The organism is Sphingopyxis sp. LC363 (assembly GCF_000756385.1).
In the GTDB taxonomy this organism is placed as follows: domain Bacteria; phylum Pseudomonadota; class Alphaproteobacteria; order Sphingomonadales; family Sphingomonadaceae; genus Sphingopyxis.
Genome location: NZ_JNFC01000002.1, coordinates 56,078 through 109,162 on the forward strand (window position 1 = coordinate 56,078; position 53,085 = coordinate 109,162).

47 protein-coding genes, 2 tRNA genes and 1 pseudogene (1 of these 50 running past the window's edge) are annotated in these 53,085 nt (G+C 64.2%); 29 read left to right on the forward strand and 21 right to left on the reverse strand.

What is annotated here, in order from left to right:
- The 6 genes in view from FG95_RS01675 to FG95_RS01700 are tightly spaced (at most 55 nt apart) and all read left to right on the forward strand, a layout consistent with a single transcriptional unit that may run on beyond the window.
- Positions 1 to 2,542: the 3' portion of an indolepyruvate ferredoxin oxidoreductase family protein gene (locus FG95_RS01675; RefSeq protein WP_052181989.1), read on the forward strand. The gene continues 953 nt to the left of window position 1, outside the view; 2,542 of the gene's 3,495 nt are visible here — the last part of the coding sequence; the start codon falls outside the window, past its left edge; its stop codon occupies positions 2,540 to 2,542.
- Positions 2,543 to 2,558: 16 nt separating this feature from the next.
- Positions 2,559 to 3,974: an aldehyde dehydrogenase family protein gene (locus tag FG95_RS01680; protein WP_037553494.1), complete on the forward strand. Its 1,416-nt coding sequence runs from the start codon at positions 2,559 to 2,561 to the stop codon at positions 3,972 to 3,974.
- The gene (locus FG95_RS01685) at positions 3,971 to 4,747 is read left to right on the forward strand and encodes an SDR family oxidoreductase (protein ID WP_037553495.1); all 777 of its coding nucleotides are present in this window, start codon (positions 3,971 to 3,973) and stop codon (positions 4,745 to 4,747) included. Before FG95_RS01680 ends, FG95_RS01685 begins: the two co-directional genes overlap by 4 nt.
- Complete coding sequence (locus FG95_RS01690) at positions 4,735 to 5,466, forward strand: EthD domain-containing protein (RefSeq protein WP_037553496.1); 732 nt, start codon at positions 4,735 to 4,737, stop codon at positions 5,464 to 5,466. Before FG95_RS01685 ends, FG95_RS01690 begins: the two co-directional genes overlap by 13 nt.
- The gene (locus FG95_RS01695; RefSeq protein ID WP_037553497.1) at positions 5,463 to 6,704 is read left to right on the forward strand and encodes an MFS transporter; all 1,242 of its coding nucleotides are present in this window, start codon (positions 5,463 to 5,465) and stop codon (positions 6,702 to 6,704) included. The genes FG95_RS01690 and FG95_RS01695 overlap by 4 nt, the downstream gene beginning before the upstream one ends.
- A gap of 55 nt (positions 6,705 to 6,759) precedes the next feature.
- The gene (locus tag FG95_RS01700; protein WP_037553557.1) at positions 6,760 to 7,089 is read left to right on the forward strand and encodes a DMT family transporter; all 330 of its coding nucleotides are present in this window, start codon (positions 6,760 to 6,762) and stop codon (positions 7,087 to 7,089) included.
- Positions 7,090 to 7,099: 10 nt separating this feature from the next.
- Here FG95_RS01700 and FG95_RS01705 read toward each other — a convergent pair whose 3' ends face one another.
- Positions 7,100 to 8,101, reverse strand: coding sequence for an NAD(P)-dependent oxidoreductase (locus tag FG95_RS01705; protein WP_052181990.1), 1,002 nt, complete (start codon positions 8,099 to 8,101; stop codon positions 7,100 to 7,102).
- Positions 8,102 to 9,045: 944 nt separating this feature from the next.
- On the reverse strand, positions 9,046 to 9,267 hold the full coding sequence (locus FG95_RS20700) for a hypothetical protein (RefSeq protein ID WP_037553498.1): 222 nt from the start codon (positions 9,265 to 9,267) through the stop codon (positions 9,046 to 9,048).
- 79 nt (positions 9,268 to 9,346) lie between these two features.
- Here FG95_RS20700 and FG95_RS01715 point away from each other — a divergent pair, with 79 nt between their 5' ends.
- Both FG95_RS01715 and FG95_RS01720 read left to right on the forward strand, forming a co-directional pair.
- On the forward strand, positions 9,347 to 11,722 hold the full coding sequence (locus FG95_RS01715; protein WP_037553500.1) for a TonB-dependent receptor plug domain-containing protein: 2,376 nt from the start codon (positions 9,347 to 9,349) through the stop codon (positions 11,720 to 11,722).
- A gap of 16 nt (positions 11,723 to 11,738) precedes the next feature.
- Entirely contained in the window at positions 11,739 to 12,995 is a 1,257-nt protein-coding gene (locus FG95_RS01720) for an aminotransferase class V-fold PLP-dependent enzyme (protein ID WP_235211419.1), read from the forward strand.
- A 45-nt stretch (positions 12,996 to 13,040) separates the two neighbouring features.
- Here FG95_RS01720 and FG95_RS01725 read toward each other — a convergent pair whose 3' ends face one another.
- From FG95_RS01725 to FG95_RS01740, 4 genes are all read right to left on the reverse strand, one after another.
- Entirely contained in the window at positions 13,041 to 14,681 is a 1,641-nt protein-coding gene (locus FG95_RS01725) for an FAD-dependent oxidoreductase (RefSeq protein ID WP_235211420.1), read from the reverse strand.
- 14 nt (positions 14,682 to 14,695) lie between these two features.
- Entirely contained in the window at positions 14,696 to 17,647 is a 2,952-nt protein-coding gene (locus FG95_RS01730) for a TonB-dependent receptor (RefSeq protein ID WP_037553504.1), read from the reverse strand.
- 78 nt (positions 17,648 to 17,725) lie between these two features.
- Entirely contained in the window at positions 17,726 to 18,691 is a 966-nt protein-coding gene (locus tag FG95_RS01735; RefSeq protein ID WP_235211421.1) for a FecR family protein, read from the reverse strand.
- Positions 18,660 to 19,199 (reverse strand): RNA polymerase sigma factor, encoded by a 540-nt coding sequence (locus tag FG95_RS01740; RefSeq protein WP_037553505.1) that lies wholly within the window; start codon positions 19,197 to 19,199, stop codon positions 18,660 to 18,662. The genes FG95_RS01735 and FG95_RS01740 overlap by 32 nt, the downstream gene beginning before the upstream one ends.
- A gap of 271 nt (positions 19,200 to 19,470) precedes the next feature.
- Here FG95_RS01740 and FG95_RS01745 point away from each other — a divergent pair, with 271 nt between their 5' ends.
- The 5 genes from FG95_RS01745 (at position 19,471) to FG95_RS01765 (ending at position 22,965) form a co-directional block, all read left to right on the forward strand.
- Complete coding sequence (locus tag FG95_RS01745; RefSeq protein WP_037553508.1) at positions 19,471 to 19,815, forward strand: ArsR/SmtB family transcription factor; 345 nt, start codon at positions 19,471 to 19,473, stop codon at positions 19,813 to 19,815.
- Positions 19,812 to 20,267: an ArsI/CadI family heavy metal resistance metalloenzyme gene (locus FG95_RS01750; RefSeq protein WP_037553509.1), complete on the forward strand. Its 456-nt coding sequence runs from the start codon at positions 19,812 to 19,814 to the stop codon at positions 20,265 to 20,267. Before FG95_RS01745 ends, FG95_RS01750 begins: the two co-directional genes overlap by 4 nt.
- The gene (locus tag FG95_RS01755) at positions 20,264 to 20,773 is read left to right on the forward strand and encodes an arsenate reductase ArsC (RefSeq protein WP_037553510.1); all 510 of its coding nucleotides are present in this window, start codon (positions 20,264 to 20,266) and stop codon (positions 20,771 to 20,773) included. The genes FG95_RS01750 and FG95_RS01755 overlap by 4 nt, the downstream gene beginning before the upstream one ends.
- Positions 20,766 to 21,470, forward strand: a complete 705-nt coding sequence (locus FG95_RS01760; RefSeq protein ID WP_200880128.1) for an aquaporin — start codon at positions 20,766 to 20,768, stop codon at positions 21,468 to 21,470. Before FG95_RS01755 ends, FG95_RS01760 begins: the two co-directional genes overlap by 8 nt.
- A 112-nt stretch (positions 21,471 to 21,582) precedes the next feature.
- Entirely contained in the window at positions 21,583 to 22,965 is a 1,383-nt protein-coding gene (locus FG95_RS01765) for an alkaline phosphatase PhoX (RefSeq protein ID WP_037553511.1), read from the forward strand.
- 94 nt (positions 22,966 to 23,059) lie between these two features.
- Here FG95_RS01765 and FG95_RS21005 read toward each other — a convergent pair.
- A pseudogene (locus tag FG95_RS21005) lies at positions 23,060 to 23,215 on the reverse strand (sodium-independent anion transporter); the annotation flags it as partial.
- A gap of 81 nt (positions 23,216 to 23,296) precedes the next feature.
- Between FG95_RS21005 and FG95_RS01770 the strand changes: the two are divergent.
- Entirely contained in the window at positions 23,297 to 24,151 is an 855-nt protein-coding gene (locus tag FG95_RS01770) for an SMP-30/gluconolactonase/LRE family protein (RefSeq protein WP_037553567.1), read from the forward strand.
- A 306-nt stretch (positions 24,152 to 24,457) separates the two neighbouring features.
- Positions 24,458 to 25,129, forward strand: coding sequence for a hypothetical protein (locus FG95_RS01775; protein WP_037553512.1), 672 nt, complete (start codon positions 24,458 to 24,460; stop codon positions 25,127 to 25,129).
- A 45-nt stretch (positions 25,130 to 25,174) separates the two neighbouring features.
- Here FG95_RS01775 and FG95_RS01780 read toward each other — a convergent pair whose 3' ends face one another.
- The 3 genes from FG95_RS01780 to FG95_RS01790 all read right to left on the reverse strand — a co-directional run bounded on the left by FG95_RS01780 (position 25,175) and on the right by FG95_RS01790 (position 28,919).
- Positions 25,175 to 26,419 carry an acyl-CoA dehydrogenase family protein gene (locus tag FG95_RS01780; RefSeq protein ID WP_037553513.1) on the reverse strand — a complete coding sequence of 415 codons (1,245 nt, stop codon included), beginning with the start codon at positions 26,417 to 26,419 and terminating at the stop codon, positions 25,175 to 25,177.
- Between the two features lie 189 nt (positions 26,420 to 26,608).
- The gene (locus FG95_RS01785) at positions 26,609 to 27,520 is read right to left on the reverse strand and encodes a LysR family transcriptional regulator (RefSeq protein WP_037553514.1); all 912 of its coding nucleotides are present in this window, start codon (positions 27,518 to 27,520) and stop codon (positions 26,609 to 26,611) included.
- Between the two features lie 64 nt (positions 27,521 to 27,584).
- Positions 27,585 to 28,919 carry an MFS transporter gene (locus FG95_RS01790; protein ID WP_037553515.1) on the reverse strand — a complete coding sequence of 445 codons (1,335 nt, stop codon included), beginning with the start codon at positions 28,917 to 28,919 and terminating at the stop codon, positions 27,585 to 27,587.
- Positions 28,920 to 29,088: 169 nt separating this feature from the next.
- Here FG95_RS01790 and cyoA point away from each other — a divergent pair, with 169 nt between their 5' ends.
- Genes cyoA through FG95_RS01825 form a run of 7 tightly spaced genes read left to right on the forward strand, consistent with a single transcriptional unit; the run spans position 29,089 to position 35,849 of the window.
- Positions 29,089 to 30,273 (forward strand): ubiquinol oxidase subunit II, encoded by a 1,185-nt coding sequence (cyoA, locus tag FG95_RS01795; RefSeq protein WP_052181993.1) that lies wholly within the window; start codon positions 29,089 to 29,091, stop codon positions 30,271 to 30,273.
- A gap of 17 nt (positions 30,274 to 30,290) precedes the next feature.
- Positions 30,291 to 32,300, forward strand: a complete 2,010-nt coding sequence (gene cyoB / locus FG95_RS01800) for a cytochrome o ubiquinol oxidase subunit I (protein WP_037553517.1) — start codon at positions 30,291 to 30,293, stop codon at positions 32,298 to 32,300.
- 4 nt (positions 32,301 to 32,304) lie between these two features.
- Positions 32,305 to 32,931 (forward strand): cytochrome o ubiquinol oxidase subunit III, encoded by a 627-nt coding sequence (gene cyoC, locus FG95_RS01805; protein WP_037553519.1) that lies wholly within the window; start codon positions 32,305 to 32,307, stop codon positions 32,929 to 32,931.
- A complete protein-coding gene (gene cyoD, locus FG95_RS01810; RefSeq protein ID WP_037553520.1) occupies positions 32,928 to 33,302 on the forward strand; it encodes a cytochrome o ubiquinol oxidase subunit IV in 375 nt (124 codons plus the stop codon). Before cyoC ends, cyoD begins: the two co-directional genes overlap by 4 nt.
- Positions 33,299 to 34,000 carry an SURF1 family protein gene (locus tag FG95_RS01815; protein WP_037553521.1) on the forward strand — a complete coding sequence of 234 codons (702 nt, stop codon included), beginning with the start codon at positions 33,299 to 33,301 and terminating at the stop codon, positions 33,998 to 34,000. Before cyoD ends, FG95_RS01815 begins: the two co-directional genes overlap by 4 nt.
- Positions 34,000 to 35,307, forward strand: a complete 1,308-nt coding sequence (locus FG95_RS01820) for an ATP-binding protein (protein WP_037553522.1) — start codon at positions 34,000 to 34,002, stop codon at positions 35,305 to 35,307. Before FG95_RS01815 ends, FG95_RS01820 begins: the two co-directional genes overlap by 1 nt.
- Positions 35,304 to 35,849, forward strand: a complete 546-nt coding sequence (locus tag FG95_RS01825; RefSeq protein ID WP_037553523.1) for a response regulator transcription factor — start codon at positions 35,304 to 35,306, stop codon at positions 35,847 to 35,849. The genes FG95_RS01820 and FG95_RS01825 overlap by 4 nt, the downstream gene beginning before the upstream one ends.
- Positions 35,850 to 35,923: 74 nt before the next feature.
- Here FG95_RS01825 and FG95_RS01830 read toward each other — a convergent pair whose 3' ends face one another.
- The 5 genes from FG95_RS01830 to FG95_RS01850 all read right to left on the reverse strand — a co-directional run bounded on the left by FG95_RS01830 (position 35,924) and on the right by FG95_RS01850 (position 41,645).
- Positions 35,924 to 38,038 (reverse strand): prolyl oligopeptidase family serine peptidase, encoded by a 2,115-nt coding sequence (locus tag FG95_RS01830; RefSeq protein WP_037553524.1) that lies wholly within the window; start codon positions 38,036 to 38,038, stop codon positions 35,924 to 35,926.
- A 74-nt stretch (positions 38,039 to 38,112) separates the two neighbouring features.
- Positions 38,113 to 38,535, reverse strand: coding sequence for a DUF4112 domain-containing protein (locus FG95_RS01835; protein WP_037553525.1), 423 nt, complete (start codon positions 38,533 to 38,535; stop codon positions 38,113 to 38,115).
- A 42-nt stretch (positions 38,536 to 38,577) separates the two neighbouring features.
- A complete protein-coding gene (locus FG95_RS01840) occupies positions 38,578 to 40,098 on the reverse strand; it encodes an ABC transporter substrate-binding protein (RefSeq protein WP_037553571.1) in 1,521 nt (506 codons plus the stop codon).
- An 88-nt stretch (positions 40,099 to 40,186) separates the two neighbouring features.
- On the reverse strand, positions 40,187 to 41,539 hold the full coding sequence (locus FG95_RS01845; protein WP_152567552.1) for an alpha/beta hydrolase family protein: 1,353 nt from the start codon (positions 41,537 to 41,539) through the stop codon (positions 40,187 to 40,189).
- Positions 41,540 to 41,559: 20 nt separating this feature from the next.
- Positions 41,560 to 41,645: transfer RNA gene (locus FG95_RS01850), tRNA-Leu, on the reverse strand.
- A gap of 88 nt (positions 41,646 to 41,733) precedes the next feature.
- Between FG95_RS01850 and FG95_RS01855 the strand changes: the two genes are divergently transcribed.
- Together FG95_RS01855 and FG95_RS01860 are read left to right on the forward strand one after the other, a co-directional pair.
- Positions 41,734 to 42,681, forward strand: a complete 948-nt coding sequence (locus FG95_RS01855) for an ABC transporter ATP-binding protein (RefSeq protein WP_037553526.1) — start codon at positions 41,734 to 41,736, stop codon at positions 42,679 to 42,681.
- Positions 42,678 to 43,445, forward strand: coding sequence for an ABC transporter permease (locus FG95_RS01860; protein ID WP_037553527.1), 768 nt, complete (start codon positions 42,678 to 42,680; stop codon positions 43,443 to 43,445). Before FG95_RS01855 ends, FG95_RS01860 begins: the two co-directional genes overlap by 4 nt.
- A gap of 118 nt (positions 43,446 to 43,563) precedes the next feature.
- Here FG95_RS01860 and FG95_RS01865 read toward each other — a convergent pair whose 3' ends face one another.
- The 4 genes from FG95_RS01865 to aroA all read right to left on the reverse strand — a co-directional run bounded on the left by FG95_RS01865 (position 43,564) and on the right by aroA (position 48,133).
- Complete coding sequence (locus tag FG95_RS01865; RefSeq protein WP_037553529.1) at positions 43,564 to 43,842, reverse strand: integration host factor subunit beta; 279 nt, start codon at positions 43,840 to 43,842, stop codon at positions 43,564 to 43,566.
- Between the two features lie 202 nt (positions 43,843 to 44,044).
- Positions 44,045 to 45,757 (reverse strand): 30S ribosomal protein S1, encoded by a 1,713-nt coding sequence (rpsA, locus tag FG95_RS01870; protein ID WP_037553530.1) that lies wholly within the window; start codon positions 45,755 to 45,757, stop codon positions 44,045 to 44,047.
- A gap of 421 nt (positions 45,758 to 46,178) precedes the next feature.
- Positions 46,179 to 46,808, reverse strand: coding sequence for a (d)CMP kinase (locus FG95_RS01875; protein WP_037553532.1), 630 nt, complete (start codon positions 46,806 to 46,808; stop codon positions 46,179 to 46,181).
- Positions 46,805 to 48,133: a 3-phosphoshikimate 1-carboxyvinyltransferase gene (gene aroA / locus FG95_RS01880; protein ID WP_037553533.1), complete on the reverse strand. Its 1,329-nt coding sequence runs from the start codon at positions 48,131 to 48,133 to the stop codon at positions 46,805 to 46,807. The genes FG95_RS01875 and aroA overlap by 4 nt, the downstream gene beginning before the upstream one ends.
- Positions 48,134 to 48,258: 125 nt before the next feature.
- Here aroA and FG95_RS01885 point away from each other — a divergent pair, with 125 nt between their 5' ends.
- Both FG95_RS01885 and FG95_RS01890 read left to right on the forward strand, forming a co-directional pair.
- The gene (locus tag FG95_RS01885) at positions 48,259 to 48,582 is read left to right on the forward strand and encodes a TIGR02300 family protein (RefSeq protein ID WP_037553534.1); all 324 of its coding nucleotides are present in this window, start codon (positions 48,259 to 48,261) and stop codon (positions 48,580 to 48,582) included.
- Between the two features lie 143 nt (positions 48,583 to 48,725).
- Positions 48,726 to 48,801, forward strand: a tRNA-Ala gene (locus tag FG95_RS01890).
- A gap of 283 nt (positions 48,802 to 49,084) precedes the next feature.
- Here FG95_RS01890 and FG95_RS01895 read toward each other — a convergent pair.
- Positions 49,085 to 49,531 (reverse strand): RrF2 family transcriptional regulator, encoded by a 447-nt coding sequence (locus FG95_RS01895; RefSeq protein WP_037553535.1) that lies wholly within the window; start codon positions 49,529 to 49,531, stop codon positions 49,085 to 49,087.
- 149 nt (positions 49,532 to 49,680) lie between these two features.
- On the opposite strand from FG95_RS01895, the gene FG95_RS01900 reads away from it, so the two are divergent.
- The 3 genes from FG95_RS01900 to FG95_RS01910 all read left to right on the forward strand — a co-directional run bounded on the left by FG95_RS01900 (position 49,681) and on the right by FG95_RS01910 (position 52,105).
- A complete protein-coding gene (locus FG95_RS01900; RefSeq protein WP_235211422.1) occupies positions 49,681 to 50,241 on the forward strand; it encodes a hypothetical protein in 561 nt (186 codons plus the stop codon).
- A complete protein-coding gene (locus tag FG95_RS01905; protein ID WP_037553536.1) occupies positions 50,238 to 50,945 on the forward strand; it encodes a hypothetical protein in 708 nt (235 codons plus the stop codon). Before FG95_RS01900 ends, FG95_RS01905 begins: the two co-directional genes overlap by 4 nt.
- Positions 50,946 to 51,502: 557 nt before the next feature.
- A complete protein-coding gene (locus FG95_RS01910) occupies positions 51,503 to 52,105 on the forward strand; it encodes an HD domain-containing protein (protein WP_037553537.1) in 603 nt (200 codons plus the stop codon).
- An 88-nt stretch (positions 52,106 to 52,193) separates the two neighbouring features.
- On the opposite strand, the gene FG95_RS01915 is transcribed toward FG95_RS01910, so the two are convergent.
- Positions 52,194 to 52,997 carry an enoyl-CoA hydratase-related protein gene (locus FG95_RS01915; protein WP_037553538.1) on the reverse strand — a complete coding sequence of 268 codons (804 nt, stop codon included), beginning with the start codon at positions 52,995 to 52,997 and terminating at the stop codon, positions 52,194 to 52,196.
- Positions 52,998 to 53,085: the final 88 nt, after the last annotated feature.

Here is a 53,085-nt window from a genome sequence, read left to right on the forward strand (position 1 = left end):
GGTCGAACGCGAGGGACTGGCGGAGTTCGCTGCGGATCAGTCCGAATTGCTGTTCATCGAAGAAAAGGACGGGCTGACCGAGGCGCAGGCAAAGGCGATCCTCTATGGCCGCCCTGGCGTTCCGACGATCGTCGGCAAGACCGACGAAACCGGCGCGTTCATGATCCCCAGCGACGAGCAGCTCGATCCGCTCCAACTTGCCCTGGTGATTGCAGAGCGGCTGCGCCGGCTCGGCATGGAGAACCAGGCCATCGCTGATCGCGTCGTCGCGCTGCGCAGCGCGATGACAAAGGTTGCGAGCCAGAAGGCGGGAGATGCGGTGCGCGCGCCCTATTTCTGTTCGGGTTGCCCGCACAACACCGGCACCCGTTTTCCTGAGGGAAGTCTCGCCGCGGGCGGCATTGGTTGCCATGCCATGGCGATGTATTCGGGCCCCGAAATGCTGCCCAACACCCACATGGGGGGGGAGGGCGCGCACTGGTATAGCCTCGCCCATTTCACCGAGACGCCGCATATCTTCCAGAATATCGGCGACGGCACCTATTATCATTCCGGGCTGCTGGCGATCCGCGGAGCGGTCGCGGCCAAGGTCAACATCACTTACAAGATCCTGTTCAACGATGCGGTGGCGATGACGGGCGGACAGCCTGTCGATGGGCCGCTGACGCCGGGCGACATCACGCGCCAGGTGCTGGCAGAGGGCGTTGCGCGCTGCATCGTCGTCACCGACCGGCCCGAGCTATATGACGCAAATAGTAGGCTCGGCGCGGGCGTCAACGTCCATCACCGCGACGAACTCGACGCATTGCAGCGCGAACTTCGCGAAGTTAAGGGCGTCACAGTCATCGTCTATGAACAGACATGTGCAGCGGAGAAGCGGCGCCGCCGCAAGCGCGGCAAATTCCCCGATCCGGCGAAGCGCATGTTCATCAATAGCGCGGTCTGTGAAGGCTGCGGCGACTGCTCGGTCCAGTCGAACTGCGTCAGCGTCTGGCCCAAGGAAACCGAGTTGGGCCGCAAGCGGCAGATCGACCAGTCGAACTGCAACAAGGATTACAGCTGCGTCAAAGGCTTCTGTCCCAGCTTCATCACCGTACTGGATGCCGAACCGCGCAAAGCGAAAGCCTCGGCGCTGGCGGGTGAGGTGCAAACCGACCTTCCTGAACCGGCACTCGCGGCGATGACGGATGGTGCATTCAACATCATGATATCCGGGATCGGCGGCACCGGGGTCGTTACCGTTGGTGCGCTTCTCGGCATGGCCGCGCACCTTGAAGGTCGCGCCTGTTCGGTCTTCGACATGACCGGGCTGAGCCAGAAGAATGGCGCTGTCTACAGCCATGTCCGCATTGCGGCCGCTGCCGACGATCTCGCGGCGCAAAAGCTCGGGACCGGCGAAGCCGATCTTGCGCTAGCTTTCGATGCGGTGGCGGCCTTGTCGAAAGAGCCCGTCGTCACCCTCTCTGCCGAACGCACTACGACCGTCGTCAATGCCCGGATCACGCCGACCCCAGCATTTCAGCGTAACCCCGATCTCGTCCTCGACCAGAGCCTGATTGTCGGCCGTTTGCAGAAGCTGTCATCGACGTTGCATGGCGTCGATGCGACCGGGCTGGGGCTGGCGTTGTTCGGCGACACGATAGCCGCCAATCTGTTCATGCTCGGCTATGCATCGCAGCTTGGCCTGCTGCCCGTCTCGCCCGCCGCAATCGCGCGCGCGGTCGAAATCAACGGCGTCGGGGTACCCTTCAATCTATCGGCATTCGCATTGGGCCGCCTGCTTGTCGTCGATCCGGACAAGGTGAATGCGGCCGCCGCGGCGACCAAGACGACGCCCGAGTTCAAGCCGCTAACCGATTTGGCGGATATCGTCGCACACCGGACCGCGTTGCTGACGGCCTATCAGGACGCCGCTTACGCTGCACGCTATCGGGCGCTCGTCGATGTGGTCGCCGCCGCCGAGGAGCGCGTTTTGCCGGGCAGCACCACGCTCGCCGTCATGGTCGCGCGCAACTTCGCCAAGCTCATGGCCTATAAGGATGAATATGAGGTGGCGCGTCTTCATTCCGACCCGGAATTCCAGCGCGAGCTCGCTGCGACATTCGAGGACGGGGCCAAGCTGCGCTATAACCTCGCGCCGCCGCTCTTCTCGAAACGCGACCCCGAGACTGGCCATTTGCTCAAGCGTGAATTCGGTCCTTGGGTCGGCAAGCTGTTTCCGCTACTCGCCAAGGGCAAACGGCTGCGCGGGACGAAGTTCGATCCATTCGGCCACACCGCCGAACGCAAGATGGAACGCGCACTGATCGATGAATATGAGGCGCGTCTGCGCGACATGGCGTCGGCTCTGACCGCCGCAAACCACAAAATCGCAGTCGAGGCGGCAAGTCTACCGGGCCAGATCCGTGGTTATGGCCATGTGAAGGAGGCATCGGTCGAACGCGTGCGGGCGCTGGAGGCGAGCGTTCTCGAACGTTTCCACAATGCCGGCAACACGACGGCGACGAACGCTGATGACAAGCGGGTCGCGTTGACGGCCTGATATTGAGGAGATTGAAATGGCTCGGATGCTGATTGGTGGAGAGCTTGTCGAAGGGCGCCGGACGATCGACGTGTTCGATCCCTGCACGGGCACTGCCTTCACCCAGGTCCCGGACGCGGACGCGGACGATGTCGCACGTGCCGTTGCGGCAGCGAAGGCGGCTTTCCTGGCATGGCGCGACCTGTCCGCCGCGTCCCGCGGGGACATTCTGCGCGCGATGGCGGCAAAGATTACCGAGAATGCTGACGAGCTGTGCTCATTGCTGATCCGCGAAACCGGTCGTCCGATGGCGCTCGCGCAGTTCGAAATCCTGCATCTCGCGACCGGCTATCTCAACTATTATGCCGGACTGGAGGTCCAGCCCGAACTGATCGTCGAGGATGAGACGCGGCGCGTTGAACTGCATCGCAAGCCGTTGGGCGTTGTCGGTGCCATCGTCCCTTGGAACGCACCGGTTTTCATCGCGTGCAATAAGATTGCGCCTGCGCTGGCCGCCGGCAACACGATCGTCGTAAAGACCGCGCCGACCACGCCCTTGACGACTCTCCGCCTTGGCGAACTCTGGGCAGAGGTCGTCCCGGCCGGGGTGGTCAACATCCTGTCGGGTGGCAATGAGGCGGGCGCGGCGATCGTCGCGCATGATGATGTGGCGAAGATCACCTTCACCGGATCGACCGAGACCGGCCGCAAGATCATGGCGGCGTCGGCGCCGACGCTGAAGCGCGTGACGCTCGAACTGGGGGGCAATGACGCGGCCATCGTGCTGCCCGATGCTGATGTCGCTTCCATCGCGCCGGCGATCTTTGCCTTTGCCTTCTTCAACTCCGGGCAGGTGTGCGCCGTCATCAAGCGACTCTACGTCCACGACAGCCTGTACGACGCCATGTGCGACGCGATCGCGGCTCTCGCCAAGGGAGCGACGGTTGCACCGGGGAGCGACGCCGCGGCCGAGTTTGGTCCGGTGCAGAACAAGGCGCAGTATGAGAAGGTTCTTCACTATCTCGAACAGGCTCGCGCAGCGGGTCGGATCGTCGCGGGCGGCGAGGCCGCGAACGGCGCTGGCTATTTTGTGCCGCTGACCGTCGTGCGCGACGTCACCGACGGGACGGCGATTGTCGACGAGGAACCCTTCGGCCCGATCCTGCCGATCATCCGCTACAGCGACGTCGACGACGTCGTAGCGCGTGCGAACGCATCACCCTTTGCGCTTGGCGGCTCGGTTTGGGGCAGCGACATCGCGGCGGCGACGCAGGTCGCCTCGCGGCTTGAAAGCGGAAGCGTCTGGGTGAACCAGCATTGCGCGCTCGATCCGCAAATTCCTTTCCCGGCGAACAAGCAGTCGGGCTTTGGCGTCGAGGGCGGGGTGGAAGGGCTTTACCCCTATCTTGCGCTCCAGACGATCAATGTAGCCAAGCCGGCGACCGCGGCATGACGAGCCTCTTCGATCTCGCGGGCAAGACGGCTGTCGTTACCGGCGGCGCCAAGAGCGTCGGCGCGATGATCAGCCGGTCGCTGGTCGCTGCGGGCGCGCGCGTGCTCATCATCGCCCGACCAAGTGCCGAAAACCGCGCCTTTGCCGAGGCGCTAAACGGTGAGGGGAGGTGCCAGCTGCTCGAGCACGATCTCGCGACCAGCGAAGGCGTGGCAGCAGCGGTGGCGGCCGTAGGCGGCGCGGCGTCCGAGGTCGATATCCTCGTCAACAATGCCGGCACCTTTACGGCGGCGGCCATCGACGAGATCACGCCTGAGCAATGGGACCGAGAACTGGCCGTCAATCTGCGGACGCCCTTCTTTCTCGTCCAGGGCCTTCTTCCGAAGCTGATGGCGGCTGCGCGCGAGGATGATCCGGCGCGCGTGATCAATATCGGATCGATCGCGGCGCTCTGGGCGAAGAGCAGCAGTGCCTATGCCTACAGCGCCGCGAAAGGTGGACTTCACCAGCTTACTCGAGCGCTGGCATCGGACCTGACCCGCAAGGGCATCAACGTAAATGCAATCGCACCGGGCTTCTTCCCGAGCGACATGACTGACGGATTCTTTACCGCCGTGCCGGGACTTAAGGAGCAGATGATCGAGGGAATCCCGGCAGGGCGCCTCGGACGCGAGGCCGATATAGGAGGAACGGTGGTGTATCTTGCGTCGGGCGCTGGATCCTATGTCTCAGGCGCGATAATCCCTGTCGAGGGAGCCCTATGGTCGGCATAAGCACCGTCGCGCTGATCGAGCGGCGCGTCGATATCAGCCGCTCGCTCTTCACACGCTACTGGCGCGATGTGCATGGGGTCATGGCGGCACGAATTCCCGGGTTTGCCAGCTATACGCAATATCATGTGACCCCGATCGATGCTTCCGCCGAACCGTTCGAAGGCATCGCGATCGTAACCTATCGGACGGAGGATGACCGGGCCGGTCTCATCCATAGCGAGGTAACCCAGCACATCCATCTCGACGAGCAGAATGTATTTCGCCGCGCGCTTCTCTATAATCTGGAGGAGGGGGCATCGCGACATTTATGCGGCAACGCAGAGGCCGAAGGGCAGGTGATGTTTGTCGTGGTCGAGGCTGGCCATGACAGCGATGCCGCGCTCGCGGCGCTGAACGACACGGCTATCTACCTCGCGGCTTATGATCTTAGGGGGGGCGATCCATCGCGGTGGAATCTAACCGATGCAGGGGAACGCATCTTCATTGCGCTACTGCACGGTATTTGGCCCGACCGCGACAGCGCGATTGCGGCCTCCCGATCGTGCGATGGGGTCGCCTATCTGCTCGATGAGCGACATGTGATGGTCAAGGACGGCAGGGCGACACCCGTCGGCCTGCGCGGGCTCGATGCCGTGAAGACGATCGAGGAGGCTGGGGCTGATAACCAGCTTACCGATGCAGTGGTGCGGGCTGTGTACGGAACATCGGCAGCGCCATGACCCTGCCGGGCGAATTCGGCGGGAAGAGCTTCCTGCTCGCCAGCGCGGCGCTCGGTCTGTCGACCGGCATGACAGCGACGCTGTTCTACAGTCTGGGTAGCTTCATTCCCTCTCTCGAAGCAGAGTTCGGCTGGAGCCGTGGCGATATCTCGCTCGCGGTCGCGTTGATGACGCTGGCCGTATTCCTATCGGGGTGGGCTGCCGGGCGTCTGTGCGACCGGTACGGCGCCGCCAATGTCGGGGCGGCGAGCCTGGTCGCCTATGCGCTCGGGGTCATCCTTCTCGTCACCACAGCGCGGAGCATCGAACTCTTCTGGGCATTTTACGCTGCCATCGCGCTCCTAGGCGTAGGATCGACGCCGATTGTCCTTGTTCGGCCGATTGCGGCAGTGTTCGAGAGGCAACGGGGACTGGCGCTGGGGATCGCGCTGACCGGCGCGGGGCTGGCCGGCTTTTGGGTTCCACAGCTCGTCGCGGCAGTCATCGAGGTCGCCGGCTGGCGGGCTGCCTATCTCGCGCTGGCCGCGATCGCTATCGCTGCCGCGCCCATTGTCTGGTTCGGATTCCGGAGCGTGCCGCAGGGCAGGAGGGCCGGCCCGTCCGAGGCCGCGGTCAGCGGCATGACGGCTGCAGAAGCGCGGCGGACCGGCCGCTTCTGGCTGCTCACGGTGATTTCCTTTGCGATGGCGGCCGGCCTTGGCGGGGTGGTCGTTCATCTCGTGCCGCTGTTTCAAGATCTTGGCGCAGATCCGCTCTCCGCGGCGCGTACCGCGTCTCTCGTCGGACTGTCCAGCGTCGTCGGGCGGCTCGGGATCGGCCTGCTGCTTGACCGCTTCCCTGCCGCCATCGTCTCGCTGGCAATTCTGGCTCTTGCTGCCTTCGGTATCACGCTCCTGCTTCTCGATGGACTCGTGATGGGGACGCTCGCGGCCATTCTGCTCGGCATGGCGGCGGGCGCCGAAATCGATCTCCTCGCATATCTAACCGCGCTTCATTTTGGGCAGCGCCAATATGGCGCGATCTACGGCTGGCAATATAGCGTCTTTGCGCTCGGCTATGGGCTCAGTCCATTTGCGCTCGGCAAGATGCGCGACGCGGCCGGCGACTATGATGCCGCGCTCACGGTTAGCGCGCTACTTGTCGGGATTGCCGCGCTGCTCATGCTGGGCTTGCGACAACAGCGACCGTTCGAAGACGATTGTCTCGGGCCTATGCCCGTGCCATCACCCCCGGCATGACGCTGAAAAAAATCGACCAGCTGGGCGTTGGTAAGAGCGCGCTGTGGTGACCGCGATAGGCGGTTCGGGCTGGTTGGCACTTGCGATATTGTGCGAGGTTCTCGCGACGTCGTTCCTCAAGAAGGCTGACGGATTCACGCGTCCGCTACCGTCGGCGGTCGTCATCCTGGGTTATGTCCTCGCCTTCTATTGCCTCTCGATGGCGCTGCGCAGTATTCCGGTCGGCGTCGCCTATGCCATATGGTGCGGCGCCGGCATCGTTCTGGTGACGGCTATCGCCTGGATCGTCTACGGGCAGAAGCTCGATGCTTGGGCGCTGACGGCTATCGGGCTTATCCTCGTCGGCACGCTGATGCTCAATATGCGGGCGTCGGCGGGCGGCTGACCCCCGCCCCTCATCTCCCTGGCACGAGGGCTGTTGGCATGGGTGTGCCTGCGATCGCCGCCTGAATATTGGCAACCGCCATCGCGAATAGCGCGCCGAGGTTCTCCTGTGTGTGCGATATCTCGTGATTGGTCAGAATTGCGCCGGGAAGATCGCGGAGGGGGCTTGCGGCGGGCAAGGGCTCGGTGACGAAAACGTCCAGAGCGATCGGTCCGAGATGAGCGACCACCTCGGGGTCGGCCAGAGCCGTTTCATCGACGATCGCGCCGCGGGAAAGATTGATGAGAATCGCGCCCGGTTTCATCGCCAGCAATCTTGAGCGTGACAGAAGATTGTCGGTGTCCGGCGTCAGCGGCAGCAGCGGCAGGACAACATCGCTTTCGGCGAGCAGCGTGTCGAGATCGCACTGTTCGAAGGCCGAAGAAGGGGCAACCTTCGAGCGATTGTTGAGCAAGATGCGGGTGTTCCAGCCGCTCAGCCGTTCGATCAAGGCTCTGGCGATATTGCCATGGCCGATGATCCCGACGGTTTTGCCCTTCAGCATGCGTGCGCGCGGTGGCCCGGTTCGGGTTTCGCCGCGGCGCAGCCGCTCTTCGGCATCGCGAACCGCGTAAAGCGACGTCAACATGAAGAGCATGGCTGCTTCAGCGACGGACTCGAAATTCTCGGCGACGCGACCATTGGCGAAGGCGATCCCGCGATGATGCGCCGCGTCGACGTCGATGCCTTCATAGCCGAGCGACGGCGTGATAATTGCCCTGAGTCCGGGCGCTGCATCCATTTCGGCTCCGCCACAGGGAACCCCGAACGAAACGAGGATTTGCGTTTCGCTCCAGCCTGGCGCCTCGGCCGGCGTGTCCAGCCCGATCTGCAGGTCGACATGAATTTTGTCTGATTTTATCGTGGAAACAAGCTTCTCGAGAAACGCCCGTCCGTTGGGCGCGCCCGCAACGAGTAACTTCGTGGTATTCATCGACATCTCGTTCGCTAGCAGGTTCAAACCGACTTGCATCAGGGCGACGCCTATGCCGATTGGCAAGGGGAGAGAGCGATTATGGCACGTTGGGACATGGTCTGGCTCGCATGGAAGTTCGACGGGTCCTGAAATCGCCCTCAGAAATCAATCTTCGGCTACTGGGTCTGCTCGCTGCGGGATCGTGTGCGGTTCTGGTCTCCCTTATCTTCCTTCACCGTAGTTCCCCGCCGCCAAGCGCACGGAGTGAATTCCGCCGGAGAGTGCCTTGCTAGAACTCCGGGAGATGGCGTCGCTGCTCGGCCGGTCGACGAAGCATGCGGAAAGCATCAATGAACGCCGGACAGTGCGGCCCACCTGACGAGCGAACGAGGTTCCGGGTCTATCTCTTTGTCGGGAGTGGGGCGGTTCGGGTCCGTAAGCTTGTCATTGATCGACTCGGACGAGACGCATCTTTGAAAGCCCCCGAATACCGCTTAGATGGATGTCGAATAGGGCTTTTTGAATATCGAACGACAGTTATGGCTGCAAAAATGTGGGGAAAAATGTGGGGGAAAGGCACTCTCGACCGAGAATTAAATATATAAAAATCAATAGTTAATCGATCAGTTCGAATCAAGCCCTGCCACCACCCTCTGGTCCGAGGGCATCTCCTAAAATCGCTGGAAGCCGCAGAAAACCTAGGGTGTTATCCCTCGGTCGTTCCTCTGCATCCCATGCCGTATCACTGCAGCGCAGTGAAAACTGTGGGGAGAATATGAGCGCCTGCAACGCGGCGCTAAGCGCAGGATATCGGCCTGGACGGCGCCAAAGCACTCCCGCTCGTCGAGGCTCACCAGAACGCCAACGAACTCCGCAAGGCGGTCAAGATCGACCGGCGATGTGCTGGCCGAGAGGAAGAGTGAAGCTGCTGCGAAAGTGACATTCCGCGAAGCGGCGCGCCAATATCATAGAGAGAAGGCGGCGGGACGGAAAAGGGCTCTCTATGCGCGCATATCGAATCGGCGTTCGCGGCCGATCGGCAACTGATTGACGAGGCCGCGAACGGGAAGACGCGAAACGCCATACGCGCGATGCAGCTGGAAGCCGAGATGGCGGTGAGCCCGATCATGCGCGGGCGGTCTTTCCGGATAAGCTTTGCCGACTATCGCCAGGATGAGCGGTTCGCAGGCGCCCATCATCCAAACCAACGCATCGATCGACACCTGTTTGTCACAATGAATTCCTAGGGCGCGACCACAACCAGAACATAACTCTCCCCCCGTCGAGATCCAAGGAGCATCCATGAAACGCCTTACCGCCTGCGCGCTTGTCGCGCTGCAATTCGCTGCGCCCGCGATGGCCGCGGCCCAAGGGATGATTCCGGCCGACTCCGAAGGCGTCGAGGGCGAAATGATCATCGTCACGGGCACGCGCGACGCGCGGCGGACCCAGTTCGACACGCTGGCACCGATCGACGTCCTGTCAGGCAAGGCGATCGACAACAGCGTGTCGAACGATCTGTCGGACACGCTGGCGCAGCTCCTGCCCTCGTTCAACGTGCAGCGCCTACCGGCGGCCGACGGTCAGGCGTTTGTCCGCCCCGCGACGCTGCGCGGCCTGTCGCCCGACCAGACGCTCGTTCTCGTCAACGGCAAGCGCTATCACCGTTCGGCCTTGCTCGGCACGCGCGGCGCGCAGGCCGCCGACCTCGCGACCATCCCGAACCTTGCAATCAAGCGGATCGAAGTGCTGCGCGACGGCGCATCGGCGCAATATGGGTCCGACGCCATCGCGGGCGTGATCAACATCATTCTCGACGACCAGCCCGGCATGACCGCCTTCGGCCAATATTCGAGCTATTATGAAGGCGACGGTGAAAGCTACCAGACCGGCGGGCAGGGCGGCGTCGCGCTCGGCGATCGCGGCTCTTTGGTCTTCACGGGCGAATTTTCAAAGTCCGACGCGACCTCGCGCACGCGGCAGCGCCCCGACGCCGAAGCCTTTCAGGCCGCGAACCCGGACCTCGACGTGCCGAACCCGGTGCAGCGTTGGGGCCAGCCCGACCTGCGCTCGGTGCGCGGCGCGGTGAACGCCGATTATGAGATTGCCGACGGCGCGACCGTCTATGCCTTTGGCACGGTCGGCAGCGGGGAGGGGGTGACCGATTTCAACTGGCGCAACCCCGTCGGTACCGGAAACGTCTACAACCCGAGTACGGCATTCCCCGGCTTCAGCTTCCGGGCCCTCTATCCCACGGGCTTCACCCCGCGCTTCGGGACGAAGTACGACGATTTCCAGACCGCCGGCGGTGTGCGCGGCGAGGTTGGCGATGCGTTCACCTATGACCTCAGCGCGGCGCTAGGGCGCAGCCGCATAAATTATAATATGAGCGAATCGCTCAACGCCTCGCTCGGTCCGGACAGTCCAACCAGCTTCTATCTCGGGCGGTTGATACAGCGCGAGTTCAACCTGAACGCCGATTTCGTCTATCGCCTGCCGCTTGGCATGGTCGAGCCTGCGAATATCGCTTTCGGCGCCGAACGGCGCAAGGAGACCTATGCGATCCAGCCCGGCGATCCCGCATCCTATGCGATCGGGCCCGGCGCGGCGACGGGGCTGGCGCCGAACAGCAACGGCTTTCCTGGCTTCAGCCCGCTCAGCGCGGGCGAATGGTCGCAGACCAGCTATGCCGGCTATGTCGATGTCGAAGTCCGACCGGTCGAGATGCTGACGCTCGGCGCGGCGGGGCGTTACGAGGATTTCTCGGCCTTTGGCGACACGTTCAACTACAAGCTGTCGGCGCGCCTCGAACCCGTGACCGGGGTGGCGCTGCGTGCGACCTGGTCGACGGGTTTCCGCGCGCCCACTCCCGCGCAGCTCAATGCTGTGAGTACGAGCCAGGGCCTCGACACGACGACGCTGCAGATTTTCAATACCGGTCGCCTGTCGCCCTCCGATCCGATCGCGGTCGCACTGGGTGCAAAGCCGCTGACGCCCGAGAAATCGCGGACGCTGACGGCGGGCTTGACCTTCCAGTCGGATTTCGGGCTGACGGGCAGCGTCGACGTCTATCAGATCAAGCTGCGCGACCGTTTCGGCCAGTCGAGGACCTTTGCGGTGCCGGCCGATTTGCCGAATCCGCAGCGTTTCACGGCGGTCACCTATTTCACCAATGACTTCGACACGCGCACGCGTGGGGTTGACGTCGTGCTCGCCTATGCGCGCGACCTGGGTCCGGGCAAGGTCGATCTCAGCCTTGCCTATAATTACAACCAGACCCGGGTGACGAGCGGCACAAGCGCGTCGATCGGGAATGAAACGCAACGGGTGCTGTTCGAAGACCGCTTGCCCAAGCATAATGGCACCGCCTCGCTCGGCTATACGATCGGCCGTTTCGGATTGCAGGGCCGCGCGCGCTATTATGGCGCGTGGACCGACGTCAGCGGCAACGCCACGGGCGAGGTCTTCCAGCGCTTCGGATCGATGGTGATGTTCGATCTGTCGGCGAGCGTGCAACTGAACGATCATCTGTCGATCCGCGCCGGGGCCGAGAATATCTTCGACACCTATCCCGACGAGGCGACCAACCAGGCGGTGCGCGGGCTCATCTATTCGCGCAATGCCCCCTATGACACCGACGGCGGCCAATATTATGTTCGCCTCGGGATCACCTTCTGACGCAAAAGGAACGGGCGTGGAGCTGAATCGGAGGCAGATGCTGATGGCCGCCGCGGCTGCTCCGGTGGCGGGGCTGCTCGAAGCCGCGCCGCTGCCGGCAGGCGCCCAGCCCGAAGACGAGGGCTATTGGGCAAAGGTCGCGGCGCAGTACGATGTGATCGATGGCATCATCCAGCTCGAGAATGGCAATTGGGGCATGATGGCGCGGCCCGTGCTCGAGCAATATGAAGCCGCCGTCCGGCGGGTGAACCGCGCGACGAGCTATTATGCGCGCCGCGGGCTCGTCCCCGACCTCATCGCCGTACGCGCGCGCGTCGCGGCAAAGCTGGGTGTGGCGCCCGAGGAAATCGCCTTCACCCGTAACGCGACCGAGGCGCTCAAGGCGCTGATCGGCGGCTATAACCGGCTGCGCTCTGGCGACGCCGTGCTCTATGCCGACCTCGATTACGACAGCATGCAGGCGTGCTGCGACTCGCTCAAGAAGAGCCGCGGCGTCGATGTGGTGCGCATCGCGCTCCCCGAACCCGCAACGCATCAGGGGCTGATCGACAGCTACGAAGCGGCGCTCAAGGCCAATCCCCGCGTCCGCCTGATCCTGCTCACCCACCTCAGTCACCGGACGGGACTGGTCGTTCCGGTCCGCGAAATCGTGGCGATGGCCCGCGCCCGCGGCGTCGATGCGATCGTCGATGCCGCACACAGCTGGGGACAGCTCGATTTCACGCTTCCCGATTTGGATGCCGATTTCGTCGGGCTGAATCTACACAAGTGGATGGGCGCTCCGCTCGGCGTCGGTGCGCTTTATATCCGCAAGGCGAAAGTCGAACTGATCGACCCCGATATTGCTAACGAACCGCCATTTGCGGCGACGAGCCAAGCGCGCGTGCACACGGGCACGGTCGATTTCGCGGCGCAGCTTAGCGTGCCCGCGGCGCTCGATTTCCAGGATCGCATCGGCGATGCGGCGCGCGCGGCGCGCCTGCGCTATTTGCGCGATCGCTGGGCCGAACCGCTGCGCGGCGCGCCGGGGATCGAGATATTGACGCCGGTCGATTCACGCCTGCACGGCGGGATCACATCCTTTCGCCTCGCGGGCCACACAAGCGAGGCGGACAATATGGCCATTGCCAAGCGCCTGCTTGAAGATCACCGGATATTCTCGGTTCATCGCGCCGGACCGGCTCGCGGTGCGTGCGTCCGGATCACACCAGCGTTGTTCAACACGCCGAGCGATATGGACATGCTCATAAAGGCGATATCGACCTTCACTTGATCTTTGCGTTGCCGGGTGCGGCGAATTTGGCGTGCGCGATTCCTGTCAGTGCGCAAGCTCGAGAATTTGCCCTTCCGCCGTCAATCTTGCGCGAAGCTTGTCATAGTCGACATCCTGGACGGCGACCTGGTCGTCGATCGCGAGCGAAGCGGCTGCTGCTGCCGACTGGCCGAGTATCATGAATACCGGCTCCATCCGGATCGAGCCATAGGCGATGTGCGACGCCGACAGCGCGACCGGCACCAGCAGGTTCACGGCCTCGCGCTTCTTCGGCACGATGGCGTCGTAGCTGATCGGATAGGCGCGACCGGGGCTGATCTCGATATTGCCCTCGTTCCGCGCGAAGCCGCGTGCGTCGACGATCCGCTGCACATTATGCGAATCCATGTTGTACGAGCCCATTCCAACCGGCCGCGGCGTCGCCTTGGTGCCGCGCAAATGCGGTTCGGCCATCACGAAGTCCGAAACCATGCGGCGCGCTTCGCGCACATACATTTCGCGTGGCCAATGGCCGGTGCCGGTGAACTCATCCTTGCAGAGCCCCCATTTTGACATTTCCGCGCGGGTTTCTGCGGGCACGTCGGGATCGTTCGCCATGAACCACAGCAACCCTTGCTGATAGGTCGTGTGCTCGCGCGCGATCGCGGCGCGATCGGCATCGCTGCCTTCGGGATAATCATAGTTCATACCGATATTGTCGAATGAGAAGGCGCCGAAATTATTCGTGTCGGTCTTGCCGTTGGGGATACGGTCGAACTTGCGAAAATAGTCGCGATAGCCGGCGTCCATGTAGCGTTTGAGCAGCGTATACTGGCTTGCGTCATAGCCTGCGGGCTTGGGGAAGGGCACGCGGTTCGCAGGCACGTCGGTCAGGCACATACGATAGGTATAGGCCTGGATCTTGCGATCGGCCGTGCCGTCCGGCGCCGGGCGTTCGGCGCTGATCCGGGGCACGAGCCCGCTCGAGGGGTCGCCGGGCACGCGATACGGATCGATGTCGAGCGTGAACTGGTGATTGGTGGTGTTCGCGAGCTGGACGCCGTTGAGCGTCTCGCCATAGGTCGCGTTCGCTTCGCGCCCGATCGCGAAGCTGACGCCGGCGCCGGCCATCAGGTCGCCCTCATAAGTCGCGTCGATGAAGATATGTCCCTCGAAACGCCGGCCCGACTTCGAGCGGAAGGCGACGATACGATTGCCGTCCATCTCGACGCCGCGCTTCGAGCGGTCGAGTGGCTGACTGCGCACGATGGTGACGCCTGCCTGCTTTGCCCAGTCCTCGAAGATCCGTTCGGCGACCTTGGGTTCGAACTGCCACATGGCATCGCCATCGACGAAGTTCTCGGCCCGGGCGGGGCGCGGGGCGTGGACCCAGACCGACGGGTCGTCATAATATCGCTTCACCTTGCGGTAGAATTCGAGCGACAGGCCGCCGATCGCGCGATGGTTGCCGGTGTCGGACCAGCCGAGGCCGTTGGTCGACATGCCGCCGAGATAGTCTTCGCGGCATAGCAGTAGCACCGACCGGTCGAGCCGCCGCGCCTCGATTGCCGCGACAACGCCCCCCGAGGTGCAGCCATAAATGACGATGTCGGCGTGCTGCCGAGCGGAGGCGGTCGAAGCAAAAGCCGCCATCGGCATAAGCCAGGCAGAAGCGATGGCGAGGGCGCGGACGCGTTTGCGGCGCATGGTGATCCTCATCATCAGAAGCTGGCGGCCACGCCGAAGAAGATCCTGCGATCCTCCTGTGCGCTGAACGTCAGGCGATCGGGTTCGCCCAGATACTGACGGTCGATCGCCTTGGTCAGGTTGATGCCCTCGAGGGTCAGGCGAAGATTGGGCGTCAGGTTGATTTGCGCCGACGCGTCGAGCTGTCCCCTCCCAGCGATATAGGTGTTGCCGCCGCTGGCTGCGCCGCCGACCGAGTTCAGATATTTGCTGCGATAGGTATAGGCCGCGCGCACCGAGAAGGTGTCGTCCTCATAATAGCCGATCAGCGTGTAACTGTCGCGCGACAAGCCGGGGAGCGGGAGCCGCTCGCCGGTGATGGCATCGACCAGCGGCGTCGAGCTGTCGACATAGGTGTAGTTCGCCTGGATCCCGAGATTGTCGAACGGAGCCGGCAGGAAGCGGAAGGCATGCTGATAGGCGAGCTCGAAGCCCTTGATGTCGCCATCTTCGCCATTTTGCGGCTGCGATATGTCGAACAGCCCGAACCGCTCCGAAAAACCGGGAATGAACTCGCGGGTCACGGTGTTCACCGTGAAGGAATCGACCTTCTTGTAGAAGACGGCACCGGTGAGCGAACTCGAAGGGGCGAAATACCATTCGAGGGTGGCGTCAAATTGCGTCGCCTCGAATGGCCGGAGATTGGGATTGCCGCGCGAGCCGGTCATGCTGACGGTGTTGGGTACGAAGCTCGCGCTGACCTGATTGAGACCCGGCCTGGCAACGACCTCCGCCCCGGCCAAGCGCAGCGTCAGATCGTCGTTGAAGTCGATCGACAGGTTGGCGCTGGGCAGCCAATAGCCGAAATCGGCCTTGATCATCGTCGTGGCGGTCGGCGACAGAAATCCCTTTGTCGCGCGCGCCGTGCTGACATAGCGCATGCCGGCGTTGCCCGAATAATGCAGGCCCCCGATATCGCCTTCGAAATTGCCCTTCACATAGGCGCCCAGCGTATCCTGCCTGACGTCCTTGATCGAGGTCGGGCCGACGGTGATCGTCGTGTCGTAGGGATCGGGTCTCGCAAGGCCCAGCGCGTCGCGCGCGGTCCATTTGTCGAGCGTGCCGCCCAAAAGATCGCGGGGAAAGCTGCCGTCGGCGCCCGGGAAAAAGGCACCATAGTCCTTGCCGTAGCTGAGCCCGGGTAGCTCGTCGACGGTCAGGATGCCGTCGCCGTTCGCATCGCCGGCCGCGAGCAGGCTGGCGGCGACGGGCAGATTCTGCGGATCGGCGGCGAGCAGCTCGACACGCTCGTAGCGTACCCCGGTCTCTACCGAGGACAGGATGCCCCACTCGGTCTGATACTCCCAGTCCAGCCGCCCGTCATAGCCGCTGTTTTCGGTCACCGCGTCATAGTCGAAGATCGACAGCAGCTGATATTGCGAAGGGTCGTTCGGGTTGAAATTGGCATCGATCGATAGGTCCGGCACCGGATTGCCGCCCCTGAAATCATAACTCGCGTTCGCCGTGTTTCCCGCGCGCGGCACGACCACATAAGTGAATGAGGCGCCCGGCCCGCCGTCGCTGCCTTTGCCATGCGCATAGGACATGTCGAAGCTCACGCGGGCGCGGTCGCTTTCCCATTTCACCGATCCGCCCAGCAGGGTCGATTTGAGGTCGGTGGGCTCGTCATAGATCAGCGGCCGGATGGTCACGCCGGTGAAGGTGCCGGCGACGACCGTATCGCTCTCGTTCACGATCGCATCGGTGTCATTATTGTTGAACAACACTTGGTAATTGACACTGTTGCGCTGGCGCTTGAGGTGGTTGAAGGTCGCGTCGAGGATGATTTCGAGCGTGTCGGTGGGGCGCCACTGCGCGGTGCCGTTCACCGTCAGCCGCTGTTCGGCGCGGTTGAAGATGCGCGCCATGAAGCGGTTCGGGCGGTACAGGCCCGGATCATCCACGCCGTCACCATCGCCGTCGACCGCGCCGGTCTGCGTCCAGCCGCCGGCATCGAACGAATGGCCCTGCGTCTTCGTGTCCGAATAGGCGATGCTGGCGAGCAGGCCGAAACGCTCGCCGAAACTCTTCGAGACCATCGCCGAACCGCGATAGCCGACATGGTCGGCCTGATCGGCATGGGCGCCCTGGAGGCGTCCGGCGGCGACGAAGTCCTTGAGGTCGAGTGGGCGCTTGGTCTTGAGGTTCACCGTCGCGCCGAGCGCACCCTCCGGCATGTCGGCGGTGGGCGATTTGATGACGAGGATGGAGGAGATGATCTCGGGGCTCACCGATTCCAGCGCCGCGTTGCCGCCGTTGCCGGGCCCGATATAGTTGCGTCCGTTGATCTCGAGCCGGTTCTGCGAAATCCCGCGCACGGTGAAGTTCGATCCATCACCCTCGCGCCGGCTGATCTGGACGCCCGTCACGCGACTCATCGCTTCCGCCACATTCTGGTCGGGCATCTTGCCGATGTCCTGTGCGGTGATGACGTCGACGATCGACTGCGCTTCGCGCTTGACGTCGATCGATTCCTGAAGCGACGCGCGGATACCGGTGACGACGATATCCTCGCTGGCTGGCGTGTCCACTGCCGGACCGGGGAATTGTTGCGCGGGGGCCTGCGCTCCGCCTGCCTGATCCTGCGGGGCGGCGGCGAGGTGGCGCTGCGCGACCACCGCGCGGCGCTTCAGCACGAAGGCGTTGCCGACCTTGACCGGGACGAGATTTGTGCCGGACAGGAGCATTCGCAGCGCCGCGGCAACCTCCATCGATCCCTTGACGCGATTGACCTGCAAGCCTTCGGTAAGGGCCCCGGGAGCCAGGACCTGAATACCGGCCTGATGCGCGAACATCGGGATACCGGTGCGCGCGGGCTGCGCGGGAACGTCAAAGCGCCGGACCTGCGCGGCGGCTTCGGCGGGCGAAGCCACGCCGCATATGATCGCGGCAGCGGTCACCAGCAAATGAATACGCGCGTGCGTCATCCGATCCTCCCCGTTTTTATCGGGCGCCCTATTTCCGGTACGCTCTTGATAACAAGAGTCCGCGTCGTCGGATTTCCGTCAGGGTAACGGGTTCTTTTTTCGCGCCAGCCGGATCTCTGTGGGGGTGGTGGTGACGGCGACGTCGAGCGAGGCGGCCAACGTCGCAGCGAAATCGGCGGGGCGGTCGATCTGGAAAAGCCCCACCAGCCGCTGGCCCGCCAGATCCGGGTCCGCGATCACCAACTGCCGGCGATTGTACCGGTTGAACTGTTCGACCGCGCTGCCCAGCGTCTCGTTCTCCAGCGAGATCTCGCCGCTGCGCCACGCCAGCGATCGCTCGATTGCGGCGGGCTCGGTCGCGACTTCGGGCGCGGCCGCGCCGGGCCGGAAGATGGCGTATTGCCCCGCCTCCAGAATCGTCATCGTCCCGCCGCTATCGGTCGGCCAGGCGGCGACACTCCCTTCGGTGACGGCGACGCGCACGCCGCTGTTTGTGCGGCTCACCGAGAAGGCGGTGCCGACCGCGCGCACCTGGGCGATGCCGGCATCGACGACGAAGGGGCGCTTGCGATCCTTGGCGACCTGAAACCAGGCCTGTCCTTCCTGGAGCGCGATGCGGCGGCTGTCGTCCACCATGGCGACGCGCAAACTGCTGCTGGTGTCGATTGTCGCGACCGAACCATCGGCGAGCGGCAGCCGCCGGATCTCGCCGCGGGCGGTTGTCACGCGCTCTACCATCAGGTGAGGCCAGGCGACGATTCCGGCAATCCCCGCCGCCATCGCGCCGACGGCGCCCGCGAGGAGCCAGCGCCGCGTCGGGGTCGCCGGGGAAGGGGCGTGTGCGAAGTCGATCGGCGCGCCTCCCGTCACCGCACGGTCGATCACGCTCAACCCCGCCTGCGCGCGGAGCAGCGCACCGGCGTGGCGGTGATCCTGCGCCAACCATGCCTCGAGCTCGGCGCGTTCGGCCGCATCGAGCGGATGACGCAGCGCCCAGGCGGCGGCGGTCTCTTCAGCGTGATCGCGCATGCGCAGCACCTCCATCCGACAATCTTTCCCGCTCGGGTTCGGGCTCGGTGATCAGCTTCAGGATCGCGCGCAGGCTGCGGCTCGCGTCATTCTCGACCACAGCCTCGCTCACGCCCATCGCCGCCGCAATTTCCTTCTGGGTCAGCCCTTCAACCCGGCGCATGAGGAAAATCCGCCGGGCGCGCTCGGGCAGGGTGGAGATTGCTGCCTGTACGCGTTCGAGTTCCTGACGTGCGGCGGCGAACCGTTCGGGCGAGAGCTGGTCGCTTTCCGGTTCGGCATCGAAGGCTTCCGCCAGCGCTTCGATCCGGACGACCCGTGCGTGCTTGCGCTGCCGCTGCGCCAGGTTGCGGGCCATGGTGAACAGATAGGCGCGCGGCGTCGTGACGTGCGCGACGTCATCGAGCTGGGCAAGGCGACAATAACATTCCTGCACGATGTCCTCCACGTCGGCTGCAGCGACAAGCCGCCGCCGCAGCCATAGCCGCAGGTCGCGTTCGTGCGGCAGGATCTCGCGTCCCACCCAATCGGCTAGCGCCTCGCGTTCCGTCGTTTCGCTCCTCTCACCCTCTAAGAGGCCCGACCGCGATGTTTCCGTCAACCGCGATGCTGAATCGGGTTACTTTCGTTTCGTGAGAGCGGTCTCCTGCGCCGCTTCAAACAATCGTTCTAAACTGCCAAAAATGATAGTCGATCGCCGACGCGGAGGTCTTCGCTTCGATAAGAGTCAAAATGAAGTTGACAGCGGCACGCGGGCCTGACATTTCGATATTATTCGAAATAAGGAATCGCCCGTGCAAGCCGACGCTGCCATCAATGCCCTGGGGGCTCTCGCGCAGGAACACCGTCTCGCCCTGTTTCGCTTGCTTGTGCAGGCGGGCGAGCGCGGGCTTGCTGCCGGTGCGATCGCCAAAAAACTCGGCATACCGAACAGCTCGCTGTCCTTTCATCTGTCGCAGCTGCGCGCGGCCGGACTCGTTCTGCAGGAACGACAGCATCGCTCGATCATCTATCGCGCCAACTATCCGGCGATGAACGCGCTCGTCGCCTATCTCATGGAAAATTGCTGTGCCGGTGCCGCCGATTGCGGTGCGGGTTCGGCCTGTGAAACGCTCGCAGCGGAAAGGAAAAGTGCATGAAGCGTCTGCATGTCCATGTCGGTGTCGAGAATCTCGACGCCTCAATCGGCTTCTATTCGACTATGTTCGGTGCCGAGCCGACCGTCGTAAAGGACGATTATGCCAAATGGATGCTCGACGACCCGCGCGTCAATTTTGCGATCTCCGCGGGCAATCATGCGCGGAAGGGCATCGAACATCTCGGCATTCAGGCGGAAAGCGCCGAAGAACTTGGCGAGGTTTACGGGCGCCTGAAAGCTGCCGACGGGCCGGTCCTCGAAGAAGGGCGGACCACCTGCTGCTACGCCAAGTCCGAGAAGAGCTGGATTGCCGATCCCGACGGGATCGTTTGGGAAGCCTTCTTCACCGATGGCGAGGCGACAACCTATGGCGACAGCCCCGCGCTCGACCAGCTTGCGAGCAATGATGCGGGTTCGACCTGCTGCGTTCCCAAGTCGGTCGGTGCGGCATGACCCGGCCCTTCAATGTCCTTTTTCTTTGTACGGGCAATTCGGCGCGTTCGATTCTGTCCGAAGCAATATTGAACCGCGAAGGCGAGGGGCGGTTTCAGGCCTTTTCGGCAGGCAGCTTTCCGAAGGGCGAGGTACATCCTGCCGCCTTGGCGCTGCTCGGCGAACTCGGCTATCCGACCGATGGCCTTCGCTCGAAGGGTTGGGACGAGTTTGCCCTCCCCGACGCGCCGCCGCTCGATCTTATTTTCACGGTCTGCGACAATGCCGCCGGCGAAATCTGTCCGGTCTGGCCCGGCAAGCCGGTCACGGCGCATTGGGGTATCGAAGATCCGGCAGCCGTCGAGGGCGAAGGCCAGCGCGAGGCCTTCTGGCAAGCCTATCTCGCGCTCAAACGGCGGATCGACCTGCTGCTCGCGCTGCCGCTCGCGAGCCTAGACGAGCTCAGCCTCGCCGAGCGGCTGCGCGCGATCGGAAAAACGGCCGATACGGAGACGACGCTTGGGTGAAGCGTCGTTGGCGCGCCGGATAGCGGCCGAAGGACTGGGGGCTTTCTTTCTTTTCGCCTGCGTCATCGGTTCGGGCATCATGGCAGAGGTGCTTTCGGGCGGGAACGACGGCTTGGCCTTGCTCGCCAATATGATTGCGACCGGTGCGATCCTGTTTGTCCTGATTACCGCACTGGGCCCGATTTCGGGCGCGCATTTCAATCCGGCGGTCACGCTTGTTGGCGCGTTGCGGCGCGAGCTGACGTGGCGGGACGCCGGCGCCTATGTCGCGGCGCAACTCGCATTCGGCATCGTCGGAGCGTGGGCGGCGCATCTGATGTTCGACCTGCCGATCGTGCAATTCTCGGTGAAGGTACGAACGGGAGTCGGCCAATGGGTTGGCGAATTCGTTGCGACATTCGGGCTTTTGCTGACGATCCTCGGGACCGCGCGATACCGGCCCCGGGCAGTCGCGGGGTCGGTCGCGCTCTATATCGCTGCGGCTTATTGGTTCACGTCATCGACGAGCTTCGCCAATCCCGCAATCACCGTGGCGCGGAGCCTGTCGGACACATTTGCGGGCATCGCGCCGCACGACGTGCCCGGCTTTGTCGCCGCACAAATTGCCGGGGCGATGTCGGCCTTTGCCGTCGCGGGCTTTCTGTTCGCTGGTCCGGCGACGGCGTCCGCCATCTCTCCTGCCCCCGCCGAAAAATGACGGGCCGCGACAATTCTCCCGGGTTCGTTTGTTCGCACGAGAGCCTCGATCGGCTATGCCGTTCTTGCGACGCCGTAACAGGATTGTCCTTTTTCCAAGCTAGGGGCCGCAGATGCTGAAATTCTCCGCTTCCGTCGATCGACGCGCTTTCACGTCCGGTCTGACCTCGCTGGCCTTTTCGGGACTGGCATTGAGCGGCTGCGCGACGTCGAGCGCACCGCGCTCGGCAGGGGCTCCGGGCTACGGTGCGCTCGAGCCCGACCCCGGCGGGCTGCTCGATCTGCCGCGCGGCTTTTCCTACCGGGTCATCTCGCAGCTCGGCGAGCGGATGGACGATGGCCTGCGCGCCCCCGACCGTGCCGACGGTATGGGGGCGTTCCATATCGACAGGAATCGGGTCGCGCTCGTCCGCAACCATGAGTTGCAGCCGAAACATGCCGGGGTCGGCCCGTTCGCTTCGCCCTCGCGGACGGGTGGCGGATACGGGCGGGGAGCCGATGGCGGCTGGTTGCCCGGCGGAACGACGACATTGGTCTATGATCAGCGCAGCGGGCGGGTCGAGCGGCAGCATCTCAGTCTGGTCGGCACGATCCGCAATTGCGCGGGCGGCATCACGCCGTGGGGGAGCTGGCTCAGCTGCGAGGAGGACGTCTCGCGCGCGGGGAAGGGGCTGACGCAGGATCATGGATGGGTCTTCGAGGTTCCTGCGGCCCATCCCGGCCTCGTCGAAGCGGTGCCGCTGCGCGCCATGGGCCGCTTCAACCATGAGGCCGCCGCCGTCGATCCGCGAACCGGTATCGTCTATCTGACCGAGGATCGCGACGACAGCCTCTTCTATCGTTTCCTTCCGGAGCGGCGAGGCGAGCTGGTGCGCGGCGGCCGGCTCCAGGCGCTCGCTTTCGCCAATCGGGACCGCGGCACCGACAGTCGAAACTGGACGGCGCCGGATCTCGCCGCAGGCGAGTGGATCGCGGCGCGGTGGATCGATCTCGACGGCGTCGACAGCGCGAACGACGACCTGCGTCATCGCGGTCATGCGCAGGGAGCGGTCCGGTTCGCGCGCGGGGAGGGCATCCACTTCGGCGACGGGGAGCTTTATTTCTGCTGCACGTCGGGCGGAGCGGCGAAGCTCAGTCAGGTCATGCGCTATCGTCCCTCGCCGCACGAGGGGCAGGAAGGCGAGGGCGCAAGCCCGGGCCGGCTTCAGCTATTCGTCGAATCCACGGATTCGGCGATGCTCAATTTCGGGGACAACATCACCATCGCGCCGACCGGACACCTCATCATTTGCGAGGATCAATATACCGAGACCGTCGACAATCATCTTCGTGGCATCACCCCCGACGGGCAGGTCTACGCCTTCGCCCGATTGCATGCGCAGACGGAACTTGCCGGCGCCTGCTTCTCCCCAGACGGCCGGACGATGTTCGCGAACGTTTACAGCCCAGCAAAGACGCTCGCGATCACGGGCCCTTGGGGCAAGGTGCGGGCATGACCCTTCAAACGAGGTTACCGAACGTCCGCTATTTATCTTGTCGGGCTGGAAGAGGACGGTCCGCAACCGGCCAGCGGCCGTCGACTATCCCGTGTCAGTGCGGCACCGCTCCGAGCTCGAACCCGGTCTTGTCGTGGAGGGCAAATTTATCGACGATGTCGGCGCTGGCGCGATTGTAACCGACGACCTCGACCGTGCGGCCTTCGCGGCGCAGGCGCGCGATGATCTTGTCGAGCGCGCCGACGCCCGGCGCGGAAAAATATCAGCGCATCGCCCAGACGATGGGCTTGCCGCGCGACAATCACTGACGCCGACGGGAGGCGAGGAAACTATGGCCCACTGGCGGACGATCGACCGCGGCATTCGCGACCGTCTCGGCGAAGGTGCGCTGTGGAGCGCGCGCGACAATGCGGTCTATTGGGTCGATATTCTCGCGCCGGCGCTCAACCGGCTTTCGCTTGCCGGCGGCGCGATCGAGCGCTGGGATATGCCCGAACCGCTCGGCTGGGTCGTGCAGAACCGTAACGGAGAGCTGATCGGGGGATTCCAGAGCGGTTTTGCCCTGATTTCGCTCGATCCGTTCGCGGTTCGCCCGATCGCCGACCCCGAGCCGCATTTGCCCGGAAACCGCATGAACGACGGCAAGGCCGACCGTCACGGCGCGATCTGGTGCGGCACGATGGACATGGCCGAACGCGACGCATGCGGCTCGCTCTACCGCCTGGCGCCGGACGGAGGGTGGCGGGTCATGGACAGCGGCTATCTGGTTCCCAACGGCCCTGCCTTTTCGCCGTGCGGTCGTTGGCTCTATCATTCCGATACGGCGCGCCGGACGATCTATCGCTTCGAACTCACCGAAACCGATATCAGCAACAAGCAGCCGTTCATCCTTTTCGCGGAGGAGGAGGGCTATCCCGATGGTATGACGACCGACGGCGAAGGCTATCTGTGGGTCGCCCATTGGGACGGGGGGCGTATCAGCCGCTTTTCGCCCGAAGGCCGGCTGGATCGCGCGATCGCTTTGCCAGCTCGGCGCGTCACCAGCATCTGCTTCGCGGGCGAAGCACTGGACCGCATGTTCGTGACCTCCGCCGCGACAGACCTGCCGCCATCGATCCATGACGGGGCTCTGTTCGAGGTGGAAGCTGGGGTTTCAGGAATCCCGACCGGAACTTACGGCGGCTGATATGGCCCCGTTCGAGACCGCGGTTAATCTGCCGGAGTCGGCGATTGCCGCGACAGAGGGGGGACTGGAGCCCTCGATGGCCAAAATGGGGTGGTCGAACAAGGGGTAGACCGTCAGAAATGTGGGGGTGGACTCATATTTCGAGATGAAATTATATAAATATCAATATTTTAATATACGATACAAGATCTGCCACCATCCTCCACGAAAACAAGATCGCACCGGCGTGTCCTCGCTGGCCAGCATCGGCACGCGATGCGGACGGGGGCTCTTGATGTATCGGCGCGTGTCCAGCATTCTCGAGGCATGAACAGGAAATCCAGCCAGCGTCCCAAGGGGCTGCGCCAATTCATGAATTCCGATCAGCAGGGTGCGTGGCTGGAGGGGAGGGCAGAAGTGGCCGACGCCGGGGAGCGGCAGGATTCGATCGAGCAGCGGATGAAATATGCGCCGCGTTTCCAGAAGCTGCTTCGCCGGCCGCAGGCGCCCGACCTCTTCGGGATTCTGGAGCAATACGGCCGGACCTGCATAGCCGTGCCGCGCGCGACCGAGCGATATTATTGGTCGGTTTCCTGCCTGCCGTCCACCTCGGACAAGCCCTTGGTGCGCATCAACGCGAGCTGGATGGAGCTGTTCACGCTATACGCCGACGGCGACGGTCTTCGTGCCCGGTTCATTGTCCATCTTTCGGATTGCACGACCGACGGGTCGCTCGTGCCGGAGGCGATCGACCGGGCTTTTCTCGAACAGAGCGTGCTGACGCCTGGGGACCTGAGCTATTCGTTTCCGGCTGGCTCGGACATCTTCATCGTCAAGATACGCGGCGCTTCTTCCATCCGCGACTTCCTCGCGGTCCCGCGCGCGCTGCGCGCTGTCCGGCGTTTCAATCTGACCCATATGAACCGCGGCAGGAACGCCTATCAGGCCAGCCATTCCTATAGCGTTGCCGATTATATGCTGGGGGAGGGTGCTCCCTGACATGCGGTGATCGGCGCGGGCGGCGGCGGCCGCCCGCGCGCGGCATCAGTGGCGTCCGAGTTCGTCGCGGCCGACGACCATATAGTGGACCTCGTCGGGGCCGTCGGCGAAGCGCAGGTGGCGCACGTCGGCGTAAAGGTCGGCGAGCGGAGTCCAGTGCGAGATGCCCGTCGCGCCGTGGATCTGGATCGCCTGGTCGATGATCTGACAGACGCGTTCGGGGACCATCGCCTTCGCCATGCTGACCCACACGCGCGCCTCACGATTGCCGAGCAGGTCCATCGCCTTTGCCGCCTTGAGCACGATCAGGCGCATCGCCTCGATCTCGACGCGGGCGCGGGCGATCACTTCCAGATTCTTGCCAAGCTGCGACAGCGGGCGTCCGAAGGCGGTGCGCGAATTGCCGCGCTTCACCATCAGGTCGAGCGCGACCTCAGCCTTGCCGATCGTGCGCATGCAATGGTGGATGCGGCCCGGGCCGAGGCGCATCTGCGAAATCTCGAACCCGCGCCCCTCGCCGAGCAGGATATTTTCGCGGGGGACGCGGACATTGTCGAAGCGCATGTGCATATGCCCCTGCGGCGCATGGTCGGCGCCGAACACGCGCATCGGGCCGAGCACCTGCACGCCGGGTGTGTCCATCGGCACCAGAATCTGCGAATGCTGGCCCTTGCGTGAGGCTTCGGGGTTGGTCTTCAGCATGCAGATCAGGATTTTGCAGCGCGGATCGCCGGCGCCGCTGATGAAATATTTCTCGCCATTGATGACCCATTCGTCGCCTTCGAGCACCGCGCTCGTTTCGAGGTTGCTCGCGTCGGACGAGGCGACGCCGGGTTCGGTCATCACATAGGCCGAACGGATTTCGCCGTTCAGAAGGGGCTTGAGCCAGCGTTCCTTCTGTTCGGGCGTGCCGACCATTTCGAGCACTTCCATATTGCCGGTATCGGGCGCCGAACAGTTCAGCGATTCGGATGCGAGCGGCGACTTGCCGAGCTCGGCAGCGATATAGGCATAGTCGAGGTTGGAGAGCGGGGTGCCGGTGTCACCGTGCGGGAGGAAGAAATTCCACAGGCCCGCCGCCTTCGCCTTGTTCTTCGCGCCCTCGAGCAGCTCGAGCTGTCCCGGCGCCCAGCTCCAGCGATCGGCGCGGCCTTCGCCGAGCCGGAAGAACTCTTCGGTGATCGGATCGACATTGTCGGCGATGTGGCGCTTCACTGCCTCGAAGAGCGGCTGCGCTTCCTTCGACATGCGCAGGTCGTTGAGTTCGGCCTGAAGTTCGATTTCGGTCATGTGGGTCTCCAGCAGGTTTCGCCGGAGACGGTAGCGACAACCATCCATCGACAGAAATGATAGGTTTGAATAAATGATATTCGTCTAGAGAATATCCTTCTGTCATCCCGGCGAAGGCCGGGATCTCGCCGGTGCGTCAGGTGGCAAGGTCGAGATCCCGGCCTTCGCCGGGATGACGATACAGAGAGCTTATGCCGGCTTGCCTAACTCCTCGACAATGATGCCGCGCAGCCAGCCGAGCCCGGGATCGGCTTGCGCCGCCTGGTGCCAATAGAGATAGCTGCCGCCGGGTTCGACCGGCAGCGGCAGGTCGACGAGCTGCATCGGCCACATTGCGTCGAGCACGGCGGCGTGCGATTTCGGGAGCGCGAAGAGCATGTCGGACGCGGCGACGATCTGCCACGCGGTGATTGCATGCTGGCAGCGCACCGCGACGCGCCGCGCGAGGCCCATGCGGTCGAGCGCCATATCCTCGATCCCGGGGCCATAGGGCCGCGCCGTCGCGACGATATGATCGAGCGCCAGATAGGTATCGAGGTCGATCGCACCCTCGACGCGCGGATGCCCTTTGCGCGCGACGACGACGAGCGGCTCGGCGCCCAGATAATGGCGGCATAACCGGTCGTCTGCGGGCAGCGCGACGTCGAGCGCAAGGTCGAGATCGCCGTTCGCGAGCATCGTCACGAGCTCGCGGCGCCGGAAGGTCACGCTGGCGAGCGCGACATGCGGCGCCTCGGCGCGCACGCCCGCGACTAGCGAGGAAAAGCGCGGCATTTCGCCCGAGAGGCGCACTCCGATACGAAATTCGCGCGTCGTATGCGCGGGGTCGAACGCGGTCGCCGCATCGAGCGCGGCGTCGAGCCCGCGCAGCGCCTCGCGCACCGGCCCCGCGATGGCGCGCGCGGCGGAGGTGGGGGCGAGGCGATTGCCCTGCCGCACGAAGAGGGGGTCGTCGAACTGCGTGCGCAGCCGCGCGAGCGCGTGGCTGATAGCCGGCTGCGACAGGTTCAGGTGCCGCGCCGCGGCCGACACGCCGCCCTTGGCGAAGATCGCGTCGAAAATGCGCAGCAGGTTGAGATCGAACCGGGCGAGATGCCGCAAGGCCTGCTCCTAGACGAAGCCGGTGCGGGACCGGCGGCCGCCGATCCCGGTTCGATCGCGTCGATCAGTCAATCGTGCTGGCCAGTTCGCGGTTGAGCCACAGCGCGACGAGCGTGCCGAGCGCGCCCGAGAGCAGATAGGCGCCCGCCGCGATCAGCCCGAACTGGCTCGACAGCCACAATGCGACCATCGGCGCGAAGCCTGCGCCGAACAGCCAGGCGAGGTCGGAAGTGAAGGCGGAGCCGGTATAGCGGTGGCGCGGATGGAAGTTCGACGAGAGCGCACCCGACGACTGGCCGAACGACAGGCCGAGCAGCGCGAAGCCGAGGATCATGAATGCCGCTTCGCCGATTTCGCCCGCGCCGAGCAGCTGCGGCGCGAAGCCGCTGAACGCCGCGATGGCGGCGGCGGTGACCGCGAGCATCGTGCGGCGGCCGACGCGGTCGGCGAGAATGCCCGACGCGACGATCGCAATGACGCCCACGACCGCGGCGATCGCTTCGATAACCAGGAAGCGCACCGGGCTTTCGTCGGTGAACAGGAACACCCACGACAGCGGGTAGACGGTGACCATATGGAACATCGCGAAGCTGGCGAGCGGCGCGAAGGTGCCGATGACGATCGTCTTCCATTCCGACCGCACCGTTTCGAGCAGGGGCGCGGGTTCGAGCGCGCGGTTCTCGAACAGCTCGGCATATTCGGGGGTGACGACGATACGCAGCCGCGCGAACAGCGCGACGACGTTGATCGCGAAGGCGACGAAGAAGGGATAGCGCCAGCCCCAGGCGAGGAAATCCTCGGCGGGAAGCGCGGCGATCAGGAACATGAAGAGCAGGCTGGCGACGATCAGGCCGAGCGGCGCGCCGAGCTGCGGGATCATTGCGTACCAGCCGCGGCGGTTTTCGGGCGCGTTGATCGCGAGGAGGGAGGCGAGGCCGTCCCACGATCCGCCGAGAGCGACGCCCTGGCCCATGCGGAACAGCGCGAGAAACAGCGCGGCGCCGATGCCGACCGACTCGTAGCTCGGCAGGAAGGCGATCGCCGCGGTCGATCCGCCGAGCAGGAAAAGCGCGATAGTAAGTTTAGCGCCGCGGCCATAGGCGCGGTCGATCGCGGTGAAGATGATCGTGCCGACTGGGCGCGCGACGAAGGCGAGGGCGAAGATCGCGAAGGACCAGAGCGTGCCCGTCAGCGGGTCGAGATGCGGGAAAACGAGCTTCGGGAACACCAGCACCGACGCGATCGCATAGACGAAGAAGTCGAAGAATTCCGACGTCCGCCCGATGATGACGCCGATCGCGATCTCGGCGGGGTCGATGCGGTGGCTGCCGTCCTCGGCGCCGTGGAGGGCGCGGGCGTCGCGTTCGGCCTCGGTGGTGGGAACGGTGTCGGCAGCCATGGTAACAATCCTTGAGCTGGCGCCGTTCGCAGGACAGGATGCGACGGCACGAGTCGGTCATAGGGCAAAAGCGCCCGGAATGAAAATGCCCCTGCGCGATGACGAGCGGTCGCGGGATTGGACAAAATGTCCTATGTGCAGTGCAGCAATGGAGGGTTAGGCGCGCATCATGCCAAGCAATCTCCCCCGTTTTTCCGCCCGATTGCGGCTGTTGCCGCTACTCGCCGCGCTGCCCCTCTTGTCGGGCTGCGGGCTGATCGTGCTCGACCCCGCCGGGGACATCGCGCGCCAGCAGGGCGATTTGATCGTCCTGTCCACGGTGCTGATGCTGCTGATCATCGTGCCGGTGATGGGCCTGACGATCTTCTTCGCGTGGAAATATCGCGCGTCGAACAAGGAGGCGACCTACAAGCCCGACTGGGACCATTCGACGCAGCTCGAACTCGTCATCTGGTCGGCGCCGCTGTTGATCATCATCTGCCTCGGCGCGGTGACGTGGGTCGCGACGCACCTGCTCGATCCCTATCGCCCGCTCGCGCGGACGGGTCCGGGCCAGCCTGTCGCGGCGGAGGTCCAGCCGCTCGACGTGCAGGTCGTCGCGCTCGACTGGAAATGGCTGTTCATCTATCCCGAACAGGGCGTCGCGACGGTGAACGAACTGGCGCTGCCGGTGAACCGGCCGGTGCGCTTCCGCATCTCCTCTTCCTCGGTGATGAACAGCTTTTACGTGCCCGCGCTCGCAGGGCAGATTTATGCGATGCCGGGCATGGAAACCAAGCTGCACGGCGTGTTCGACAAGACCGGCGAATATGAAGGCTTTTCGGCCAATTATTCGGGCTGGGGCTTTTCGAACATGCGCTTTGCGGTGAAGAGCCTGCCCGCCGGCGAGTTCGATAAATGGGTCGCGACGACGAAAGCCTCGGCGGAAGGCGACCTCAGCCGCAACGTCTATTTGGAACTCGAAAAGCCGACCCACAAGGAGCCCGTCCGCCGGTTTGCGGCGAGCGATCCGCAGCTGTTCGACGCGGTCGTCAACATGTGCGTCGAACCCGGCAAGATGTGCATGCACGACATGATGTCGGTCGACGCTGCCGGCGGCGCGGGGATCGCGGGTATCGGCAACGTCCGGCAGGTGACCTACGACAAGTTCGCCGCGCGCGGCACCGTCGACGTCGCGCGCTGGAGCATGCGTTACGTCGCGGCTTATTGCAGCGCGCCGGTGATGTCGAACGACCGTCCCGACGCGAAGCCGGTCGCCCCGGAAAAGCTGAAGGGCGAGGGGCTTCCGCATCCTTCCAAGCCCGAACGCACGGCGCTTCGCGCACCCGCCGCCGCCGAACGCCCGCTGTCCTGAACGAGCCCGAGATTCCCATGACCATCCCGCATCCCGCACCCGAAACCGGTCCGATCCTCGGCAAGCTGTCGATGGAGGCGCTTCCGCTGCACGAGCCGATCCTTGTCGTCACCTTCATCGGCGTCGTCCTTGGCGGCATCGCGGTGCTCGGCCTGATCACCAAATATCGTCTCTGGGGATATTTGTGGAAGGAATGGTTCACCACAGTCGACCACAAGCGCATCGGGATCATGTACATGATCCTGGGGCTTATCATGTTCCTGCGCGGCTTTGCCGACGCGATCATGATGCGGCTCCAGCAAGCGATGGCGTTCGGCGGGTCCGAAGGCTATCTCACCCCGCACCATTATGACCAGGTGTTCACCGCGCACGGCGTGATCATGATCTTCTTCGTCGCGATGCCGTTCATCACCGGGATCATGAACTATATCGTCCCCCTGCAGATCGGGGCGCGCGACGTCAGTTTTCCCTTCCTCAACAATTTCAGTTTCTGGATGACGACGTCGGGCGCGGTGCTGACGATGATCTCGCTGTTCGTCGGCGAATATGCACAGACCGGCTGGCTGGCCTATCCGCCCTTGTCGGGGATCGCTTACAGCCCCAATGTCGGCGTCGACTATTATATCTGGGGCTTACAGATAGCCGGCGTCGGCACCACCCTGTCGGGCATCAACCTGATCGTCACGATCCTGAAGCTGCGCGCGCCGGGCATGGGGCTGATGAAGATGCCCGTCTTCACCTGGACCTCGCTCTGCTCGAACATCCTGATCGTCGCCTCCTTCCCGATCCTGACCGCGACGCTCGTTCTGCTCAGCCTCGATCGCTATGTCGGCACGAACTTCTTCACCAACGATCTCGGCGGGTCGCCGATGATGTATGTGAACCTGATCTGGATCTGGGGGCATCCCGAGGTCTATATCCTCGTGCTGCCGTTGTTCGGCGTCTTCTCCGAAGTCACCTCGACCTTCTCGGGCAAAAGGCTCTTCGGCTATACGTCGATGGTCTATGCGACGGTGTGCATCACGATCCTGTCGTACATCGTGTGGCTGCACCATTTCTTCACCATGGGATCGGGGGCGAGCGTCAACAGCTTCTTCGGCATCACGACGATGGTGATCTCGATCCCGACGGGGGCGAAGCTCTTCAACTGGCTGTTCACCATGTACCGCGGCCGGATCCGTTTCGAACTGCCGATGATGTGGACGGTCGCCTTCATGCTGACCTTCGTCATCGGCGGCATGACCGGCGTGCTGCTCGCGGTGCCGCCCGCCGACTTCGTGCTCCACAACTCGCTGTTCCTGATCGCGCATTTCCACAATGTGATCATCGGCGGCGTCCTGTTCGGCCTGTTCGCGGCGATCAACTACTGGTGGCCCAAGGCGTTCGGCTTCAAGCTCGACGTTTTCTGGGGCAAGATCAGCTTCTGGTGCTGGGTGGTCGGCTTCTGGGTCGCCTTCACCCCGCTCTATATCCTCGGCCTGATGGGCGTGACCCGCCGGATGCGCGTGTTCGACGACCCGAGCCTGCAGATCTGGTTCGTGATCGCCGGCGTCGGCGCGGCGATCATCGCGGCGGGCATCGGCGCGATGCTGGTCCAGTTCGCGGTGAGCATCTGGCGCCGCAAGGAGCTACGCGAGGAAAGCGGCGATCCGTGGGACGGCCGCACGCTCGAATGGGCGACCAGCTCGCCGCCGCCGGACTACAACTTTGCCTTCACGCCGGTGATCCACGACCTCGACGCCTGGTACGACATGAAAAAGCGCGGGCACCAGCGGCCGGTGGACGGCTATCGCGACATCCACATGCCGTCGAACACTGGCGCGGGGATGATCCTGTCGGGTATCTGCCTGGTGATGGGTTTCGCGCTCGTCTGGCATATCTGGTGGCTCGTCGCGGCGAGCTTCGTCGCGGTGATCGCCGCCGCGATCATCCACACTTTCAACTACAAGCGCGATTTCGACATTCCGGCGGCGACGGTCACCGCGGTCGAGGAAGCGCGCACCCGCCAGCTGGCGGCCGGAGCCTGACCCGATGAGCGCCAAGACCATCACCGCCGACGAAGCCGTCCAGTTCTACGACCTCGACGAGCATGCGCATCCCGAGGGGCACAGCACGATGCTGGGCTTCTGGATCTATCTGATGAGCGATTGCCTCATCTTCGCGATCCTCTTCGCCTGCTACGCCGTGCTCGGCGGCAGCTATGCCGCGGGGCCCGCGCCGAAGGATCTGTTCGACCTCAAGCTCATCGCGCTCAACACCGCGATGCTGCTCTTCTCGTCGATCACCTATGGTTTTGCCGTGCTCCAGATGCAGCAGGGCAGGGTGAAGGGCGTCCAGCTCTGGCTCGCGGTCACCGGGCTGTTCGGGCTCGCCTTCCTCGGGATCGAGCTTTACGAATTCCACCATCTGATCGAGATCGGGGCGGGGCCGCAGCGCAGCGCTTTCCTGTCGAGCTTCTTCACGCTCGTCGGCACGCACGGGCTGCATGTCACCTTCGGCATCGTCTGGCTCGTGACGCTGATGGTCCAGCTCTCGAAGCATGGGCTGATCGCCGCGAACAAGCGCCGCGTGATGTGCCTTTCGATGTTCTGGCACTTCCTCGACGTCGTGTGGATCGGCGTCTTCACCTTTGTCTATCTGATGGGAGTGCTGCGATGAGTGCCGATCCCCACGCCCAGCACGGTCATAACGAGATCGAGATGCCGCACGCGTCGATGCGCGACTATGTCATCGGCTTCGTCCTCTCGGTGATCCTGACCGCCATCCCCTTCTGGCTGGTGATGACGATGCCGCTCAGCGCAGGCGCGACCGGCGCGATCATCATGGGCTTCGCGGTGGTGCAGATCGTGGTCCACATGATCTTCTTCCTCCACATGACGCCCAAGGCCGAGGGCGGCTGGTCGCTGACCTCGCTCGTCTTTACCGTCATCGTCGTCGGGATCATGCTCGCGGGGTCGCTGTGGGTGATGCACCACCTCAACACCAACATGATGCCGATGCCGCACGAACCGACGAGTCAGGTGCTTTGACACCGGCCCGCCGCGCGGCCTTTGCCGCGGCGGCGCTGATCGCGGCGATCGGCCTTGCGGCGCTCGGCGCTTGGCAGATCGAGCGGCGCGCGTGGAAGCATGAGCTGATCGCGGCGGTCGATGCGCGCATTCATGCGCCGCCGGTTGCGGCACCGGGGCCGGATGGCTGGAATGCGGTCAACGCCAGGGACGACGCCTATCGGCGCGTCACCGCGACCGGAGTTTTCCGGCACGATCGCGAGACGCTGGTGCAGGCCGTGACCGAACGCGGGGCGGGATATTGGGTGGTCACCCCGCTCGAAACCCCCGATTTTACGCTGCTGATCAATCGCGGCTTCGTTCCCAAGGAGCGGCGCGATGCGAAGACGCGGGCGGCCGGCCATGTCTCGGGCCCGGTGACGGTGACCGGGCTGCTGCGCGTTTCCGAGCCTGGCGGCGGCTTTCTCCGCTCGAACGATCCGGCGACCGGCCGCTGGTTCTCGCGCGATGTCGCGGGAATCGCGAAGGCGAAGAGGCTCGGCAGGACCGCGCCCTATTTCGTCGATGCCGATGCCGCGCCGAACCCCGGCGGCTATCCGGTCGGGGGGCTGACGGTGGTGCGTTTTCGCGACCATCATCTGGTCTATGCGCTGACCTGGTTCGCGCTTTGTGCGCTCAGCCTCTTTTTCGCGTGGCGGCTGTGGCGTATTCGCGAATGATGACCGACCCGACGATCCTGCCGGCCGCGCCCGCCCGGGCTCCTGCGGGCCGCCGCAATATGACGCTGCTGATCCAGTTGCGCTGGCTCGCGGTCGGCGGGCAGCTCGCGACGATCGGGGTGGTCAGCGGGCCGATGGGGATTTCGCTGCCGCGTGCGCCTTTGCTCGCCGCGATCCTCGTGCTGATCGCGATCAACTTCGCGAGCGCCGCCTTGCTCCGCCGCGGTCGCGGCGTGACCAATGCCGAACTCACCGCGGCGCTGCTGTTCGACGTCGCGGCGCTCGGCTGGCAGCTTCACCATAGCGGCGGGCTCGCCAATCCCTTCGCCTCGCTCTTCCTGCTCCAGATCGTGATCGGCGCGATCCTGCTCACGCCGCGCTCGTCATGGGCGATCGTTGTCGCGGCATTGGCAGCGCTTGCGGCGCTGCGTGTCGATCCGACGCCGCTCGTCCTGCCGCTTGCCTATGCGGACGATCCGATGGGGCTTTATCTGCAGGGCAGCTTCGTCTGCTTCCTGCTGATCGCGGTGCTGCTCGTCGCCTTCGTCACGCGGATCAGCCGCAACTTGCGCGACAGCGACGCCGCGCTCGCCGCCAGTCGCCAGCGCGCGGCCGAGGAGGATCATATCGTGCGCATGGGCCTGCTCGCGTCGGGCGCGGCGCACGAACTCGGCACGCCGCTGTCGACGCTGTCAGTGCTGATCGGCGACTGGCAGGCGGCGCCGCGGCTGAAAGACGACCGCGAGTTGCAGGAAGACCTCACCGACATGGATGCGGCGGTGCAGCGGTGCAAGGCGATCGTCAGCGGCATATTGATGTCGGCGGGCGAGGCGCGGGGCGAAGCGCCGCAGCTGACCACGATGCGCGCCGCATTTAACGAGATCGTCGCGCACACGCGTGCGGTGCGTCGCCCCGGCACGGTCGAATTCAACGACCGCTTCGGCGCCGACGTCGCGATCGTCTCCGACCCCGCGCTGCGGCAGGTGATCGGCAACGTTCTCGACAACGCAGCCGAGGTGTCGCCCGACTGGACCAGCTTCACCACGTCGCGTGACGGCGACATGCTGGTGATCGAGATCGCCGATCGCGGGCCCGGCTTCAGTGCCGAGATGCTCGAGAATTTCGGCCAGCCCTACCGATCGACCAAGGGGCGCCCCGGCGGCGGGCTCGGCCTGTTCCTGCTGGTCAATGTGCTGCGCAAGCTCGGCGGCGGCGCCAGCGTCGCCAATCGCGATGCGGGCGGCGCGCTGGTGCGGATGTTCCTGCCGATTTCGGCGCTCGCCCCGCCCGGTGGAGAGAAGGCATGACCCACACCCCAGGCGGCCCGCGCCAATTGCTGATCGTCGAGGATGACGACGCCTTCGCCCGCACGCTGAAACGCTCGTTCGAGCGGCGCGGCTATGCGGTAGAGGCCGCGCACAGCCCCGAGGAGATGGACGCGCTGCTCGCGACGTTCCGGCCGGGCTATGCGGTGGTCGACCTCAAGCTCGGCGGCGCGTCGGGGCTTGCGTGCGTGCAGACGCTGCGTGCGCTCGATCCGACGATGAAGATCGTCGTGCTCACCGGCTTTGCGAGCATCGCGACCGCGGTCGAGGCGATCAAGCTCGGCGCCTCCTATTATCTCGCCAAGCCGTCGAACACCGACGATATCGAAGCGGCATTTGAACGATCGGAGGGCAATGCCGAAACGCCGCTCAATGCGCGTCCCTCGTCGATCAAGACGGTCGAGTGGGAGCATATCCACCAGACGCTGGTCGAGACCGATTTCAACATTTCGGAAACCGCGCGCCGGCTGGGGATGCACCGGCGCACCTTGGCGCGAAAGCTGGAGAAAAGGCAGATTCGCTAGGCGAGGGCAATGCCAGCCTCAATCGTCATCCCGGCCTTCGCCGGGATGACGGATGAGGGGGGATGGTCTTGCGCCTACTTCTTCTCCACCAGTTCGCGCTCCAGGAAGCCGTGGAGCATCGCGGCACGCACCGCATCCTCGGCATGGTCGGCGCCGACCGAATGGCCGCCCTCGATATATTCGTGATAATAGACGCGGCTGCCGTTCTCCATCAGCCGCGCGGCGAATTTGCGCGCGTGGCCGGGGTGGACGCGGTCGTCCTTGGTCGACAGGTAGAGAAAGATCGGCGGGTATTTCACGCCCTCGCGGATGTTGTGATAGGGCGAATATTTCGACAGGTACGCCCAATCCTCGGGCACGTCGGGATCGCCATATTCGGCGACCCACGAGGCGCCGGCGAGCATCTTGTCATAGCGCCACATATCCTTGATCGGTGAGCCCGAGATCACCGCGCCATAAAGGTCGGGGCGCTGCGTCATCGCCGCGCCGACGAGCACGCCGCCGTTCGAGCGACCCGAGATCGCGATCTTGCCTTTGGCGCTGACGCCGGTCTTGACCAAATCCTCGGCGACCGCGTGCAGGTCGTCGAAGCTGTCCTGGCGTTTTTCGCGCAGCGCCGCCTGATGCCAGGCGGGGCCATATTCGCCGCCGCCGCGAATATTGGCGAGGATATAGGCATTGCCGTCCTCGACCCAGAACAGTCCAAGCGGACCGGCGCGATAGGGCTGGCCGGTGAGATAGCCCGGCGTCTGCGCGGCGCGAAAGCCGCCATAGGCGTGAATGAGCGCGGGGACCGGCGCCTCGCCGTCCGATTTCTTGCGGACGAGGAAATAGGGAATTTTGGTGCCGTCCTTCGAGGTCGCGAACCGCTTTTCGACCAGCATGTCCTTGGCGTCGAAGGTCGCGGGCAAGCTCTGCACCGCTTGCGGCTCGCCGGTTTCGGCGGCGGCGTAGAGCGTCGGCGGCATCAGCATCGTCTCGGCGGTCGCGAGCACGATGTCGCGCTTGCCGATCGTCCCGGCGATCGTCACGGTCGCCTTGTCGGCGAGCGGAACCTCCTTCTGGCTCCATTTACCGGTCGCGGGGTCGCGGCGCAGCGCGAAGAGCTTGCCCTCGACATCGTCGAGCGCCTTGACCCACAGGATATTGTCGGTCGCCGCGACATTTTCGATTGCCTGTGCTTTCGTCGGGGTCATCGCGGTGACGATCGGCACCTTGCGGTCGGCCGACATGTCCTCGATCGAGAGCGAAACGAGCGAGCCTGCCGGGATGTTCGCCCAGTCCCGGTTGAGGAAGATGATCAGCTGTCCGTCGACGATGTCGCGGACGCTCGCGGTATCGGGGATAATCGTCGAGATATAGCGCGAGGCGTCGATGTTCGGCAGTTTGATGTCGGCGGTATAGAAGGTCTTGCCGCGGCTGATCATCGGCCAGCGCTTGTCGCCGTCGACGAGTGCGAAGACGTTCATCCCGACATCCTCATGCTCGCCCTCGGCCAACGTTTCGGCGGCCGAAAGCGGGGTGCCGCGTTTCCAGCGCTTGACGATGCGCGGATAGCCCGACGTGGTCATGCTGCCCTCGCCATAGTCGGTCGCGACGAGCAGCGTGTCGACGTCCTCCCACGTCACGCTGCTCTTCGCCTGCGGCAGGTTGAAGCCGCCGTCGACGAAGCTTTTCGTCGTGCGGTCCCATTCGCGGACGATGTCGGCGTCGGTGCCGCCGGGGCTCAGCGACACGAGGCAGCGCTTATATTCGGGGGCAAGGCAGTCGGCGCCATGCCAGACCCAGCTCTGCTTCTCGGCCTTGCCGAGCGCGTCGACGTCGATCAGCGTCGTCCAGACGGGTTTCCCGGCAAGATAGGCGTCGAGCGGGCTCTGCCGCCACAGCCCGCGCGGATTGCTCTCGTCGCGCCAGAAATTGGTGATCGTCTGGCCCATCACCTCGCCCGGCATCGCGATCTGGCGATCGTCATCGAGGATGGCGCGCGCGCGCTTGCGATCGGCCTCGAAGCCGGGGCGTGTGACGATCAGCTTGTCGGTTGCCGCATTTTCCTTTTTGACCCAGTCCAGCGCCTTCGCGCCCTCGATATCCTCGAGCCACAGGTAAGGGTCGTCGTCCTGCGGCGCGGCCGCTGCGACGGCGGCGAGGGAACAGCTGAGGGCAAGCGCGGCAAGGCTGGCGCGGATCATTCGATTATCTCCCCTGGGGCATGGTGCCGCTGTGCTAGCAGCATTACACACCCCGAGGGAAGATGGCGAAGCGGCTATTGGTCGATGATGATCGTGCCCGGATGATGCTTGTCGAGATGCTTCTTGATGATCTTGAGGTTCCGCGTGTTCGAGCGGAAGAAGAAGTCGAAAGCGTCGCCGACGAGCGGCACCGCGCCGAGCGCGGTATCGACGCCGAGATTGCCGATCATCCGCCAGATTTTCCATTTCGGCATGCCGAGGTTGCGCGCTTCCCAGATGAGGTAGGCGCCCATCGTCGCCGCGATCACGTCGCCAACGACGGGGACGAGGCCGACGATCGCGTCGAGCCCGACGGGGCGGTTGATACCGGGGATGACGAAGCTGCGTTCGAGCAGAATTTCGAGCGTCTCGACGCGCTTGCGCAGCGCGGCCGGGTCGGTCCGGTTCGCGATCAGCGCGTCGAAGATCGCGTCGGGGTTGGGGGGCGAGGGGGCCATCGGGGTCCTTTCAAAAGCGCCCGAACTTGAAGCGCCACTGTATTAGTTAGGTAAGTCGATCAGATGATTCAATGGGTGCTGCGCGCGGCCGTTGGCGCGCAGCCCGGTCAGGCGCTGCGACGCGACCGACCAGCGCAGCGGCGTCGCGATCGGAATGAAGGGCGCGTAACGCGCGAGCACCTTCTCGGCGTCGCTGATCTGCTGGCGGCGCTGGCCGATGTCGATGTTGGCGGTCGCCAGCGCGATCAGGTCCTGCGCCTCGCGATTGCACAGCGTGTCGCGCCGGCACGACAGGCGGCGCAGCGCCCAGATCGGATCGTCGTTCGGCGCAACCTCGTCGATCAGGCGCAGGTCGGCTTTCGACGCCATCGCGACGCGGCGGCTCGGCACGCCGATCGCGTTGAAGTCGGCGGCGACATAGGCGAACAATATGCGCCCGCCCGGGGTGTCGGGAACCGCGATGCGCAGCGGTTCGATCTCGCGTCCCGCGGCGCGCCACGCATCGACCACGCGCTTCGCTTGGGCAAGGCGCGAGGCTTCGTCGAATTCGGCCCAGGCGGGAACCAGCGGCACCGGGCCGCCATCGCGCGCGTAGAGCGCGGGGCGCAGCGTGACCTGCTGCTGCCACTCGGCGAGACCAAAGGCTTCGATCAGCCGCTCGCGTCGCACCGCGCGGACGAGCGCGTCGCGGTTGACGTCGGTCGCGAGGAAGCCCTCGGCGCGCACGAAAGACAGACCGAACAGCCCGGGCACGGGATCGACGACGAGGCGCGAGCGGCCGATGTTCGACGCCACAAAATAGGGCAGGGTCGAAAAGCGGCCGCCGATCACCCCGTCGGCATAGCCATTTTTGAACCGCGCGACCGCGCCCTCGGGCGAGGTGCCGACGAGTTCGATCGCGGCGGCGGGGTCGTTCGCCGCCGCCTCGGCGGCCTCCGGATCTTCGGCGAGCGGGTCGGGAACGGGCGAGAGTCGCACCGCATTTCCGATCTTGCGCGCGCGCATCGGGCCCCAGCCCATGCCCTTGTTGACGATCGCCATCGACGGCTGGGCGAGCAGTTCGAGGAGCGCGGGTTGCGGCACCGAGAGGCGGATTTCGATCACAGCGTCGGTCATCGCCTTGATCGTCTCGACCTCCGGAAAATCGTCCTTGAGGATGTGGCGGCTGGAAGGCGCGAGGTGGGAGCGCAGGATCTCGGCGACATCCTCGGCCGTCACCTTGCGCCCGTTGGTCCATTTGGCTTCGCGGAGGCGGAAAATATAGCTGCGCCCGTCGGTGGTGACGGTCCAGCGATCGGCGAGGCCGGTGTCGATCTGACCCTCGCCGTCATAGCTGACGAGCCCCTGCGAGGTCGCGTCGAGCAGCGCGGCGTTGGCAGCCGACAATTCGCCGGAAAGCGGCGTCGCGGCGAGGTTGAGCGTGCCGATCGCGGCGATCTTGACGGGGCCGCGCTCGCCGAACAGGTCGCAACCGGCGAGGCTCAAGGCGATCAGGATGGTGAGGCCGATATCGTGGCCGTGGCGCGTCTTTCTCTTGGCCGGGTGATCGTCTTGGTGCGGCATGGCAGGCATCATAATGATAAGCGGTAAAACCGGAAGCGGTCATCCGGACCGCAGCATAAGTTGCTGGAAAAGTTCGAGCCTCCAGGTGTCATTTCGTCGTTGCCGGGCGCATTATTTCGGCATCGCCATATGCGGACGCGAGCTGCACCCCCTTGGCATAGTCGATCAGCAACCGGAAATAGCCCGGCGTGAAGCGGGTCGACACGCGCGATCCATCGGGCGCGGTTTCGAATTCGGTCATGCCATGCTCGGCCTTGGGGAAGACAGCGAGGGTAATCGGCTGGCCTGCGGCGATCAGCCCTTTGATCCGCCGGGCGGTTTCACCCGCCGGCGCGTCAATATCCTGCCCGCCGAGCGCCCAGAGCTGCGGCACGTCGACCGCGCGGAGCGTCGGCATCGGGTCGTAGTGGACCGGCGTGCCGAACCGATAGACCTGCCCCTTGGTCCTGATCTCTTCGGCGGCCATGCCAAGGATGAGGTGGGTGTAGTTGCCGTAGACATCCTTGTACCACGGGGCATTGCGATAGCGCGCCCGGACCGCGTCGAGCTCCTCGATCCCGTCGCTCATGCCGCTTGCGAAGATGCGGGTTGTCGCGGCGCCGATTTCCTGCGCCTTGGCGATCACGTCGGGGCCATAGCCCTTAAGCCCCATCTGAAACGCGATGGCTTCGCGATCCTCGTCGGCGACCGACACCGCGAGGCCGAAGCTGACGATCAGAAAATCGACCTGCGTCCGCGTCGCCGCGAGCGGCGCGATCCAGCCGCCCTGGCTCGGCCCCTGAAAACCGAAGCGCGTCCCGCGTGCGCCCGCCATCCGCCGCGTCTCGGCGAGCGCGGCGACAGCGTCGTCGGCGAGCAGCGAAAAGACCTGCGTATATTTGTCGCCCGACGCGCCAGTGCCGCGCTTGTCATAGACGAAGGCGCCGATGCCCGCGGCGGGAAGCATGCGCTGCAGCGCATTGGTATCGCGCGCCGACGCGAATTCCGCGCCGTGGAGCAGCACGACGATCGGGACGGGCTCGTCGCCGGGCGGCATCACCAGCCGGCCGACGAGGCGGGTGCCGTGGCTGGTGAAGCTGGTCTCGCGCGTTTCGAGCGCGATCCGCTGCCCGCTGCGCTCGCCGAACTGCATCGTTTCCGCCGCGCAGTCGAAACGGACCGTCAGCCCGTCGGGGCGCCCCGTCCAGCCGGTGGTGCCCGCCCAGTGATCGCCATCGCGTTTCAACTCGCCGCTCGCCCCGTCGAGACCGCGCCAGCGCAGCGCGCCTTCGCTCGCCGCGGCGACGTCGATGACGCCGCCGTCGGAAAGGCGATATGCGCCCTGCGCGCAGTCGGTTTCGGCCGCGGCGGCCGGGGCTGCGACGAGCAAGGCGGCGATCAGGGCAGCCAGATGCCGTGAAATGGCGTCGTTGCCGCGAAGCGTGGATTTGGCTGTCAGCATGAGGCCTCGTGCGTGAAACATGGTGCGGACGGCGGGACTTGAACCCGCATGACACTAGGCCGGCAGATTTTAAGTCTGCTGCGTCTACCGATTTCGCCACGTCCGCGCCGGGGCTTGGTCAAGCCGATGGGCGGGGTGAGGTCAAGCGATGTTTGGCGCTTCACGCGATGCGGCGGCTGGGCTAAACGCATGGCATGACAGTGGTTCTCCAGATTTCCGGCCTCGGAAAAATATATAAGAGTGGTCATAAAGCGCTGAGCGATGTCGACCTTTCGATCAACAAAGGCGAGATTTTCGCGCTGCTCGGGCCGAACGGCGCGGGCAAGACGACTATGATCAGCATCGTCTGCGGCATCGTCACGCCCAGCGCGGGGACGGTCACCGTCGGCGGACATGATCACGCCCGCGACTATCGCGCCGCGCGCGCGATGATCGGGCTGGTGCCGCAGGAGCTCCATACCGATGCGTTCGAAAGCGTGATGGCGACGGTCAGCTTCTCGCGCGGATTGTTCGGTAGGCCCAAGGACACGGCGTTCGTCGAGCAACTGCTCAAGGATCTGTCGCTGTGGGACAAGCGCGATTCCAAGATTATGGAATTGTCGGGTGGGATGAAGCGCCGCGTGATGATCGCCAAGGCGCTCTCCCACGAACCCGAAATCCTGTTTCTCGACGAACCCACCGCGGGCGTCGATGTCGAGCTGCGCCGCGACATGTGGAACATGGTGCGCGGTTTGCGCGAGCGCGGGGTCACGATCATCCTCACCACCCATTATATCGAGGAGGCCGAGGAAATGGCCGACCGCGTCGGGGTGATCACCGGCGGGCGGCTGATTCTGGTCGAGCAGAAGGACGAGTTGATCAAGAAGCTCGGGCGCAAGACGCTGACGCTCAACCTCGCCGAACCGCTCTTGGCGATCCCCGACGAGCTGGCGCAGTGGAAGCTCGAACTTGCGGGCGAGGGCAATGAGCTGGTCTATGAGTTCGACAGCCGCGCCGAGGCCACCGGGGTGCCGTCGCTGCTGCGGCGGATGACCGACATCGGCGTAGCGTTCAAGGATCTGCACACAAGGCAAAGCTCGCTCGAGGATATTTTCGTCGGGCTGGTTCACGAATCGAACGGTACGAAGGGAGAAGCCGCATGACCGCGAACTGGCGCGGCGTGCGCGCGATCTACGCTTTCGAAATGGCGCGCTTCGGGCGCACCTTCTGGACCAGCCTGATGCTGCCTGTGATCACCACCGCGCTCTATTTCGTCGTCTTCGGATCGGCGATCGGCAGCCGGATGACCGAGGTCAGCGACGTCCCCTATGGCGCCTTCATTGTTCCCGGGCTGATGATGCTGACGATGTTCACCGAAAGCATCAGCAACGCGTCGTTCGGCATCTATATGCCCAAATGGACGGGCACGATCTACGAGATGCTGTCGGCGCCGCTGTCGCCGCTCGAAACGGTGATCGCCTATGTCGGCGCGGCGGCGACAAAGTCGGTGGTCATTGGATCGATCATTTTCGCGACCGCGCATCTGTTCGTCGACGTGCAGGTGGCGCACCCGCTGCTGATGGCTGCCTTCATGATCCTGATGGCGGTGACATTCTGCCTGTTCGGCTTCATCATCGGCATCTGGGCGCAAAGCTTCGAACAGCTTCAGGTCATCCCGATGCTCGTCGTCTATCCGCTGACCTTTCTGGGCGGCGCCTTCTATTCGCTCGACATGCTGCCCGCGGCGTGGCGGACGGTGACTTTGTTCAATCCCGTCGTCTATCTGATCAGCGGGTTCCGCTGGACCTTCTTCGGCAAGGGCGACGTCGGGATCGGAGTGAGCATGGGCGCGGTCGCGCTTTTCCTGGCGCTGTGCCTCGGCGTGATTTTCTGGATGTTCCGCACCGGATACCGGCTCAAGAACTGAGGCAATGCCGACCACAAACAGCGTGTCATTCCGGCGAAGGCCGGAATCTCGACGTGGCGTCCCGGGGTTGCGGTGAGATCCCGGCCTTCGCCGGGATGACGAGAAAAAGGTCGGTTGCTCAGCTGTTCAAACGCTCGCGCATTTCCTTGCCGGGTTTGAAATAGGGCACGTTTTTCGCCTTCACATCGACGGCGGCTCCGGTGCGGGGATTGCGACCGGTGCGCGATTCGCGCGCGCGGGTCGAGAAGGCGCCGAAGCCGCGGAGTTCGACGCGGCCGCCCGCCGCGAGCTGATCGACAATGGAATCGAAAAAGGCATCGACGATACGCTCGACTTCCTCGAGCCGCAAATCGCTGTTTTCGTTCGCGATCTTTTGAACCAGTTCTGACCGGATCATGTGCTTCCCCTAATATATACAGCCACGCATTTCCCGCCGAGGCGGGTTCCGGTCGTTGCCGGCCCCTAGTGCGTGAGACCCCTCCCAACGCACTGCGAAGGTATCACGAATCACTGTCCGGTCAAAAATATATCACGATAAGAAAAAGGCCCGCAGAGGGACACTCTGCGGGCCTTTGCTGTGCCTGACGGCGGAAGGAGGATCAGTCCTTCTTGCCGGCCTTCAGCGCTTCGCCGAGGATGTCGCCGAGCGACGCACCCGAGTCCGACGAGCCGTACTGCGCGACGGCTTCCTTCTCTTCGGCGATCTGCATCGCCTTGACCGAGAAGTTCGGCTTTTTCGAACGGTCGAAACCGATGACCATCGCGTCGAACTTCTGACCGACCTGATAGCGTTCGGCGCGCTGTTCGTCGCGGTCGCGGCCAAGGTCGGCGCGCTTGATGAAGCCGGTGGCGCCATCTTCGCCGGCCTGCACTTCGAGGCCGTTGTCGCGGACTTCGAGGACCGAGACAGTGACGATGTCGTTTTTCTTCAGCGAACCCGCTGCGGCAACGCCGCCGCCAACGGCCGGGGCGCCCTTTTCAAGCTGCTTGATGCCGAGGCTGATGCGTTCCTTCTCGACATCGACGTCGAGAACGACGACCTGCACGGCCTCGCCCTTGCGGTGGAGGTGCAGCGCTTCTTCGCCCGAGATGCCCCACGCGATGTCCGACATGTGGACCATGCCGTCGACGTCGCCCGGCAGGCCGACGAACAGACCGAATTCGGTCGCGTTCTTGACTTCGCCTTCGACGACCGAGCCGACCGGGTGGGCTTCCGCAAAGGCGCCCCACGGATTCGACTGGGCCTGCTTGAGGCCGAGGCTGATGCGGCGCTTGTCGCTGTCGACTTCGAGGACGATGACGTCGACTTCCTGGCTCGTCGAAACGATTTTGCCGGGGTGGACGTTCTTCTTGACCCACGACATTTCGCTGACGTGGACCAGGCCTTCGATGCCGGCTTCGAGTTCGACGAACGCGCCGTAATCGGTGATGTTCGTGACCGTGCCGGTGAGCTTGGCGCCGACCGGATATTTGGCGGCGACGCCTTCCCACGGATCGCTTTCGAGCTGCTTCATGCCGAGGCTGATGCGCTGCGTGTCGCGGTTGATGCGGATGATCTGGACGCGGACGGTGTCACCGATGTTGATGACTTCGCTCGGGTGGTTGACGCGCTTGTAGCTCATGTCGGTGACATGGAGCAGGCCGTCGATGCCGCCGAGGTCGACGAACGCACCATAATCGGTGATGTTCTTGACCGCGCCTTCGATGATCTGGCCCTCTTCGAGGTTCTGGATCAGGCCCGAACGCTGTTCGGCGCGCGTTTCCTCGAGGATGGCGCGGCGCGACACGACGATATTGCCGCGGCGGCGATCCATCTTGAGGATCTGGAAGGGCTGCGGCAGGTCCATGAGCGGGCCGACGTCGCGCACGGGGCGGATGTCGACTTGCGAACCCGGAAGGAACGCCACGGCGCCGCCGAGGTCGACGGTGAAGCCGCCCTTGACGCGGCCGAAGATGACGCCTTCGACGCGGGCTTCCTTGTTGAATTCTTCTTCGAGGCGGTCCCACGCGGCTTCGCGGCGAGCACGGTCGCGCGACAGCATGGTTTCGCCATTGGCGTTTTCGACGCGGTCGACATAGACTTCGACTTCGTCGCCGACGTTGAGGTCGGCCTTCTGGCCCGGCATCGCGAATTCGCGAAGCGGCACGCGGCCTTCGCTCTTCAGGCCGATGTCGATCACTGCCAGGTCGTTCTCGATCGCGGTCACGGTGCCCTTGACGACGCGGCCTTCAAAGCCGCCATCAGCACCACCCAGCGATTCGTCGAGCATCGCGGCGAAATCGTCGCGCGACGGAAAAGCCGTAGAGGCCATAGAGTGTTTTCCTTACTTTATTTGTTCCGGCCAAGCGGTTGGTTCCGCTGGTCTTGTGGCCGATCCGTCCTGCCCGCCGGATGCGGAGCATGACATCCTTCGAACCTTTCGCAGGGCAAGGCAGGGGCAAAGCAAAAGGGGCGCGATGGGTGAGCCCCGTCGCGCCCGACGCTCGAGTCTGGAGCGGCGGTTTGTCCGTGCCTCGACCGGCAAATAGCCCGTCGGACGGCGCGCATATAGTCCGCAGCCCTTGCAAAAGCAAGGCGGAAAGCCGGTTCTAGGTTGTATCGACATTCAGCCGTGGCGGTCTGCAAATGGCGGCCTTCCGCGCTTCCGGTGCTCACGTGCAGAAAGCACGCTGCGCTCCGGGTCACGGAAAACCACCATTTTCGACTCGCCATCTTCTGAATGTCGATACAGCCTAGCCCCGTGCCTTGCGGCGCTCCTCGACGAAGGCGATCGCGGCGGCAATCGCGGCGTCGCGGTCCATCTCGCTATTGTCGAGCAGCATCGCGTCCTCGGCGCGAAGCAGCGGCGCGTCGGCGCGGCCGGTGTCGCGCGCGTCGCGCGCATGGACGTCGGCGAGCACCGCGTCGAAACTGACCTCGACGCCGCGCGCGACCATCTCGGCATGGCGGCGGCGCGCGCGTTCCTCGGGCGAGGCGGTGACGAACAATTTGGCGTCGGCGTGCGGGGCGATCACCGTGCCGATGTCGCGCCCGTCGAGCACCGCGCCGCCCGGCTGGTTCGCGAAATCGACCTGGCGCTGGAGCAGCGCGGCGCGCACCGCGGGATGGACCGACGCGCGGCTGGCGAGGCTGCCCGTGCTTTCGAAACGCAGCGCCGGATCGTCCAGCAGGCGGTTCGGAAAATCGCACGCGGCGAGCGCGTCGGTGGCATTGTCGGGATCGCCGTGGTTGAGCTGGGTCTGATAACCGACCGCCCGATAGAGGAGGCCCGTGTCGAGCACGGGGAGACCGAAATGCGCCGCGAGCGCCCGGGCAATCGTGCCCTTGCCCGACGCGGTGGGACCGTCGACCGCGATAATCATTGCTGCAAGCCCGCCAGCAGCGTTTCGAAATTGGGGAAGCTGGTCGCGACCGGCGCGATGTCGTCGATCGTCACCGGCGCTTTGCTGACAAGGCCCGCGACCGCGAAGCTCATGCAGATGCGGTGGTCGAGATGGCCGGCGATGGTCGCTCCGCCGGGCAGCGGGTCGCCGCCGGTGCCGTCGATGACGAGGCCGTCTTCGCTTTCCTCGACGCGCGCGCCGATCGCTTTCAGGCCGGCCGCCATCACGGCGAGGCGGTCGCTTTCCTTGACGCGGAGCTCGTCGAGCCCGGTCGTCACCGTGCGGCCCTCGGCGAGCGCGGCGGCGACGAACAGGATCGGGAATTCGTCGATCATGCTCGGCGCGACGGCGGGATCCACCGCGATGCCCTTGAGGTTGCTGTGGCGGACGCGCAGGTCGGCGACGGGCTCGCCGCCGACTTCGCGCGCATCGAGGAGGGTGATGTTGCCGCCCATCGCCTGCAGCACCTCGACAAGGCCCGCACGCGTCGGGTTCAGGCCGACATTGGCGATGGTGACGTCCGATCCGGGCACGACCAGCGCCGCGACGATGAAGAAGGCTGCGGACGAGGGGTCGCCGGGGACGACGATCGTCTGCGGTCGCAATTCGGCTTCGCCGCGAATGCGGATATGTCGCGTGCCGCCGCTATCGGTCTCGACGGTCAGCTCGGCGCCGAAACCGCGCAGCATGCGCTCGCTATGGTCGCGCGTTGGCACCGGCTCGATCACCTCGGTAATGCCGGGCGTGTTGAGCCCCGCAAGCAGCACCGCGCTCTTCACCTGCGCCGACGCCATCGGCAGGCGATAGGAAAGGGGGATGGCGGGAGCGAGGCCGCGGACCATCAGCGGCAGGCGGCCTCCCGGCGAGGCGCTGATGTCGGCGCCCATCTGCGCCAGCGGATCGATGACGCGGCCCATCGGGCGCCCCGACAGGCTGGCGTCGCCGACGAAGGTCGCGGTGATCGGGTGGCTCGCGACGAGGCCCATCAGCAGGCGGGTCGAGGTGCCGCTGTTGCCCATGTCGAGCGCTTCGCGCGGCTGGAGCAGTCCGCCGACCCCGACGCCGTGGATGCGCCATTCGCCGTCGTCCCGCCGTTCGATCGTCGCGCCCATCGCGCGCATCGCGGCTGCCGTCGCGAGGACATCATGCCCCTCAAGCAGACCGGCGACGCGGCTTTCGCCGACCGCAAGCGCCGACAGCATCAGCGAGCGGTGCGAGATGCTCTTGTCCCCCGGGATCGCGATCCTGCCTTTGAGCGGAACGGAAGCGGAAAAGCTGCGCGGCGTGGCGGTTTGATCGGTCATGGCGTGCGGCTTTTGACAGCGGCCTTGCAATCTGGCAAGGCGCACGCCGATTTGACGGATAGCTATTCAGGTGCCGTCGCTTTTCCGATATTTCTATCCTGTTTCCAAAGGATTATGAGGCGTTTATGATTAAGGCTGAATGGGGCACGAAGCGCAGCTGCCCGAAATGCGCCACCCGATTCTATGATTTGACCAAGGATGATCCGATCAGCTGCATCAATTGCGGCTATAGCTGGATCCCGGAATCGGTCCTGAAATCGAAGCAGCCGATGCCGTTCGAGGAAGCCGAGAAGCCCGGCAAGGTCGCGAAGGAAGAAAGCACCGACGAGGATCTGGATCTGGACGTCGATGTCGACGAGGACAGCGATTCGCCGGACAATGACGTCGATCTGGGCGGTGACGACGATCTGGGCGTGGCCACCGGCGACGACGAGGACGACGAAAGCTGATAATTCCCGGGTTTTGATTTCGGGGGGCTAAAAAAGCTTCGAAAGATGATTTGGCCCCTTGCATCACGCGGCGGCGCTGCTAAAGGCGGCGTCCCGGTCGCAGCAGCCAGCGATATTGGCGAGGGCGACACGCGAAATGGCACGGGGCCTTAGCTCAGCTGGGAGAGCGCCTGCATGGCATGCAGGAGGTCAGCGGTTCGATCCCGCTAGGCTCCACCATTACAAAAAAGGCCCGCGAAAGCGGGCCTTTTTTTGGTCTGCGGTCTGCCGTCGAACTGGATGGCGAGGTCTGCTTTGGGCTGGGGAGCTGCCCTAAGCTCCTCCCTGTCGCGCAGCGATGGGGAGGTTGCAGCGGCGGAGCCGCTGACGGAGGGGCGTTAGCGCGACTTCGCGGCCCCTCCACCGCCGCTTCGCGATGGTCCCCCTCCCCACGGCTTCGCCGCAGGGAGGATTTAACGTCCGCTCCTGGTCGCTACCGCCATTCCGCTGCATCGCGATACCGCTATTCGGCCGCTTCTTCCTTGTCGAACAGCGGTGCCAGTTCGATCGAGTCGGCGAGCGTGATGCGGTCGAGGATCGCCGCGGTGTCGTCGCGAACCCGGAGCATCAGGCTGCGCATCCGGCAATCCCGTTCGGGCAGGCAATTCTTGCAATGCTCATGCGCATTTCGGCTTGCGCAGGGGACGAGCGCGAGCGAACCGCGCGTCAGCCGGACGAGGTCGCCATAGCTGATGTCGATCGGCGGTAGGGCGAGCTGATAGCCGCCGTCGCGCCCGCGCTGCGAGATGAGCAGGCCTTCGCGCGCCATTTCGGACAGGATAACGGTCAGGAATTTGGGCGGGATGTTCTGGGCGTCCGCGATATCCGCAAGCTGCACCTGCCCTTTGCCCCAATGGTCGGCAAGGTGCTGGAACGCGCGGATCGTATAGCGGGTCTTCTGCGAGAGCATGGCGGCGTTACTGTGACATAATCGACCTTAATTCAACCTGTCTGGATGACAAATGTTGCACGGTTGATGAAAATCACAGCGGGTGGCATGAACCCGTCTATAAATGGTCGCATGGTGGCCCGGAACCGGGCGCGACAAGGGTGGATGAGATGATGCGGAAATTATTGGCGACTCCCGCCGTGCTGGCGGCCTGCCTGCTCGCGGTGGCGCCCGCGCAGGCGCAGTTCGGCAGCCTGCTTCGCAAGGTGACGACCCCGGCGCCCAAGCCGAGCGAAGACGACAATGGCGGCTGCCCCAAGGGCAAGAAGGGCAGCGGCATCGGCCGCAACATATTGGGCAATGTCATCAACGACGCGGTCGGCGACGTGGCGAGCAAGGCCGGCGTCTACTCCTATGTGCCGATCGCGGAGGTGAGCGGGACGCTGACCGACGCGATCGCCTGCCGCCTCGACCCCGCCGAGCAGGTGCAGGCGGCGGCTGCGACCGAGGAGGCGACGCGCGGCGAAGAGGTGGGCGCGACCGCCAACTGGACGAGCGAGACGCGCGCGAACGTCAGCGGGTCGTCGACCGTGGCTTCGATCAACGTCGAAGGCGGCGGGCGGCGCTGTATGAACGTCACCGACTTCATCATCGTTGAGGGCGAAGAAACGCGCGTGACCAAGCGGATGTGCAAGGAACCGGGACAAGCGCGATATGTGGTCGCGGCATGAAGCGGCTGGCCCGCCTTTCGATGGCTACCGCCGCGCTCCTCGCGCTCGGCGCCAAGCCGGCGATGGACCCGGTCAACCCGACCTGTCCGCTCAATCCGGGCTGGTCGACCAACCCGCAGATGCAATTCACCTATTTCGAAAAGGACGGATGGAAGATCATTAAGGGCGAGGGGCGTATCGACAAGGATGTCGTGCCCCGGCTCAAGGCCGTGCTCGCCAAGCATCCGGGGCTCGATGAAATATGGCTCAGTTCGCCCGGAGGCGATGCGCGCGCTGGCAATGAAGCGGGCCGCCTGATCCGCGACACGCTGGACGTCATCACGCGGATTCCTTCGGGTTGGGCCTGTTACAGCGCCTGTAACTTCATGTTCATGGGCGGGCGATCGCGCACGATCGATCCCGGCGGTCAGTTCATCGTCCATATGTTCACGCGGACCGGCGATCGCAGCACGATCGACTATAGCGTCGCCATGGGAACCGACGCGACCACCGAACTGATCGGCGAAATCGAGCAGGATGCGGCGCAGCTTGCGAGCGAAGATAATGACTTTATGATCCGCATGTTCCTATCCCGCGAACTGCTCACCGATATCATGTACAAGCAGAAAGCGGTGAAAGGCAGCGGTGCCGACAAGTCGACCCGCCGCTGCCTTACCATGGATGAAGCGCTCAAATATGGCGTCGTGAACGCCACATTTGATTAGATATTAACCTTCGCCCACATTGGGTGGGGTTTCGAAGCCTCCACCGCCTTCCATCCAATACCGTTCTAGCAGCTCCGCAACGTAATCCGATAGGGAGGTAACCTCTAGAGAATTGAAGTCGTCGTACATCGTGATACTTCCGTCATCGACCCAGCTGACTTGGCCGGTCGTATCGGGGCCGATCTGGCCGATCTCTTCCTATCTAGGATTTACACTTCCGTCCTCGTTTTTAGTTTTGGCGAGCACGATGAAAGCGGTGTATTCTTCACCGTTAATCATCTGAGGAAACAGCGAAAGTAATGATTGTTTCGATGATAACCTCTTATGTCATTTCTTTCTCTTCCATTATTAAGAATTTACATGACGAATAGCTACGCATATCTCTCAGCTCATCAAATCGTCTCGCTCCCCTGTCAGGGAACATATATAGAACAAAAGGTTCATAATGTCAATAATAATAACCATATAGGTGAGTTTCTTTTTTGCGCTTGTTGTTGACGCTGGTGTTGCGCCCGGCGACCGAATCCATCAAACTGCGAGATAAGGGAGAGGCTGCCATGAACGACATGACGCACGATCACGCCACATTCCGCTCGATGATCGACGGGACGCAGGAGGATTGGGACATTATCGCGCGCGAGCAGAAGGAGTTCGCGCCGAACAATGGCAAGCGCATCCTCGAACATCTGAAGCTGCTCGGCGGCGATTATGGCGGCTTTCCGGTCGACCGGCTCGAGCATTGCCTGCAGACCGCGACGCGCGCGCACCGGGATGGCCGCGACGAGGAATATGTCGTGATGGCTTTGCTCCACGACATCGGCGACACCCTCGGCGCGTTCAACCATCCCGACGTCGCGGCGGCGATCCTCAAACCCTTTCTGTCGGAAGAAAATCTCTGGATCGTCCAGCATCACGGCATCTTCCAGGGCCATTATTTCTTCCACTATCTCGGGCTCGACCGCGACATGCGCGACCAGTTCCGCGATCATCCCTATTATGCCGCGTGCGCCGAATTCTGCGAGAAGTACGACGCGCCGGCCTTCGATCCCGATTATGCTAGCGAGTCCCTCGAATTTTTCGAGCCGATGGTGATGCGGCTTTGCTCCTATCCGCGCACGAGCATCTACAAGAGGGTGATGGTCGAGGAAGCGGCGGAGTAGATCTGCCGTCGCTCCCGCGAAGGCGGGGTCCGCTATCGGTAGGCGCGAGGCGGCCAGCGGCCCCCGCCTTCGCGGGGGCGACGCTTACTTATCGACCCTTGAACGCGGTCTTGCGCTTCTGCTGGAATGCCATGATGCCTTCCATCGCGTCGGCGCTGTTGCCCGCGATATACTGTCCCTTGGCTTCGGCATCGAGCGTTTCCGAATAGCTTTGCGACAATCCTTCGCGCAGCACACGGCGCATCGTACCGAGCGACACCGTCGGGCCGTTCGCGAGCCGCGCCGCGAGCGCCTTCGCCTCGGTCATCAGCTCGGCGTCCTCGACGCATTTATAGATCAGGCCCCAGTCGGCGGCCTGCTCGGCTCCGATCTTCTCGCCCAGCATCATCATCTGCGTCGCGCGCGGCAGGCCGATCAGGCGCGGCAGCAACCACGACGAACCGCCGTCGGGAACCAGCCCGATGTTGACGAACGCCTGCAGGAAATAAGCGCTCTTGCCCGCGATCGTGAAATCGCCCGACAGGCCGAAGCTGCACCCGACCCCCGCCGCGGGGCCGTTGACCGCGACGACCACCGGAACCTCGACATTGGCGAGCGCCAGCAGCATCGGGTTATAATGGTTGCGCAGCGCCTTGCGGCTGTTGGCGCCGCCGCCGACCGCCGACCCGCTGCGATCGCCCGCAAGGTCCGCACCCGAACAGAAACCGCGTCCCTCGCCGGTGATCAGCAGCGCGCGCGCGCCCAGAATGGGCAGGTAATCGAGCGCCGCGCGAATGTCGTCGGCCATCGCGGGCGGCATCGAATTGAGCCGGTCGGGGCGATTGAGGGTGATCGTCGCGACATGGTCGGCGACGTCGAACTTGATCGTGTCGAAGCTGGGAACATCGGTCATGGGGAAGAATCCTCTCGCGGGTGCTTTACCTTTACGTTCACGTAAAGATGTGACGCATTTGGGAGGGGAGTGCAAGGGGGAGGGGGGA

What these genes read in the sequence shown, in the direction of transcription:
- FG95_RS01680 (WP_037553494.1), top strand. Translation starts at nt 2,559, where the DNA reads ATGGCTCGGATGCTGATTGGTGGAGAGCTTGTCGAAGGGCGCCGGACG.
- FG95_RS01685 (WP_037553495.1), top strand. Translation starts at nt 3,971, where the DNA reads ATGACGAGCCTCTTCGATCTCGCGGGCAAGACGGCTGTCGTTACCGGC.
- FG95_RS01690 (WP_037553496.1), top strand. Translation starts at nt 4,735, where the DNA reads ATGGTCGGCATAAGCACCGTCGCGCTGATCGAGCGGCGCGTCGATATC.
- FG95_RS01695 (WP_037553497.1), top strand. Translation starts at nt 5,463, where the DNA reads ATGACCCTGCCGGGCGAATTCGGCGGGAAGAGCTTCCTGCTCGCCAGC.
- FG95_RS01705 (WP_052181990.1), bottom strand. Translation starts at nt 8,101, where the DNA reads ATGCAAGTCGGTTTGAACCTGCTAGCGAACGAGATGTCGATGAATACC.
- FG95_RS01715 (WP_037553500.1), top strand. Translation starts at nt 9,347, where the DNA reads ATGAAACGCCTTACCGCCTGCGCGCTTGTCGCGCTGCAATTCGCTGCG.
- FG95_RS01725 (WP_235211420.1), bottom strand. Translation starts at nt 14,681, where the DNA reads ATGCGCCGCAAACGCGTCCGCGCCCTCGCCATCGCTTCTGCCTGGCTT.
- FG95_RS01730 (WP_037553504.1), bottom strand. Translation starts at nt 17,647, where the DNA reads ATGACGCACGCGCGTATTCATTTGCTGGTGACCGCTGCCGCGATCATA.
- FG95_RS01735 (WP_235211421.1), bottom strand. Translation starts at nt 18,691, where the DNA reads ATGGAGGTGCTGCGCATGCGCGATCACGCTGAAGAGACCGCCGCCGCC.
- FG95_RS01750 (WP_037553509.1), top strand. Translation starts at nt 19,812, where the DNA reads ATGAAGCGTCTGCATGTCCATGTCGGTGTCGAGAATCTCGACGCCTCA.
- FG95_RS01755 (WP_037553510.1), top strand. Translation starts at nt 20,264, where the DNA reads ATGACCCGGCCCTTCAATGTCCTTTTTCTTTGTACGGGCAATTCGGCG.
- FG95_RS01765 (WP_037553511.1), top strand. Translation starts at nt 21,583, where the DNA reads ATGCTGAAATTCTCCGCTTCCGTCGATCGACGCGCTTTCACGTCCGGT.
- FG95_RS01770 (WP_037553567.1), top strand. Translation starts at nt 23,297, where the DNA reads ATGGCCCACTGGCGGACGATCGACCGCGGCATTCGCGACCGTCTCGGC.
- FG95_RS01775 (WP_037553512.1), top strand. Translation starts at nt 24,458, where the DNA reads ATGAACAGGAAATCCAGCCAGCGTCCCAAGGGGCTGCGCCAATTCATG.
- FG95_RS01780 (WP_037553513.1), bottom strand. Translation starts at nt 26,419, where the DNA reads ATGACCGAAATCGAACTTCAGGCCGAACTCAACGACCTGCGCATGTCG.
- FG95_RS01790 (WP_037553515.1), bottom strand. Translation starts at nt 28,919, where the DNA reads ATGGCTGCCGACACCGTTCCCACCACCGAGGCCGAACGCGACGCCCGC.
- cyoA (WP_052181993.1), top strand. Translation starts at nt 29,089, where the DNA reads ATGCCAAGCAATCTCCCCCGTTTTTCCGCCCGATTGCGGCTGTTGCCG.
- cyoB (WP_037553517.1), top strand. Translation starts at nt 30,291, where the DNA reads ATGACCATCCCGCATCCCGCACCCGAAACCGGTCCGATCCTCGGCAAG.
- cyoC (WP_037553519.1), top strand. Translation starts at nt 32,305, where the DNA reads ATGAGCGCCAAGACCATCACCGCCGACGAAGCCGTCCAGTTCTACGAC.
- cyoD (WP_037553520.1), top strand. Translation starts at nt 32,928, where the DNA reads ATGAGTGCCGATCCCCACGCCCAGCACGGTCATAACGAGATCGAGATG.
- FG95_RS01820 (WP_037553522.1), top strand. Translation starts at nt 34,000, where the DNA reads ATGACCGACCCGACGATCCTGCCGGCCGCGCCCGCCCGGGCTCCTGCG.
- FG95_RS01825 (WP_037553523.1), top strand. Translation starts at nt 35,304, where the DNA reads ATGACCCACACCCCAGGCGGCCCGCGCCAATTGCTGATCGTCGAGGAT.
- FG95_RS01830 (WP_037553524.1), bottom strand. Translation starts at nt 38,038, where the DNA reads ATGATCCGCGCCAGCCTTGCCGCGCTTGCCCTCAGCTGTTCCCTCGCC.
- FG95_RS01835 (WP_037553525.1), bottom strand. Translation starts at nt 38,535, where the DNA reads ATGGCCCCCTCGCCCCCCAACCCCGACGCGATCTTCGACGCGCTGATC.
- FG95_RS01840 (WP_037553571.1), bottom strand. Translation starts at nt 40,098, where the DNA reads ATGCCGCACCAAGACGATCACCCGGCCAAGAGAAAGACGCGCCACGGC.
- FG95_RS01845 (WP_152567552.1), bottom strand. Translation starts at nt 41,539, where the DNA reads ATGCTGACAGCCAAATCCACGCTTCGCGGCAACGACGCCATTTCACGG.
- FG95_RS01855 (WP_037553526.1), top strand. Translation starts at nt 41,734, where the DNA reads ATGACAGTGGTTCTCCAGATTTCCGGCCTCGGAAAAATATATAAGAGT.
- FG95_RS01860 (WP_037553527.1), top strand. Translation starts at nt 42,678, where the DNA reads ATGACCGCGAACTGGCGCGGCGTGCGCGCGATCTACGCTTTCGAAATG.
- FG95_RS01865 (WP_037553529.1), bottom strand. Translation starts at nt 43,842, where the DNA reads ATGATCCGGTCAGAACTGGTTCAAAAGATCGCGAACGAAAACAGCGAT.
- rpsA (WP_037553530.1), bottom strand. Translation starts at nt 45,757, where the DNA reads ATGGCCTCTACGGCTTTTCCGTCGCGCGACGATTTCGCCGCGATGCTC.
- FG95_RS01875 (WP_037553532.1), bottom strand. Translation starts at nt 46,808, where the DNA reads ATGATTATCGCGGTCGACGGTCCCACCGCGTCGGGCAAGGGCACGATT.
- aroA (WP_037553533.1), bottom strand. Translation starts at nt 48,133, where the DNA reads ATGACCGATCAAACCGCCACGCCGCGCAGCTTTTCCGCTTCCGTTCCG.
- FG95_RS01885 (WP_037553534.1), top strand. Translation starts at nt 48,259, where the DNA reads ATGATTAAGGCTGAATGGGGCACGAAGCGCAGCTGCCCGAAATGCGCC.
- FG95_RS01895 (WP_037553535.1), bottom strand. Translation starts at nt 49,531, where the DNA reads ATGCTCTCGCAGAAGACCCGCTATACGATCCGCGCGTTCCAGCACCTT.
- FG95_RS01900 (WP_235211422.1), top strand. Translation starts at nt 49,681, where the DNA reads ATGATGCGGAAATTATTGGCGACTCCCGCCGTGCTGGCGGCCTGCCTG.
- FG95_RS01905 (WP_037553536.1), top strand. Translation starts at nt 50,238, where the DNA reads ATGAAGCGGCTGGCCCGCCTTTCGATGGCTACCGCCGCGCTCCTCGCG.
- FG95_RS01910 (WP_037553537.1), top strand. Translation starts at nt 51,503, where the DNA reads ATGAACGACATGACGCACGATCACGCCACATTCCGCTCGATGATCGAC.
- FG95_RS01915 (WP_037553538.1), bottom strand. Translation starts at nt 52,997, where the DNA reads ATGACCGATGTTCCCAGCTTCGACACGATCAAGTTCGACGTCGCCGAC.